This window comes from Rahnella aquatilis CIP 78.65 = ATCC 33071 (assembly GCF_000241955.1).
In the GTDB taxonomy this organism is placed as follows: Bacteria; Pseudomonadota; Gammaproteobacteria; order Enterobacterales; family Enterobacteriaceae; genus Rahnella; species Rahnella aquatilis.
The window spans coordinates 115344-173014 of the sequence record NC_016818.1; the positions used below are offsets into that span (position 1 = coordinate 115344).

Here is a 57671-nt window from a genome sequence, read left to right on the forward strand (position 1 = left end):
CAGGTGGCGATCAGCGCGGCCAGCGTCGCCAGTTCCAGCGTGGCCGGAAACACGCGGGCGATGTCGGTGGTGACCGGATTGCCGGTGGTCAGTGCGTTACCGAAATCCAGCATCGCGACGTTTTTCAGGTACATCAGAAACTGTTCCCACAGCGGTTTGTCCAGCCCCAGCAGGTGATACATTTTCTGATAGGCTTCCTGACTGGCGTTATCGCCGAGTACCGATACCACGGGATCAATCGGCAGCAGACGCCCGATAAAAAAGGTCAGCGCCGCCAGCCCCAGTAAGGTGCAGAACACGGAAACCAGCAATTTACCCAGCCGGGCGGCGCTTTCGCGCAGCCGCAGCCAGAGAGGTTCAGCGGGTGACATTCCCGCCGCGGTCGGGTCGAGTTGCGACATCGGGCGCTCCCTGGTGAGTGTGTAATGCTTATTTAGAGGCCAGCGCGTAATACACGCGGAAGCCGTTCCACGTCCAGTCTTTGACCTGTCTGGTCAGACCGGCGGTGTTGTACATCTGGAACATGATCGCCATCGGGCCTTGCTGCATCTGCTCTTCCTGCAGGCTGTGGTAGAGCGCGATACGTTTTTGCTCGTCCGGTTCGAGCAGTGCTTCGGTGACTTTTTTGTTCATCGCCGGATCGAAATACGAGGCGCGCCAGCTCGGGTACTGGGTTTTCTTGGCTTCCTTGCTGTTGTCCGGGTTGTAGACCAGACGTGAGGCGTTGCCGTGCGCATCCGGCACCGAGGTCTGCCACGCCATCATGGCGCTCTGGAATTCACGTCCGCGCACGCGGCTGAATAACTGGGCATTGGCCATGCTTTCGATGGAGAGTTTTACGCCAATTTTCGAGGCATTTTCCTGCGTACTTTGGGCGATCGGCGCGGAGTGCGGCAGGGTACCGATGATCAGTCTGGCGGAGAATCCGTCGGGATAACCGGCCTCGGTCAGCAACTGTCTGGCTTTCGCCAGATCCAGTTTGAACGGCTGTCCGGCGTCTTTATCCAGCGCACCAAAGGCGCCGAGCTGGGCGAAACTGGCGCGCGGCACACCGAGATACGGCATCACGGTGGAAGCCAGCCCCTGATAATCAATCAGATAACGCATCGCGAGGCGCACTTTCGGGTTTTTGAAAATCGGGTCTTCGCTGTTAAAGGTCCAGAAAAACAACTGCGGCTTGAGGACTTTCACCACGTTGACCTGACCGCCTTTATCCAGATCACGTAAATCGTCCGGTGCCAGATCACGGGCGATATCCACATCTCCCTGGGTCAGCAGCAGGCGCTGCGTGCCGGTTTCCGCGACGTGGCGGATCAGGATGCGTTGCAGTTTCGGTTTCTCACCCCAGTAATCTTTATTCGCCTGCAACACTACGCCTTCACCGGCGTTCCAGCGCATCAGCTGATAGGCTCCGACGCAGGCGGTGTGCGTGGTCAGGTATTTGTTGCCCATGTCATCACCGACGGCATTTTTCTCCACCAGCGCCTTATCCAGCGTGGTCGAGACGTTGTTAGCGGCGATGGCCTGCAACACCAGATTGGTCGGATACGGCTGGTCGAATGTCATCACCAGCGTGTCGTCATCCGGCGCGGTAATGCGTTCTTTGACGTTTTCTTTGGTAAAGCCGTATTCGGTCAGGGTGGCGGAGTTACCGAAACCAAGCAGCACCACGCGCTGCAACGACCAGGCGACGTCTTTCGCGGTGGCCTTATTGCCGGAGGGGAAGGTCATGCCGGTATTGAGATGGAAGGTAATTTGTTTGCGATCCGGCGAGATATCCCAGCTTTTCGCCAGACGGGGAATGACTTTGGATTCGTCTTGCGGATCGAAATCCACCAGCGTGTCGCAGGTGTTTTTGATGATTTCATTGGTGACCACTTCGCCGATCTGCGCCGGGTCAAAGGTGCTGATCGCATCAATATTCCATGCCATCACCAGCGAATCAGCAGGCGTTGCTGCCTGCGCCGCCGAGCATCCCAACGTGAGGCCAGTGAGTGTGGCGAGCATTTTTATTCTGGTGTTGAGCATAAATCGGGTTCCTTTGATTAAATTTTTTCTCATCCCCTTCGCAGAAGAAGACGTTTTCGGCCGGCTCCCGCCCCTTCGCAGGGGGAGGAGTAAAGACTCGATCGGCTCCCTCCCCTGCGAAGGGGAGGGTTGGGGTGGGGTATTAATGGCGTCGCCGGAGTTGCCAGCTAAACCCCCTCCCGTCCTCCCCCTTCGCTCGGGGAGGCGCGCACATTATTCAGGACGTGGCTGAACCGGCGGTTTGACTTCCGGCGGGATCGGGCACACGTAAGGGGTTTCGGCGGTCAGTTCCTGATGCGCCTGTTTGGCGGCTGCCATCAGTGCGCTGTCGGTCAGGGTGTCGATGGCGGTGGCGGCCATGATTTTGGCGACGTAAGCCAGACCTTTGTGCGCGGCAGGCATTTTTCCCTGTGCGGTGAGCTGCCACGAATGGCCCGGTGTCCCGATGGCGTAAGTCGGGACGTGCGCCTGCACGGTGGGCATTTTCCAGCTAATGTCGCCGACGTCGGTCGACCCCAGCATCAGTTCGCCGGAGGTTTCCAGTGGCACAATAAATTCACATAACGGTGAGGCATCCTGCGGTTTTTTAAGGCCGATACGGCGGTAAGCGCTCTGTAAGTCCTGCGGGCTGAGCGTGGCCTGAATTTCGGCGGCAAAGGCTTTGTCGGCGGCGTCAAATTCCAGCGGGCCGAGCAGTGCAAAGTTACGCTGCATGGCTTCTTCCAGCGGACGGTTGCCCAGCAGGTTGGCCACAGCGCTCATGATGCTGATATCGACGGTGGTTTCGGTCATCATCGCCGCGCCCTGAGCGACTTTCTTCACGCGCTCGTTGAGTTCAAACATGGCGTGTACGTCGCGCGAACGAATGGCGTAACGCACGGCGGCACGCGCCTGTACCACGTTGGGGGCAATGCCGCCGGAATCGAGCATGGCGTAGTGAATACGGGAATCCTGCGGTACGTGTTCGCGCAGGTAGTTGACGCCGACGTTCATCAGTTCAACGGCGTCCAGCGCGCTTCGTCCGAGATGTGGCGAGGCGGCAGCGTGTGAGGAGCGGCCATGGAAGACGAAATCCATGCGGGTGTTGGCCAGCGATTCGGCGCGGGCAACTTCCGAAAAGGCATTCGGATGCCAGGTGATGGCAATGTCTACGCCGTCAAATGCTCCGGCGCGGGCCATAAAGGATTTCGCCGCGCCGCCTTCTTCCGCCGGACAGCCGTAATAGCGCACGCGCCCTGGCGTGCCGGTTTGTGCCAGCCAGTCTTTCAGCGCTGTTGCTGCCAGCATAGCAGCAGAACCCAGCAGGTTATGGCCGCAACCATGGCCCTGACCGTTACCCGGCAATGGCTCAGGGCGGGCAATGCCTGCCACCTGGCTCAGCCCCGGCAGTGCATCGTATTCGCCGAGAATCGCAATGATCGGGCCGCCTTCACCGGCTTCGCCCATCACCGCCGTCGGAATGTCGGCGACGTTTTCAGTGACGCGAAAACCCTGTTCTTTCAGCATCGCCGTGTGTTCGGCGACGGAACGGTACTCGGTATAGCAAATTTCAGGCATACCCCAGACGCGATCGCTCAGGGCGGTAAACAGGGCTTTTTTGGCGTCGACCAGGCTCCAGACGGATTCTTTATTCTGCGCAGATGCGTTATTCAACGGAGACTCCTTGTGCCAGTGGCTACAGTTTCGTGAGGTGAATGTGTCGGAGGAACCTGTTCAGAATGTGTGCAGAAAAGACAAAGATCCAATGAGTCTTTCATCTGACCCATTCCGGAATTGCATAGATTTTTTGAGGTATGCGAAAACGGCATAGTCTTCGTGACTATATGAATAAAAAGGAGAAATTACAGGTTACGGGGAGGCCCCCGCAGAATAGCAGGCGTGAAAAGAACCCCTTTTATCGCCTGAACCGGTCAGGCGACGGCGCGGGTCTGGTGCAACTGACTGGCTTTATTCCACAGCCGTTCGGCCTGCGGTGTGCGAAATTTTTCCAGCCGGTAAAGACGGATGCTGGCCTGAATATCCCAGCTTCGTTCTCCGGCGCGGATAAGCGATCCGTTCGCCAGTTCTTCGCTGATCAGGCTGGCTGGCAGCCACGCCACGCCGCAGCCGGAAATCGTCATCGCCTTCAGGCCGCTACACATCGGATTTTCGTAAATCGGTTTCAGCGGCAGCGGGCGCGACGCAAACAGGGCGCTCAGCGCGTGGGCAAAAAAGGAGCGGTTGCCGTAACTGAGATAAGGAAGCTGAACACGCGTGCCGCCAGAAGTATTCAGCGCAAACAGGGGATTGCCGTCTTCGTCCGGTGCACAGACGGCCAGTGCACTCTCTTTTCCCAGTTCAATATAGGGAAAGCGTTCGAGCTGTTTCATCAGCGGAACGGAATCATGGGCGTAGGTCAGCAAAAAATCCGTTTCGCCATCCAGCAGCAGGGAAATATTGCCGCTGAATGACGGCTGCTGATCGCACAAACGAATGTAGCCGTACTGATGCGACGGGTCGATCTGGTTTATCCAGTCGGGAAAAAAGGTCAGGGAAAGCGTGTTCAGCGCGGCAAAATGCACGATGGTGTGCTTCTGCGCATGGCGCTCACGCAGGTCGCTGCGCAACTGCGTCATGGAAAACACCAGCTCTGCTGCGGTATGCAGAAAGTCCTGGCCCTGCGGAGTCAGGCGTATCGGGTAGGTTTTGCGGTCAAACAGCGGCACGCCAAGCCATTCTTCCAGTTGCTTAATTCGTCGGCTCAGCGCGGACTGGGTGATGTTTCTTTCACTGGCGGCTCGCGTAAAGCTATAGCACTGAGACACGCTGAGAAAATCTTCAAACCACTTCAGTTCCATCAGAAAACCTCTGGCGGGTGATAAGCCCGTTAGAACAAGCAATAACTGAGCCAGAGTTTAAAAACTGCTTAACATACTGGTTTCAATCCATGTCCACCCGCCACCCGGCTTATGCCTGAAAAACAGACAAGATCAGTATGCTAAATCACCTGCACCACCAGCGTGCAATTGCGCTATTTTGGGGTGTTTTGCCGGTGCCAGGGCAAACGCTTTCGCTGACGAGTCGACGCCGTTTACTGCACTTCCCAGCATTTTCCGCTGCTTTCCACCCCTATCTCAAAAATAACCGTTCATATATTCATCATTTAGCCAGAAATTTTTAGGGATTTAAAATGGGCGAAACCCCCAGGAATATTCTTTTACAAAGGGGATTGTCTGGTTATTCACTGCACAGACTGAACATTCATCCTGATTTGGTTAACAAAATGTTTTTTTATGTTTGTTTGTTGTAACTCACAGTCTGTGTAAATGCCTGATGGTTATATTGACGTCAAGGTAAGGAGTTGCCAAATTGATAGCCCCAAGGAAGACCAGTGATTATTTCCGGTAAGATTTTGTAAAGCCAGCTTTACAGAACGAAGGAAAAAAATGGCAGTTCACCATGCTCTGGTTGGACTTATTGCAGCGCACGAGCAAACACAGTCACCCGCAAATAAAAATAAAGGGTGACGTGAGCTGTATACACAACACACACATCCACATCACCATTAATCGATGGAGCAGAAGCGATGACAATCTCTTTAGGTAAGTCGGGGCTACTGAAATTCAGTATGGGCCTGATTGCGCTGACCGTTGCGGCCAGTGTCCAGGCAAAAACGTTAGTGTATTGCTCTGAAGGTTCACCTGAAGGCTTCAACCCTCAGCTGTTCACCTCCGGCACCACGTATGACGCAAGCTCCGTGCCTATCTACAACCGTCTGGTTGAATTCAAGATCGGGACCACTGAAATCCAGCCGGGTCTGGCTGAGAAGTGGGACGTATCGGCTGATGGCAAAACCTATACCTTCCATCTGCGCAAAGGCGTGAAATGGCAGGACAACAAGGAATTCAAACCGACCCGTGATTTCAATGCGGATGACGTTGTGTATTCCTTCGAACGTCAGCTGGACAAAAATAACCCATACCACGGTGTTTCTGGCGGCAGCTACGAATACTTCGAAGGCATGGGCATGGGCGATCTGATCAACAAGATCGTGAAAGTGGATGACAATACCGTGCAGTTCGTCCTGAACCGCCCTGAGTCTCCGTTCCTGGCTGACCTCGCGATGGACTTTGCTTCTATCCTGTCTGCGGAATACGCTGACAACATGCTGAAAGCGAAAACCCCTGAGAAAGTCGACCTGGATCCGATCGGTACCGGTCCGTTCCAGCTTGTGCAATACCAGAAAGATTCACGCATCCTCTACAAAGCCTTCCCTGGCTTCTGGGGCACCAAGCCGCAGATCGACCGTTTAGTCTTCTCCATCACGCCTGATGCTTCCGTGCGTTACGCGAAACTGCAGAAAAACGAATGTCAGGTGATGCCGTACCCGAACCCGGCAGACATTGCGGCAATGAAGAAAGATAAATCCATCAACCTGATGCAACAACCGGGTCTGAACGTGGGTTATCTCTCCTTCAACGTTGAGAAAAAACCGCTGGATGAAGTGAAAGTGCGTCAGGCACTGACCATGGCGGTGAACAAAAAAGCCATCATCGACGCGGTTTATCAGGGGGCTGGCCAGCCAGCTAAGAACCTGATCCCACCAACAATGTGGGGCTATAACAAAGACGTGGTGGATTACGAATACAATCCTGAGAAAGCCAAAGAGCTGCTGAAAGAAGCCGGTCACGCAGACGGTTTTGCTATCGATCTGTGGGCGATGCCGGTACAGCGTCCGTACAACCCGAACGCACGCCGTATGGCTGAAATGATCCAGGCTGACTGGGCGAAAATTGGCGTGAAAGCCAACATCGTGACTTACGAGTGGGGCGAATACCTCAAGCGTGCTAAGAACGGTGAGCACCAGTCTGTGATGATGGGCTGGACCGGCGACAATGGGGATCCGGATAACTTCTTCGCCACCCTGTTCAGCTGTGCAGCTGCGAAAGACGGTTCCAACTACTCCCGCTGGTGCTACAAGCCGTTTGAAGATCTGATCCAGCCAGCCCGTGCGGAATCTGATCACGCCAAACGTGCTGCGCTGTATCAGCAGGCTCAGGTTGTGATGCATGACCAGGCCCCTGCGCTGATCATCGCTCACTCCACCGTGTACGAACCCGTTCGCAAAGAAGTCAAAGGGTATGTCGTCGATCCGCTCGGCAAACACCACTTCGAAAACGTCTCAATGGAGTAATTGACTACTGAGCGCACAGGGAGCTCTGCGTTGTGCGGTGCTCGCAATTTTCGCCTACCTAATGGTATGTCTCAATTGCTCTGCTCCTCCGCCTTGCTCGCTGAGCGCTCACTACGTCTTTTAGTTCAGCGATATAAAGTTTTGTGAGCTATCAATAAGCCCGGCGAGCTACGGTTCTCCGGGCATTTTATACAGAGAGTACGGGATATGTTGCAGTTCATACTCCGACGTCTGGGGTTAGTTATCCCAACGTTTATCGGCATTACTTTGCTGACTTTTGCCTTCGTACACATGATACCAGGCGACCCGGTCACCATCATGGCAGGCGAGCGCGGTGTTTCCCCCGAACGTCACGCCCAGCTGATGGCAGATATGGGGCTCGACAAGCCTCTTTACCAGCAATATTTCCACTACGTGAACGGTGTGCTGCATGGCGACCTGGGCACGTCCTTAAAAAGCCGCACCCCTGTCTGGCAGGAATTCGTACCGCGCTTCAAAGCCACAGTGGAGCTGGGCATCTGCGCGATGATTTTCGCGATCATTGTGGGTATTCCGGTGGGTGTGCTGGCGGCGGTAAAGCGGGGATCGATATTCGACCACACGGCCGTCGGGATCTCGCTGACCGGCTATTCGATGCCGATATTCTGGTGGGGGATCATGCTGGTGATGCTGGTCTCGGTGCAGCTTAATCTGACGCCCGTGTCGGGGCGAATAAGCGACACCGTCTTCCTCGATGACAGCCTGCCGCTGACCGGCTTTATGCTGATCGATACGCTGTTCTGGGGCGAACCGGGTGATTTCGTGGATGCCGTGATGCACATGATTTTACCGGCCATCGTACTGGGTACCATTCCGCTGGCGGTGATTGTGCGTATGACCCGTTCTTCCATGCTGGAAGTTCTGGGCGAAGACTACATCCGTACCGCGCGCGCCAAAGGCGTCAGCCGCATGCGGGTGATTGTCGTCCACGCACTGCGCAATGCGCTGTTGCCGGTGGTCACCATCATTGGTTTGCAGGTCGGTACGCTGCTGGGCGGCGCGATCCTGACCGAAACTATCTTCTCCTGGCCGGGACTCGGCCGGTGGCTGATCGACGCACTCCAGCGCCGCGACTATCCGGTCGTGCAGGGCGGGGTGTTGCTGGTCGCTACTCTGATCATCGTGGTTAACCTGCTGGTAGATGTGCTCTACGGCGTGGTCAACCCGCGTATTCGCCACAAGAAATAAGGGGCGCACAATGTCTCAAACCACTGAGCCGGTCGCTAACGAGTTAGTGACGGCTGCGCCAGTGCCGATGCCGCCGATGCGCGAATTCTGGCATTACTTCAAGCGTAACAAAGGGGCCGTTGTTGGCCTGGTTTACATCATTATCATGCTGGTCATTGCGATTGGTGCGAACGTGATCGCCCCGCATCTGCCCGCTGAACAGTTCCGTGACGCGCTGCTGCGTCCGCCGGTCTGGATGGAAGGCGGCAGCTGGAAATTCCTGCTGGGCACCGACGACGTGGGCCGCGATATTCTGTCGCGTCTGATGTACGGCGCGCGTTTATCGCTGCTGGTCGGGTGTCTGGTGGTGGTGCTCTCCTTGATCCTCGGCGTGGTGTTCGGTCTGTTTGCCGGCTACTACGGCGGTGTGGTTGACGCCATCATCATGCGTGTGGTCGATATCATGCTGGCCCTGCCAAGCCTGCTGCTGGCGCTGGTGCTGGTGGCGATTTTCGGTCCGTCTATCGTCAACGCCTCGCTGGCACTGACGTTCGTCGCCTTACCGCACTATGTGCGTTTAACCCGCGCTGCGGTGCTGGTGGAAGTGAACCGCGACTACGTCACCGCTTCGCGCGTTGCCGGTGCCGGTTCTGCGCGCCAGATGTTCGTCAATATTTTACCTAACTGCTTAGCGCCGCTGATCGTTCAGGCATCGCTGGGCTTCTCCAACGCCATCCTCGATATGGCAGCGTTGGGCTTCCTCGGTATGGGCGCACAGCCGCCAACGCCGGAGTGGGGCACCATGCTGTCGGACGTCTTACAGTTTGCTCAAAGTGCCTGGTGGGTCGTGACCTTCCCCGGCGTGATCATTCTGCTGACGGTACTGGCATTTAACCTGATGGGTGATGGCCTGCGTGATGCCCTCGACCCTAAACTTAAGCAGTAAGGGGTTGGAGATGGAAACAACATTAACGAATGACGTTCAGGTCGGCAAAACGTTGCTGACCGTGGATAAGCTCTCCGTTCACTTTGGTGACGAAGGGACGCCGTTCCGCGCCGTAGACCGTATCAGTTACAGCGTGAAACAGGGCGAAGTGGTCGGGATTGTCGGTGAATCCGGCTCCGGTAAATCCGTCAGTTCACTGGCGCTGATGGGGCTGATCGACTTCCCCGGCAAAGTGATGGCTGAAAAACTCGAGTTCGGTGGCCGTAGTCTGCAGGGCATCAGCGAAAAAGAGCGCCGTCAGATTGTTGGTGCTGAAGTCGCGATGATTTTCCAGGATCCGATGACCAGCCTGAACCCGTGTTACACCGTCGGTTTCCAGATTATGGAAGCCATCAAGGTGCATCAGGGCGGCAATAAAAAGACCCGTCGTCAGCGCACGATCGATTTGCTGAATCTGGTGGGTATTCCGGATCCGGCTTCGCGTCTCGACGTCTATCCGCATCAGCTTTCCGGCGGAATGAGCCAGCGCGTGATGATCGCCATGGCGATTGCCTGCCGTCCGAAATTACTGATTGCCGATGAGCCGACCACCGCGCTCGACGTAACCATTCAGGCGCAGATCATCGAACTGCTGCTCGACCTGCAACAACGCGAAAACATGGCGCTGATGCTGATCACCCATGACCTGGCACTGGTGGCCGAAGCCGCACAGCACATTATCGTAATGTATGCCGGTCAGGTGGTGGAGTCGGCAAAAGCCACGGAAATCTTCCGTGCGCCGCGCCATCCTTACACGCAGGCGCTGCTGCGATCCTTGCCGGAATTCGCGGCGGATAAAGCCCGTCTGCAATCCTTGCCGGGTGTGGTGCCGGGTAAATATGACCGTCCTGCGGGCTGTCTGCTGAATCCGCGTTGCCCGTATGCAACCGACCTTTGCCGTAAAGAAGAACCTGCGCTGCGCGACCTCGCGAACGGGCGCCAGTCGAAGTGCCATTATCCGCTGGATGATGCCGGGAGACCAACTTATGAGTCCTGATAACACCCAACCGCAGCCGCTGTTGCATGCGATTGACCTGAAAAAACATTATCCGGTGAAGAAGGGCATCTTCGGCCAGGAACGTACCGTGAAGGCGCTAGACGGTGTTTCTTTCACCCTCGAACGCGGTAAAACGCTGGCAGTGGTCGGGGAATCTGGCTGTGGGAAATCCACGCTGGGCCGCCTGCTGACCATGATTGAAGTGCCGACCGGCGGTGAGCTGTATTACCGCGGGCAGGATTTGCTGAAACCGGATGCGACGGCGGAAAAGCTGCGCCGTCAGAAGATCCAAATCGTGTTCCAGAATCCTTACGGATCGCTCAACCCGCGTAAGAAAGTCGGGCAGATCCTCGAAGAACCCTTGCTGATCAACACCAAACTTAGCCGCGAAGAACGTCGCGAAAAAGCCCTGGCGATGATGGCGAAGGTGGGCCTGAAAACCGAGCATTACGACCGCTATCCGCACATGTTCTCCGGCGGTCAGCGTCAGCGTATTGCTATCGCCCGAGGTCTGATGCTGGATCCGGACGTGGTGATCGCCGATGAACCGGTGTCCGCACTGGACGTTTCCGTGCGTGCGCAGGTACTGAACCTGATGATGGATTTGCAGCAGGATCTGGGGCTGTCCTACGTCTTCATCTCGCATGATTTGTCCGTGGTGGAACATATCGCCGACGAAGTGATGGTGATGTATCTCGGTCGCTGCGTGGAGAAGGGTCCTAAAGACGCCATCTTCAGCAATCCGCGCCATCCTTACACGCAGGCATTGCTGTCCGCAACGCCGCGTCTGAACCCGGATGAACGTCGTGAACGCATCAAACTGACCGGTGAACTGCCAAGCCCGCTCAATCCGCCAGCCGGTTGCGCATTCAACGCCCGCTGCCGCCGTGCATTCGGCACCTGCAAACAGTTCCAGCCGCAGCTGAAACAGTACGGCGATCAGCTTGTCGCCTGCTTCGCCGTCGACCAGGATGAAACCGGCACCACGCAGACTGTTGCCGTAAATCAGTAGCATTGCAAAAGCCGTACTGAATGAGACAAGCCCGCGAAAAGCGGGCTTTTTTGTGGGCAATATTTAGTCAGAAGCAAATCTGATAAGACGCCTATAATCGCCATTGTCGGCTTCTCTCAGAGCGAGAATGTATTCAGCGCGATGTGCATCTGCTGAAACGAGTTCGCCTGCTGATATCCCCCAGGGAAAGAACCCCCTTCCAAGCGCGCGACGAAGCACGTCGCAAAATATCCGGGAATGCCTTCCATTCCCATTGGGAAAAGGGTGGATCCATACAATGTCTCTGTGAAGTCTCAGGCAGATTTCATCGGGTGGGTAAGTTTCGTTTTCAATCCAGAAAACTGCATTATCGAGAGTATCTCTGACACGCATTGAGATCATATGAGGCGGCGTATTCCCGATGTTTACTTCTCTGCGTCTGAGTTGCCCCGCCCATTCCCACGTTTTATTGAACATGTTGCGGTGTAATCGAAGACAGAAATCGACAGTTAAGATCTCTGTGTAACTCAGCTTCTGACGGCTGAGATGCGCTAATGCCTGCTGTATGTTCGTTTTTTCAAATTGATTCAGGTCTTCCCGGGTAAAGATGTAGTCGGGAATTAAACCGGCCAGATCGTCAGGGCTAAGTTCCGTTGCCCCTTCAGGAAGGCCATTATTGATGGTTTCGCTCATTTTTCATCCCAGAAATCCCGAGGCCATTTTTGTAATAGGTCGCTTTTAAGCTTGTCTTGTGTCGATTTTTGGAACGCTGATGATGTGGGTTGCTGTTCCAGCGACATATGAATTTCAGTGTACTGATTAAGGAATTTCGCTTTTTTCCCGGCCTGCTGCTCTCTTAGTTCTTGCAGCGTTCGCCCTTGCTTTGGCTGCAAAAAGTATACAAGCTCACAATCCAGGCCCTCAGCGATTTTTTCCAGTGTATTCAGCGTTAGCGACCCTTCAATTTCACCTTTTTCTATCAGCGAAATGCGCGACTGACTTAAACCACATCGTTCGGCAAGGGAGCGGGTGCTCATACCCAGCGCGCTTCTGAGAAGTTGTATCCATCCTTTTTTTGGGCGCCTGGCTTTGCGTCGAGGTTTCATTTCATTGAGAAGGTTGTCTACCTGTTTGATTTTTAATTCTTTATCCCACATAGAGAAACCTCTTAATTGCATATTTACAATAGATTTATTGATTTTCAATATTAAATATACAATCAAATTTGGATAAATCAATTGCATATATACAATCATTTTAGAGTTAATCGATTGTATATATGCAATCAATTACAACAAAAAAGGCCAGTCAGCTTCCCCTGACTGGCCTTAATATTTCAAAGGGGATTATTTACCCTTTATGACTCGCCCACCAGCTCAGCAGTTGCAGGGTGGAAGAGTAGTAATCGTCTTTCGGTGCCAGATTCGGGCTGATGGCACCGGCGTTGGCCATGGTGAAATCGCGCACGGCTAATAATCCCGGTGACATGTTGTAGCCCGCTTTGGTGCCGGTCATGACATCAATCCAGGCGGGCGTGGCGTCACGTGGCGATTTTTGCCACCACAGGATGAACGGTGCCAGTTGCGGGCTGCCCGGATGCGCCCAGCCGAGGTAGAGCGGGATACGCACGGCGTCGTAACTGAACCGCGTTGGCCAGCGGCTGGCCGGTTTCAGGGTGCCATCGGCCTGCATATCGACCCAGTCTGTCGGCAAGCGGAAATCGCCAAACGCCATTTTGCTGAGCATCGCCGTGCTGCTTTCATCCAGATCTTTCCATACCTTTAAATGACTGTGCGCATAAAACGCCTGCCAGGCCGGGAAGATGAAATAGGACGGATTGACGGTCACGTTGCTGGTCTGGTTAAAGCCCTTTACACCCGGCAGCATGACTTTGTAACCCGCGTAATCAATCACATTGTATGTGATCAGCGCCGCCTGCAATTTTTCAGAGGCTTTGGTGTAACGCGGATCGTTCCACTTGTCGCCCGCCAGCAGCAACGCCCACGCCATCAGCGTATCGCCATCAGAGGCGTTGTTGATATCTGCCACATGCGGCGTGCTGTTTGGGTCATAACGCCATGAATACAGGCCGATATCTTTGCGGTACAGCGTGTTGTTTGCCCACTGCCACAGCTTGTCGAACGTCGCCTGATCATCGTTAAACACCGCCAGCAGCATACTGAAACCCTGACCTTCGGTGTGACTGACGTTTTTATTGGCGGTATCAATGATTCGCCCGTCCGGCATCAGAAAGCGACTTTTATACGCAGACCAGCCCGGATCCTGCGCCATTACAGCGGAGCTGAAAAACGCGAAAATAAGGCTGAACCACAGCACCAGACCGTAGCGCCGAAATGCCAACATAGAGATTCCTTACAAACCATTTTGATAACGGAAAACGAACGCGCCTTCCGGTGTGCTTTCCTGCCAGCGCAGCGGAACATAGGGTTGTCCGCCTTGTGATAATAACCACTCGGCATACAGTCCTTCAAACAGGGAGATGAGCGCAATAGGCCACAACTCGTCATCCTGTCCCTGCGGTGAGACCGGCCAGGCAATGTGTACCAGCGCCAGTTGTTGCTGAGTCGCTTCCAGCTTCACCACACCCCAGTCGAAACGGCTGAGGAGTTGATTGATATTGTCTTCCAGCTCCCCCAGAGTCGCAGAGCCAGGAAGCGGATGCTGGCGTGCCAGATTGTTGCCCATCAGGGTCAGAAAACGTCGGCCATCTTCATCATCGGCGGACGCCAGAATACCTGAAAATAGCACCTGCACCAGGCTTTGCCAGCCGGGTGTGGTGTGGCGCTGGCGGTAATATTCCTGCGCGACCTGAGTATAGTTATGTTCTTGCATGGTTTTCTCTCACCGCGATTAATTTTGACCCATCAGATAGCGGAAGTAGACCTGCGCTTTGCTTTCGTTGTAATCACCGAAAGTATCGTAGCCAACCTGTCCGCCAATCTGCATGCTTTTGTTCAGGTGATAATTGCCGCCCACGCCTGCATTCCAGCCGATACCGTTTTCCGTTTTACCCGCATAATAGGACTCTGTTCCGAAGCCAGCATCGACTAACTCTTCAAGCTGTTTCTGCAGATCCGGGTTATTCGGGAAATAGGCGCTCTTATCCTGAGAGTAAGACTGATAACCCACCGCGCCGGACAGTTTCAGATCCCAGTCGTCATACTTCTGGGTGTATTCCACCGGGAAGGAGACGCTGACATAGTTTTGCGGGCTGAAGTAACCGCCCTGACCGAAGCTGTAATAGCTGAGGTTTTTGTCGAAATCCATGTAGCCGACGTTGATGCCGGTTTTCAGTTCGCGATCGTCATAACGGAACGGACGCACATACAGACCGGCATTGGCGTTCACCGATTTGTTGCTCTTCACGTTGTTACCCAGATAGCTGTAATAACCTGCTTCGGCGTAAAAACCGGCGTCGCCGTCATCGTACGACAGATTTACGCTGCCGCCGTTTTTAGTCACCTGGCCCCACTCTTTGCCGCTGTATGTATCTTTGGTGCCCACGTAGGACAGAATACTGTCAGTGACGGCACGACGCTCAGCGGTCACGCGCAAGGTGGTGAAGTCAGTCAGTTTCGGTGCCCATTGCACGCCACCGACCAGCGAGTTCAGATCCTGCCCGAGCGGCGTACTGCCGACATCGGCTTTATAGCTGTCACCGGTCAGTGCGGCGTTAATTTCGACGCCGGTCGCGCTTTGATTACCGGCTTCTGTTGCTGGATAGGTTGTTGGGTCTACACCGTTTAAACGAGTTAAGCTGCTATTTAGAGCACTACAAGCGGCGATATCTGCCGCATTACTATTGCTACTTACTGAAGAACATTGGTCTGTGTATTGCGCAGCCAATTGCGTTCGATATTGATCAAATGTGGCGACCGACTGCCCATTTACAGTAGTAGTGATTGGGTTATTAGGGTCGGACAAGTATGTTTGGACATCTTTTGATGTGATCGATGCGCCTGTAGCAGCGTTATATGCGGCAGCCGCCGAAGAGTATCCTCGGGAAAGAGCACCCTGACCAAACCGGGTATTGCCGGTGCCGGACGGGCTGCCTGCGCTGAGGGAAACCGGCGTGACGCCGATACTCAGACGTGACGTATCAAATGGCACGAAAGCGAAGGTCATCGGCGCTTTGGCTTCGGTCAGCTGGCTGAGACCACTTTCGCCGTCACGGCCACGAATTGACATGTCGCCCTGCGCCCAGGTCGCAGTTTTGCCCTGCAAATCGTCGAGCATATCGTCGATCTGTTTTTCCGTGGCATTACGCTGTGTTACGGCGGTCGGTTCAGTTGTTGCCACCGGAATATTCCCCGGCGTGGAAACCTGATCTGAGACCTGCCACGGCAAGACCGTACCGTAAGAGGATTGTGTCGCCGGACGCGAAGCGGAGGTGCGTGTTGAGCGGTTGATGAACGGGTTGTCGCTGATCTGCAATCCGGCCACCTGTGCCTGACTGTCTGTGCCTTCCAGACCAATCATCTTGCCCTTTGCGGAACGCAGTAACGCCAGCGCCTGCTGGTGATCGCCCTGTGCTTCGGCGACGCGCGCTTCGAGTAACAGACGGTCCGGCGTGCGCGGTCCGCGCAGGCCTTCCATCAGCGTTTTCGCGCGCTGGTTATCGCCTTCGCCCAGCGCAATGTTAATCGCACCGACGCGTGCATCCTGCGTGGGTGTGTCGTTGCTCATCAGGTAATTATAGACCTGACCGGCTTGTTTATTGAGTTTGCCGGACTGATACAGGCGGGCCATTGCCAGCATCAGATCGCGGTTTTGCGGATCAGCCTGCAACGCGACGACCAGTTTGTCGTAGGCCGCAGCGTACTGACCCTGTTCGCGCAACTGGTCAGCCTGCGTGATCACAAAACCGTTACGCAGGCTCGCCAGGGCTGTCGGTGAGGTGCCGGACTGGATTTGCGGGCTTTGCAGGAAAGCCTGCGCTTCGTTGCTTAGTCCGGCCTGATTCAGCACGCTGACCTGATCGGCGTAATCCCCGGCATTGCCGTTAACGCCCTGACGCATATTCTGGCGAACCAGTTGCACCGCCAGCGGAAGCTGACCGGAGGCCGCGAGGTTTTTCGCCAGCGCACCGACATCCGCAGGCGCGGTTGGCGGATTCTGTGCCAGCGCCCGCAAGGTGTTGGACGCGGCGGCGGTATTACCCTGTTGCAGATAGCTTTCCGCATCGGCCATTTGCGCATTGAAACTGACGCGCTGCGCCAGTTCACGCATCCCCTGATTCTGACTGCTGCGCGGAATACGCGAGAGCAGGGCGTTAGCGGTGGACCAGTTTTTGGTTTCTGATGCGAATAAGGCTGCCGCGTACAGATCCGCAGAAGACGCACCCGGACGCGCAGACGGCGCCATGATTGACTGCGCCTGCGCGGTCTGCCCCTGCGATTGCAGAATGCGCGCCATATCCAGTTTCACCCAGACATTAGACGGCTGACGTTCCCGCGCCTGCTGAAGAATATTCAGTGCGCGCTGCGGATCGTTGTTCGCCACGGCCTGTGCGGCCTGACGGCGCATTGGCTCGATAACATCCGCCACGGTCGGCGGGTTCATTTTGGCCTGAATTCCTGCTGGCAGCGTTTTCAGCACCTGGTTAGCTTCGGCGGTTTTGTTCTGCTGACGCAGCACGTAATACAACCCGGCGCGGGCATCGGCGTTATCGCCCATTGCGCTGTATTGCTGCTCGGCCCCGGCCAGATCGCCTTTACGGCGCAGAATATCGGCACGCAGCAGGCTGGCCGACTGACCTTTTTCGCCGCCGACCTGTGTCAGCGGGGTGACGGCCGCCAGTGCGGCGTCGTAACTGCCGGAACCGGCGGCGTCTTTGGCTTTCGCCAGTTGGGCGTAAAACGCGGAATCCTGTGCCTGATTACTTAACTGGACGCTGTTCGGGCCGCCCTGCGCGGCGGCTTTACTCAGATATTCTGACGCCTGTTCAAAGTTGCCGCTGCGTTGGGCGATATACCCCAGGCCGGCCAGGGCATCGGCGTCGTTCGGGTTATCGGCCAGCACACTTTCAAACTTTGCTTTCGCGCTGGTAACGTCGCCGCTGTTCAGTGCCGTGAAGCCCTGACCTTTTGCCGCGCCGCCAATGTTTTTCTGAAAGTACGCCATCACGCCGGTATCGTTCGGATGACGTGCCTGATAGCCCTGATACAAATCACGGTCAGCTTCCTGCGGCGTCATCCACAACAAGGCCTGACGCAGTGAGCGGTCGGCTTCGGAGCTGGAACCGGCCAGGGTGCTCAGCAGTTTAATGCCGTCGCGGCGGGTGGATTCCTGATAGGTCAGCACTTTACCCAGACCGAGTCGCGCCTGCGTGTCGTCCGGACGTGAGGCGACGCGCTGTTGTAACCCGGCAATTGCCTGCGGCTGGAGCGACTTGTCGCCCGCCATCGTCAGATAATATTCGGTCGCCAGGCTGTCTGGCGGCTGGTTGCCGTTAAAGATGGTGCGGTACGCCGAAAGCGCACCGCTGACGTTGCCCTGCGCGGCCATCTGGCGGGCAGAGGCCAGCTGAGCCGGAGGAATCGCCTGCATGGCTTTGGCACTGTTGAGCGACGCGAGACGCGGATCGTCCGGCGAGACGGCGGTCAGTTTCTCACGCCACTGATTAGCGGCCGTTTTATCGCCACCTTGCAGGGAATACAGCGACATCAGATACAGCGCCTGCGCGTTGTCTGGCTCAACCAGCAGCACTTTCTGTAAGGCGTCTTTCGCCAGGTCGTCATGGGCGCGTTCATGCCAGTAAGCGGCCTGATCGAACAGCGCTTTCATGGCCGGATTGTCGGTATCCGCTGCAAAGGTGGCAGCACTAAAACTTGCTACTCCGGCGATCCCTACCAGATAAATAGCCCTGATCACCGCCAGGGACAGTTTATGTTTTTTCATTTTCCAGCTCCGGTAATCGCCAGAGAGTCGCCGCCCGAAATCGGGAGGAACTTCATTGTTTTTGTTATAAAGCCGATGCTTTTCATTTCTGACCCAGACGTTTGGCCGCGTGACGACGCAGGACCACGAACAGGCTCAGACCCATCACCAGCGAAAGCAGGATCGCAATCAACGACAGGATCACGATGTGGTTGCTGGCGTACCAGAGCACCATCATGTACCACGGCATTTGTCCGGTCGGGAATTGCTGGCCCACGGAGAAGCTGCGGATGCCATTTTCATCGGTAATAATCGCCAGATCGCCGCGCACATTGGCGTTGATTTTGGGTGATTTCAGATCGTGATGGATTTTCAGCAACTGCTGATCGTCCGTGCCGGTTGCCAGCACCACCACGTGGTCGGCAGACCAGCGTGAACGGTAGCTGACGAAGCCACGCCATGCGCCGGTTGAGGACAAATAACGGTCTGCATCGACCGGCTGGCGGTACCAGTCACCGGTCAGCCAGGCGACAACGCGCTGCATGCCGGTCGGTGTTTTTACGCCCATCGAGCCCCCGTTGATACTGAAAGGCGAACCCGCGAGTAACTGCCGGGTGAACGGGGTGTCGCCCAGCGTGGTGACGGCCAGAATATCGCGGTCAAACAGCGGGTTATTTTGCTCATCCCCTTTCAGACCAAAGGCGACCTGCACATGATTCACCGGCACGCCTGTGGCTTTACCGGCGCGGGAGGCCAGATTCAGCAGCGTGTGGATTTCATCCGCGCCGGGTGCCTGCGGCAGCAGCATCAGGGTGTCGGAGAAGTCCGCCAGTTTGGAGTACGGATAAGACGCACCGACGAAATACGACAGGTTCGGCAACTGGGTGAAGTGGTAGCTTCCGCTCAGATCGATAAAGGATTTTGGATCGATACGGCTTTTGATGTTGTCGCTGGTGAGAATGCTGCACGGCGCATCCTTTTTCGGCTTGATATCGAAATAAAATTGCAGCTGGTTGTCGCCGTAAATCAGGTAGGGCGCGAGTTGCAGCGTATAGCGTTCCTGACGGCTGTCACCGCCGAGGCGACGCCAGATGTTTTCCACCAGACCCACTTTGTTGACGGTCAGGCTGCGCAGGAAGTTGCTGTTGATGGAGACGTTGAGCCTTGAACTGTCTTCATCAATCCAGTTTTCGGTCGGGAAACGGTAATCAATGCGCACCGGAATATTGTGTCCGTCCCACATGAACAGATCTGGCGCAGCGCGGAAGGCCACCTGAATGCCGTCGTGATAAATGCCGTTGGAAATCAGCGAACCCTGATCTTTACCCGCCAGTTCGCCCAGCGTCACCCGCCGTGAGGTATCAATCCAGCGCGGCGCGTCATAGGGTTTGCTGGACGGTATAGTTTGCTGCGCCACATCCAGATGATCGGTGTTGTTTGGCATACCGCCGCTGATCAGACGATACGCGGCCTGACGCAGTTCGTTATCGTCGTTACCGAGCACCAGCAGCAGTTTGTACACCGGATTGATCGGGTTATCGATAATCTGAACCGACGCACCATGGCTCGCCGGGAGGGTCAGCGAACCGATTTTATCGCCTGGCTTGCCGAACAGAATGCCGTTCTGATCCGGCAAATCGTTGAGAATGACCGGGAAATCGATGCTGCGATAATCGGACAACATGCCGAGATAAGAAGAGACCATTGCCGCCGCGCTGACATCGCCAGGCTTCATGGCAGCAGAGAAGCCCATGGTGATTTTGGACTCCTGCATCTGCAGACCATCAAAGAACGGACGCGGGAAGTTACCCAGATTACGGCCAATATTCAGTTGCTGGCCTTCCAGCCCGATGCTGGTCGTCGGCAAAATAGTGACCCAATATTTATCCGACTGCTCTTTCTCGCAGGTCATGGTGTTGCTGTCATGTACGCGGAAGCTCAGGTTGTTGCTGGACACCACCATCGCCGCCGGAATATCGAGATCGTAAACATCGCCGCCGTTGCTGCTCTGGTTCAGCGGCAGGTTACCCAGCGGCTGGCCATTGAGCATCAGTTCGAGCGTGGTATCGCGGGCAATCAGTGCCGGAGAAATTTTCAGTGCCAGCGACAGGTGCGCGTTGGTCACCACTTCATCGGCAGGCAGGGTGAACATGATACCGGACTGCAACTGGCCGCCGCTGAGCGTCAGCCCGTTCGGCTGGCCCATTTCGGCAACGGTGATATTGCTGGTCACCGGCTGAACCAGAGGCATCACCGGCGCAGAAGCTGCGGGCGCTTCGGGCATCGCCGCGCTGTTGTCCGCGGGCGTGCTATCGGTTTGTGGCGCACCCACCGCAGGGGCGGGTGTGGTATCACCGGCTGGCGCTGTTTCACCCGGCATCGGTGTGACCGGCGGTAGCCATGACGGCGCGGCGGGCAGGCTGGTTGCCGGATCAACGGCCTGTGCCGGCGCGTCTTCCGCCTGCGACACCGGCAGGCTGCTGAACGTCAGCAACAAACCGGTGGTGATTTTTCTGAACAGGGATGCGCTCCGCGCGGCAGATAAACGGCGTTTAATCATCAGGTTATCAGGTCGGTTCATACTGCTTCACTCTTGCCGGTGGCGTCAGCGGGTTTGTTTTTAGCACGGCGTTCCTTCCACGTGTTATAGAACAACTCGAACACGCAACGGATAATGCTTAGCAGTGATCTGAACGGGTTATCCGGCGGGTATTCTTCGCCAATCCAGGCGTCAGCACGGCATAAAACCACGCGAACCAGTTCGCGGCGTTTCGATAACGGCAGGTTTTCAAATTGCAGACGCAACCGCTCTTTGTCTCCGCTGATTTGCGTCACCGGGAAGCTTTCAGCGCCGGAAGACAGCTGAATTTCCACTTCTTCAATTTCTTCATCCAGATAACGCACGTCCGGCGTCACCAGTTGCACGCCGCCCATCGACATATCGACAGTGGTGGTGCGCAGTGAAATGCCGTTGGCGTAATGAATAATCGCCGGGATCGCCACGTCGATACGGATGGTTTTTCGCACCTGACGGGTTTCTTTTGCCACGGCAATTGCCGCCAGCAAAATCAGCACGCTGAAGCTGCCCCATGCGATGTTCAGTGCGACAACGCTGGGATCAATGGCAAAGTAATCATGAAATACAGCGCGCACGATGCCGTAACCGATACCGATAATCATCAGGATCGCGACAATCAGGTGCGGTTTCACGATGTGGAAGTCGAAGAAACCGACATCCAGCAAACCGCCTTTATCCGTCACGTTAAATTTGCCGCGTTTTGGCGCGAACATCGTCACCAGCGTGGGCAGGATCAGGTGGAAGGCCATGACGGTTTCGTAGATTTCACCCCAGAAGGTGTAACGGAAACGCCCGTTCATGCGGGAGTTGATGTACAGCGACATCACCAGATGCGGCAGCGCGTAAGCAAAGATCAGGCTGGCGGACGAAGAAATGATGTTCAGGTTGAACAGCAGAAACGCCAGCGGTGCGGTCAGGAACACCACGCGCGGCAGACCAAACTGGAAGTGCAGCATGGCGTTCAGGTAGCACAGGCGTTGCTGCCATTTAAGACCACGACCAAGCAGCGGATTATCCACACGGAAAATTTGCGTCATGCCGCGCGCCCAGCGGGTACGCTGAATGACGTGCAGCCCCAGACGTTCGGTCGCCAGACCGGCTGCCAGAGGAATATCCAGAAACGCGGTATTCCAGCCACGGCGCTGCATTTTCAGCGCGGAATGCGCATCTTCGGTGACCGTTTCAACCGCAAAACCTCCGACTTCTTCCAGCGCCACACGGCGGATAACCGCACAGGAACCGCAGAAGAACGTTGCATTCCAGTTGTCATTACCTTGCTGAACCGGGCCGTAGAACAGGGCACCTTCGTTTGGCATGGTGCGGCCAGCGGACAGGTTGCGTTCAAACGGGTCAGGCGAATAGAAGTAGTGCGGCGTCTGGATCAGCGCCAGACGCGGGTCTTTCAGGAAGCTGCCGACCGTCGCCTGCAGGAACGCGCGTGTCGCCACGTGGTCACAATCGAATACGCAAATCAGCTCGCCTTTGGTGAGTTTCATTGCATGGTTCAGGTTGCCGGCTTTGGCGTGGGAGTTGTCGTTACGGGTGATATAACCCACGCCCGCATCAGCGGAGAACACCGCAAATTCGTCGCGTTTGCCGTCATCCAGCACGTAAATTTTGATTTTGTCTTTCGGATAATCGATGCACTGCGCTGCCAGCACGGTATCACGGACTACATCGAGGCTTTCGTTATAAGACGGAATATACACATCGACGGTTGGCCACAGCGTGGTGTCATCCGGCAAAGGTTCGATGGTGCGTTTTAATGGCCAGGTGGTTTGCAGATAACCCAGCAATAAAATCAGCCAGACATACAGCTCGGCGAGGAATAAGCCGACCCCTAAAATAGCTTCTATTGTTGAATTAAAATGCAGCGTTTCCGTCGCACGCCAGTAAATATAACGCGTCGACATCATGACGGACATAATGACCATCACCACACTAATCCGGCGGCTTTTACTGATGCCCAACAAAAATAAAAGCCCGATGCTGATCAGGCCAAAAATGTACTGCTTCTGGCTGTCCATCGGGGTAATGATGATCACTGCTGCCACCGGCAACAGCAGAAGCACAAGGAGAGAAAACAGGAATTTATTCATCGCTTTTGGGGTCGCTGTTAACAGTGATAGTTAATAACTGCCAGATTTAGGCGCGGCGTGTAATTCACCATCACCGACTTTAATCCCTAAAATGGCGGCGACTTTTTTGCTGATCAGCTCAATATCAAATGCCGAAGCTGATACCGGACTGAAATCAATAATAGAGCGCTGCGAGGCATTGGCCTCTGGCACACATTCATCCCTGTGGATTGTGCCTAATAATCTTTCATTTAAACGCTGTTCGAAAAATTGGGTGACGTCACGGCTTAATGTCCGGCGGGTGTCGCTTTGGTTAACCACATAATATTCCCCCAGCTTGTTATTCAAAGGCGTACCAATGAGTTTGTTTTTTTCCATTAAGGGTAATAAAGATAGTGACGCGGTATCGGCCAGCATCACGACAACATGTAAATCAGCAATCGCCTGAACCGCTTTTAATGCCGGACTCGGGCCCGGAGGGAAATCCGCGATAATAATTAATCCCGGATAATTCAGGACGGTATTTAAGCCGCGCTGTAAAAAATGCGGATCGCTGGCAAGCTGATGTTCGAATTCCAGCCGCTGATCTTCCGTCACTTCACCGTACGGCAAAACAAACGTATTGGAACCCGCTTTCAGGATGAACTGGCTCCAGTCGGATTCATTACCTGAACCGGCCACAAAACCGCGGGTATCGGCAATAGGCACACCGAAATGAAGGCGAAGGGCGTTCTGCACATCAAAATCGATGACCAGCACTTTACTGCCACTGCGGGCAAGCGAATAGGCCAGGTTGGAGGCCACCGTGGTTTTTCCTACCCCACCTTTCGGTGAACAAACACAAACTAACGGCATGAGGCAATCATCTCTAACAAGGGTTGAAGCGGTGTGTCGCGATGTAAATATGCGCTGGCGGGCTGCGGAGCCCGTTGTTTAAACATTTGTTTAAAGCGCTGGTTAGCATCAGCAGACGCCGGGGACGCGGACACCGGGCTGCGCACGGGCGTTGGATTTTGTCCCGGCGGCGGGTAATAAACCGGCGCGGCGGCGTACTGAACGGGCTGAGGCGTATGAAGCGGCGCAGATGCAGGTTTCGACGGCACTTCGGGCATCGCTTTACGCAACGAATCGAGTAAACCCGAACCGCTGTCAGGAACGACCGACTGAGCGTGCAATGTCGGGGCCGCGTGAACAGACGGATGTTGCGCGGGCGGCACGCTCAGCGGCACTGGCTGAGCCGGTGCTGGCGGCAGCGTTTCGCGCAGGGCATCAAGCAGACCAAAACCGGCTGGCGGGGGAGGAACCTGCGAAGACATCGGCGTGGCTTGCCGCGGTGGAACAGGCCCGGCGGCGGAAAAATGCGGTTCCTGATGCCCGGCGACAGGCTGAGCGTCAGAAAGCAAAAACTCATCCGCAGAAATGGATTGCGGCGTAGGCTGCGTGGTACGACCGTTATCAAGCGGACCGGCAGGTTCTTCGCTGGCAGAGACTTGTTTAATCAATGTCCATTGATTCATTGAACCTGTAATAGATTCACCCGTGGATTTTTCATTAAGCTCTTTATAATCAAGATTTTCCAGCTTCGCCTTGTCCATAAAACGTTTAATGTCATCATATTTATTCATAAATCCCACCCGATAGGATTATATATTTCGGTGTTTTCCGGATGCCGGAACGACAGTGATTGTCCGCGAGTTCAGAGTGCAAAAAGATGAATATTTTTAAAGTTTTATATGGGAATAGGACTCGTCTTAATATATCAGTTCTTTTACAGCATAGAGCAGTTTTTACAAAAAATAGGATTTACACGTATAAAAAACAACACAGACATAACTGGCTGTCACTCAAGGTTTTTGGCGTTATTTTGCCATGCGTTTACGTTAATTTAGTATAATATTTTGTTTTTTGCGTGGTGAAGAGCACACAAACTTCATCAGATGGGCTGAACTCAGGATGTTCTTGTGTTTCGAATTATTCGATTAACCTGAGTAATGTATGATTTCTGTAAGTTAAATAACATAAACAATATTCAGTGTCGTTGTGTAGCGGCAAACATGTTGTTTTTCATAGTCAAAACTTCGTCTTTAACCTCGAAATAACACGTTATAAGGTATACTGCGCACAAGTACCGTTTCTGCCCGGGTGGGCGCGGAAAATCATGTCGGTGGTTGATGGAGAATTAAGTTGCGGGTCAGGCGTTCATTAACGATCAAGCAGATGGCGGCCGTGTCGAGTATTGCGGCCATCACCATTTGTATTTTTATCGTCATCCAGCTGTTTCACTTTGTACAGCAGCGGAGGGATGACTACGCCCAGCAACTTGAGAATATTGCCCATTCTGTCCGGGTTCCGCTCTCGCAAGCCGTGCTGGATGTTGATCTGGAAGAGACGCAGGACATTCTGAATACACTGCAACCGGTGGGCATTCTGAGCCGTGCTGATGTCGTGATGCCGAATCAGATCGCCGCGCTGCACACGCATTTTCCGCCCGGCCGCCCGGTGCCGCAATGGGTGACCCGTGGTTTTAATTTGCCCGTGACGATTTCCGTGCCTCTCTATTCGGCGGCTGCCAGCCCTAAAGCCCCGAAGCCCCTGGCTTATCTGGTCCTTCAGGCTGATTCCTACCGCATGTATCAGTTCATTATCAGCGCACTCTCGACCATGCTGACGACGTATCTGTTGCTGGCGCTGATCCTGACCATTTCCGTAAGCTGGGTTATCAATCGTTTGATCGTAAAACCGCTTCGCGCGATTGCCAGTGATCTGGAGTCCCTGTCGGAAAGCGACGTACCCGGCCATCAGCTGACTCTGCCGCAACGCCACGAAGACGATGAAATTGGCATGCTGGTGCGCAGCTACAACCGCAACCAGCAACAGCGGGAGAAGCCTCAGGACAAGGCCACGGAAGCATTACTGCCTTCTCAGACCCTGCTCAATAATGAAGAACAGTTTATGCAGTGCCTGCAACACCGCCTGCATTCCGCTGAACCAGAAAAAAGTTTCCATCTGCTGTTAATCGGTATTGAAAGCCTGCGTGATGACGGCCGTGTGGGTTGCCCGCTGGTTTCTTCTATCATGAACGTATTGCCTGAGAACTGCCTGATGGCGCGCCTGAGTTACAACGAATTTGCTGTGCTGGCGGCGGATATTCCACGGCCCTTTATGGCGATGCGTCTGGCGCGGCAAATTATGGAGCGCATTAATGCGCCGCAGGAAAGTCATGCGGGCAATATGTCTCTGCATCCGACTGGCAGCATCGGCATTGTGCAATACACGGGTGAATTCCCCGTGAGTGCGCAGCAACTGCTGGTGAATGGCCGTGCGGCCAGAGTCTCAGCCTATCAGCAGGGAAAAAACCAAATCCTGTTCTTCGAGCCGGAACTGACCGCAAAAATTCAGAAACGCCTGCTGCAGGAAAACGAAATCCTGCATGCGATGGAACAGAATGATTTCACGCTGTTTATTCAGCCGCAGGTGAATATGGAAACGGGCGCGGTGGTCGGGGCGGAAGCCCTGCTGCGCCGTAAAATGGCCGACGGAAGTTACGGGCTGGAAAGCGATTTTATTGTGCTGGCCGAAGAAATCGGTGTCATGAGTCAGCTGGGTTACAAAATCCTTGAGCTGGGCTGTCAGATCCTGGCGGACTGGCAGCAACGCGGTATTGCCCTGCCGCTGTCAGTTAATCTCTCCGGCGCGCAGGTACAGCAGCGTAACTTCCTGCCGGAACTGCGCAGCCTGCTGAGCCGTTACAAAATTAATCCGGGACAACTGGTGCTGGAAATCACGGAAACGGCCCGCATCGACGATCTCGACCGTGCGCTGCTGTTGCTCAGTGAACTTCGCGCCCTGGGCGTATCCATCGAGCTTGATGATTTTGGTCTGGGTTACTCCGGGCTTGAGTACCTCAACAGGCTGCGCACATTGCCTATTGATGTCATCAAAATTGACCGCAGCTTCGTCAGCGTGCTGCCGCAGGATGAAGTGATGGTCAATATTGTGGCCTCGATTGCCCGCGCCATGAATATTCAGCTGGTGGCCGAAGGCGTAGAAACGCAGGCACAACGTCAGTGGCTGCTTAAGGAAAATATTCAGCTCGGCCAGGGGTATTTATTTTCCGCGCCGCTTTCCAAAACTGACTTCGAACGTAAATTCTGCCAGCCTTCCTGACGTGTACCACGGACAGGAAAACCGCTTCCTGTCCGGCATTTTTCCCCTCCCAACGCTTTTTTTACTTACATTACTTCCTGCTGAATGCTTTCCGCTCCGGTTTTTCATGACCCGTGATTGCAGAGGGAAACGAAATATTTCCATCATGTTGTGCATGTGTTATTTCCCTGCTGCCGCTCATTACCTTTGACCTTACAAAAATAGACGTCGGCGCAATCACTTCAGGATGGGTAGTTATGAAAAAATCACTCTTCAAGAGCCTGTATTTTCAGGTGCTTTTGGCAATTACCGTCGGTGTTCTTCTGGGGCATTTCTACCCTGAGATTGGCGCTCAAATGAAACCACTTGGTGATGGTTTTGTTAAATTAATCAAGATGATCATTGCGCCGGTGATCTTCTGTACTGTCGTCACCGGTATTGCGGGCATGGAAAGCATGAAAGCGGTCGGCCGTACCGGTGCGATTGCGCTGCTGTACTTTGAAATTGTCAGTACGCTTGCGCTGATCATCGGGCTGGTGATCGTCAATATCGTTCAGCCGGGTGCCGGGATGAACGTGGATCCTGCGGCGCTGGATGCTAAAGCGGTGGCGGTTTACGCCGAGCAGGCGCAAAGCCAGGGCATCATTCCGTTCCTTCTGGACGTGATCCCCTCCAGCGTGATTGGCGCGTTCGCCAGCGGAAATATTCTTCAGGTGCTGCTGTTTGCTGTGTTGTTTGGCTTTGCATTACACCGCCTGGGCCACAAGGGCCAGCTGATTTTCAACGTGATCGAGAGCTTCTCACAGGTCATCTTCGGCATCATCAATATGATCATGCGCCTCGCACCGATTGGCGCATTCGGGGCCATGGCCTTCACCATCGGCAAATACGGCGTCGGCTCGCTGGTGCAACTGGGGCAACTGATCCTGTGCTTCTACCTGACCTGTATTCTGTTCGTGGTGGTGGTGCTCGGGCTTATCGCGCGTTTCACCGGTTTCAGCATCTTCAAGTTTGTGAATTACATTAAAGAAGAGCTGCTGATCGTGCTGGGTACGTCATCTTCTGAATCCGCATTGCCGCGCATGCTGGATAAAATGGAGCGCCTGGGCTGTAAGAAATCAGTGGTCGGGCTGGTCATTCCGACCGGCTATTCCTTCAATCTGGACGGCACTTCGATTTATCTGACGATGGCAGCGGTATTCATCGCGCAGGCGACCAATACGCATATGGATATCTGGCATCAGATCACCCTGATTGTGGTGCTGCTGTTGTCTTCAAAAGGTGCGGCGGGGGTGACGGGCAGTGGATTTATCGTGCTGGCGGCAACGCTTTCTGCGGTGGGCCATTTACCGGTTGCGGGACTGGCGCTGATTCTGGGTATTGACCGTTTCATGTCCGAAGCGCGTGCGCTGACCAACCTGGTCGGTAACGGTGTGGCTACCATCGTGGTCGCAAAATGGTGTGATCAGCTGGACGAAGGGCAGTTAAAAGCGACCTTAAACGGCCAGAAAGGTCTGACAGAAGCCGAAAAGTCCGCCTGAAATTTCTGAAAAAAGGTGGCTGAATGGATGAAAATATTGAGGAAGGATTCTAAAAACGCATTTATTTAGCCCCAAACCCGCCTAATATCCACCGGTTACTTGATGTAACCGGTGGATTATCTTCATAATATGTCCCTCAAATGCCTTATCCGGCGTTAGTTCCCATAATATTTTTGCAGACTGCGTGACATTGCGAAAAATGCGCGGTCTAACGAAGGGCTGTATTTTCTGTCCTTAAACTTACGCATTCAATTCCTGTGGGCCAGTCGACCGACACCGGCAGGACAGCATATTGAAAATTGGATTGTCATTACGTAGGGGTTCACATGCAGGGCACCAAAATCCGTTTACTCATTGGTGGATTGCTGCTGGCAGCAGCCGCAAGTCATGTGCAAGCTGAAGCATTACAACCAGATCCGGCCTGGCAGCAGGGGAAACTGGACAATGGATTTACCTGGCAGTTGCTGACCACGCCGCAACGCCCGAGCGATCGCATTGAATTACGCCTGGTGGTTCGCACCGGCTCGCTGGCTGAATCAGCCCAGCAAACGGGCTATGCCCATTTCCTTCCCCGTCTTGCACTGATGCACAGCGAAGGTTTCAGCACGGCTCAGCTCCAGTCACTGTGGCAGCAAAGTATCAATCCGCAGCGGCCATTGCCGCCAGCCGTCAGTTCTTATGATTTCACGATGTACAACCTGAGCCTGCCAAATAACCGTCCTGAGCTTCTCAAAGATGCCCTGAACTGGCTGGCAAATACGGCGGGTAAAGTGTCTGTCACACCCGCACTGGTGAGTGCCGCCCGTCAGGAATCACAGGATCCGGTCGGTTCTCTGCCGCAAAATACGCAGGATGCCTGGTGGCGTGCGCGTATGGCAGGTTCGACGCTGGTCGGCCACAATCCCCACCAGTTGCCAACCAAACCCGTCAATATCGACGCATTAATCAAATTTTATCATCAGTGGTATACGCCTGATGCGATGACGTTATTCGTCGTCGGTAATGTCGACAGCCGCGGCCTGAGCGAACAAATCAACCGGACCTTCTCATCACTGAAAGGCAGCCGCCAGACCCCGCAGACGTTGCCAACGCTGTCTGCAGTCACCACAAAATCCATGACCGTTATGGACGAAAACCTGACTCAGGACCGTGTCTCATTAATGTGGGATAACGCCTGGCAGCCCATTCAGGATTCTCAGGCACTTGCCGCATACTGGCGCAGTGATTTAGCCCGCGAAGCGCTGTTCTGGCATTTGCAGCAACAACTGAAAAGTGCGTTTGAAACCAAAAAAGACACGCCGGCACCCGGCCCGGGGCTGGGTTTCGACTGTAACGTGCAATATCAGCGCGCACAGTGCGCCATCCGCATTGAAGCACCGCAGGCGAAGCTGACGGAGCTGTTTAAACGTCTGTCAGAAGAACTCCTGTCCGTGCGTGATAAAGGCATTTCTCAGGCTGAATTTGACGCGCTGATTGCGCAGAAAAACGATCAACTGAGCAAACTGTTCGCGACTTACGCCCGTACCGATACTGATGTGCTGATGAGTCAGCGTTTGCGTTCCCAGCAAAATGGTGTGGTGGATATCGCCCCGGAACAATATCAGCAACTGCGTCAGCAGTTCCTTTCCACGCTGACCCTGCCGGTGCTGAATCAGGAACTGAAGCAACAGCTTTCCCGTGACCCTGCGTTATTAGTGGCGCAGCCAAAAGGGGAACCTGAGATGAATGCAGGTGAACTGCGGGCGGTGTATGACAAGATCATGGCGCCGGCAGAAACCGCGCCTGCGGTTGATGCCCCTGCGGGGGATGTGCCGGCGGCATCGGCGGCAACGAGTGCGCAATAAGCAGATTGTTGAGTAAGAATTCGGTCGGCTCCCTCCCCTGCGAAGGGGAGGGTTGGGGTGGGGTATTAAAGATAAATCATAGGGTTAAAGCGTGGTTTGGCCGCTGCTTTCGTCTTTAAAACCCCCTCCCGCCTCCCCCTTCGCAGGGGGAGGAGCAGAGCCAGCGCGTTTTTATGCCCGGTCTGGCATAAACTCCATCGGAATGATCGCCCCGCGGTGCTGGATAACAGTACTTGCTGTCTCATGCCCACGTACCGCCGCTTCCACTGCGCTGCCGCCGGTGAGCCTCACCGCCAGATATCCGGCGCTGAAGGAATCTCCTGCTGCTGTCGTATCAATGACTTTCTCTTTCGGCAATTTCACCGCAGGGACATCATGCATCTCGCCTTCAGCGCTGGAGACGATGCAACTGTCGGCTCCGCGTTTGACGACCACTTCGCTGACGCCCAGCGCATGGGTGCGCGCAATCACGTCGTCGTACGGCTTCTGGCCCCACAGCATGTCTTCGTCGTCGAGGGTCAGGAAGGCAATATCGGTGCAGGAAAGCATGGCGTTATAGGCGGCCTGCGTTTGTTCTTTGCTGGCCCACAGACGCGGACGGTAATTGTTATCGAAAATCACTTTGCCACCGCGTGAACGGCAGGCTTTCAGCAAGGTCATCAGACGGTCGCGGCTTTCATCGCTGAGGATCGCCAGACTGATGCCGCTCAGATACAGATAATCGAATTCTGCCAGTTTCTGACAAATCTCTTCGGATTGCGGGCTGTCGAGCCAGTAGCGTGCGGCAGCATCATTGCGCCAGTAATAGAAGGTGCGTTCGCCGGTGCTGTCCGTTTCAATCACATACAAACCGGGTAACTTGTTTTCAAGGCGCTGAGTCAGATCAGTGTGGACGCCTTCCTGCTGCCAGGCCTGCAACATTTCATTGCTGAAACTGTCATTGCCGAGCGCCGTAACGTAATGCACGTTCAGCGCATCAGGGGAAACCTGGCGGGAAATATAAACAGACGTGTTCAGCGTGTCGCCACCAAAACCACGGTGTAGCGCATCGCCTTTCTGAGATAATTCGATCATGCATTCGCCGATAACGGCAATGTTTTTGCTGGTCATTGTACCTGGCCTGTGTCTGAAGCATTAAAACGAAAGGAAAGAAAAGACCGTCATTATTACGCTCTAGTCTCTTCATAAGAATGCGGTCAGTCAAATAAATTAAAACAAGGTTTTATTTTTTGTATGCGACAGGTAAAAAAACAAAGAAAAAACGAAGGGAAAAGTGGAAGCAACAGCACTTCTCCCTGAGACAGTTACTTATTTTCCTGGCGCAGTTCGGTCACCGGACGACCACCCACGCCCCAGTTATCGGTATCGACTTCGTCAATGACCACCACGGTCGTCGCCGGATTTTTGCCCAGCGTGTCCACCAGTAATTGTGTTACGCCCGCAATCAGCGCTTTCTTCTGTTTGGCCGTCGCCCCTTCACGGGTGATTTTGATATTAACGTAAGGCATTTTTTTCTCCGAATTGTGAATATGTTGTTAACTAAATGTTTCACGACTCCCACTGTAGAACCTGTGTAAAAGAACTTCCAGCCCGGCTTTGAGTTATTTAAGCCTACAGACTGCAGGGGAATGCGCAGTGATTAAAGTTTCCCCGCGTCGCGCCGATAGATAACTCTACTAAAGAAAGCCAGGAAATCAGGCTACTTTGCCTCCATGAAACACAGTGTTCTGCGTACACACTCTGTTGCCATGAATCACATTGTAGTTACGCAACACATGTTGCCGCATGTCCCCCTGATGATCTGACTCTTATTCATGACGGCAGAAATATATGATAACTAAGATGATGTTAGGGCTGATTACGCCTTCTTTTACCGCCATAGAGCGCGTAAAAGCACAGTCTTACTGGCGTCAGTGTCAGAGAGTGTACCGTTTTCAGCCTATTTATCGCACAACAGGAAAGCTGTTGGGAATTGAATTGCTGACAGGGGTTTTTCACCCTGCGAACCCGCACAAATTCATTTCGCCCGAAGAATATTTTGTCGCGATCGCTGTGGGCAAACGCCTGCAAATCGTGCAGGAGCAACTTGACCTGCTGCAGCGCTGGCAGCATCTGTTCACCGAACATGAATTACTGGCGTCGATTAACGTCGATGGTCAGGTGCTGGAAATGCTGCAATCTGATTTGGCGTTGCGCGCGCAAATCAGCGCGATGCCGTATGTCCGTTTTGAACTGGTTGAAAGCGCCGAAAATGCGCTGAGTATCCCGTTGTCGCAAATCGAGCAATCGGACCGGTTATGGCTCGATGACTTTGGTCAGGGCATCGCCAACTTCTCTTCCTTCACCACCTGGCATTACGAATACATCAAAATCGCCCGTGACTTGTTTATTCTGCTTGGCCAGAGTGAAGAGGGTTCCCGGCTGTTTTACACGCTGGTGACGCTGATGAACCGCTACAGTAAAGGTGTGATTATTGAAGGGGTTGAAACCGCTTCGGAATGGTCGATGGTCTGCAATTCGGATGCGCTGGCCGCACAAGGCTATTATCTGGCGCGTCCCACCGTTTTTGACAATCTGGATAATCTGCCCATACATTTCAAAGGATAATGGATCACACCTGACCTGCTGAGGCGAACTCTCAACGTTGCCGGTGAGGCGTTGTGGTGTGATACATCTCCATTTCATTGATTTATAAAGTATTACTCTCTGTTTTCCTGCCCGACATTCCCCTCCTTTGCGGATGCTGTTTCCGGCAAGCTGTTGAGAATTCAACTATAGTTAAACTCCGGAATTCGTTAACTGCCTGAAAGGAACAGATTTATGACGCGCACAGGTAAAGTGATTTCCTGGGTGGTGGGTGCGATTATCATTTTATTGATTGCTATCGTAATTTTCATTGCGACATTCAACTGGAACCGCCTCAAACCGACCATTAATCAAAAAGTCAGCACCGAACTGAACCGTGCATTCGCGATCCGCGGTGATTTAGGCGTGGACTGGTCGCGTCAGAAAGACGAAGCGGGGTGGCGCGCGTGGGTGCCCTGGCCGCACATTCATGCTGAAGATATCGTGCTCGGCAACCCTTCCGATGTGCAAACCGGTGAAAAAGATGCGCAGATGGTGAAACTCGCCCGCGTTGACGCCAGCATTGCGCCACTCGCCTTATTGCATAAAGAAGTGCTGATCCCGCGTATCTGGCTGAAGCAGCCTGATACTTCGTTGCTGCGTCTGGATAATGGCAAAAATAACTGGACGTTCAATCTCGCCAACAGCGATACCCAGGATCCGGCACAACCGCCGTCAGCCTGGTCATTTACGATCAATGATATCGTGTTTGATCGCGGGCAAATCGACTATAAAGACGCGAAACTGAAAGCCGATTTCCGCGCCGTGATTGATCCGCTGGGTAAACCGCTGCCGTTCACGGAAGTGGTTGGTGATAAGAAAGATGCACCAAAAACCAAAACCCCGCCTTACGTATTTGGCTGGAAAGTTGAGGGTAAATACAACGGCGAATCGCTTTCCGGCAGCGGCAAAATCGGTGGCATGCTGGCGATGAAAGACCCGGATGCGCTGTTCCCGTTGCAGGCAGATGTGCGTTCCGGGAATACGCGGGTGGCTGTGGAGGGGACATTGCAGGATCCGATGAATCTTGGCGGCCTGGATTTACGCCTGAAATTCTCCGGCCAGACGCTGTCTGATTTGTATGGTCTGACCGGCGTGCTGCTGCCGCAAACACCGCCGTATTCCACCGACGGCCATTTATCGGCGACGTTGCATGATAAAGACGGCGCAGTTTACCGTTATCAGAACTTTAACGGCGAAATCGGTGACAGTGATATTCACGGCTCACTGAATTATCAGGCCAGCAAACCGCGGCCTGAACTGACCGGTGAGGTCGTTTCAAAACAGCTGCGCTTTGCTGATCTGGCTCCGCTGATTGGTGCCGATTCCAACACAGATAAAGCTAAGCGTGGTGAAACCACCCGTCAGCCTGCCGACAAAGTGTTGCCGGTAGAGAAATTCGATACCAAAAGCTGGCGTGTGATGGACGCCGATGTGAAATTCAGCGCCAAACGCATCGAGCACGGTGAGTCCTTGCCGCTGAGTGATTTAAGCACTCATCTGAAACTGAATGACGGTGTGATCCTGCTTGACCCGCTACGTTTCGGTGTGGCTGGCGGTAATCTGAATTCCACTATCCGCCTCGAAGGTGACAAATCACCGATGCAGGCGCGCGCCGATATCCATGCCCGTAAGCTGAAGCTCAAACAACTGCTGCCACGCGTACAGTCGATGGAGCGCAGTCTGGGCGACCTGAACGGTGACGCCACGCTGACCGGTACGGGTAACTCCGTTGCCGCGCTGCTCGGCACCAGTGACGGCGACATGAAAATCCTCATCAATGACGGCGTAATTAGCCGCGGTCTGATGGAACTGGCGGGGCTGAATGTCGGTAACTATGTGGTAAGCAAACTGTTCGGTGATGACGAGGTGGCCATCAACTGTGCGGCCGCCAACGTCAATGTGAGGAACGGTGTGGTCACGCCACGGCTGTTTGTGTTCGATACCGAGAATGCGGTGATCAACATTACCGGCAACACCAATATGGCGACCGAACGACTGGATCTGTCGGTCAACCCGGAAAGTAAGGGGGTGCGTGTCCTGACCTTACGTTCACCGCTGTATGTTCGTGGCACCTATAAAAATCCGGATGCGGGGGTGAAACCGGGGCCGCTGATTGCCCGCGGTGCTGCGGCTGTCGCGCTCGGTGCCGTCGTTGCACCCGCCGCCGCGTTGCTGGCGCTGATCTCTCCAAGCGACAATGAAGAAAACCATTGCGGTCCGATTTTGCAGCAGATGAAACAGAAGTAATCGTATTGGATTAACGCCTCCCTCTGCGAAGGGGAAGGCGCTAACCCTGCGCGCCTTCTGGCACCAGAATTACTGAGGCAACGGATCCAGCACCGCGCACTTGTGGTCCTGGATCTCCTCGGTGGAGGCGTTATTGAGTTTGAGTAAGTCACGCTCGCTGGCGAGCAGCAGGAAATCGCCGCCCGGCAGACTGACCATCGCCATACCGAAGTGGCCCATTTTCTTCTGCGCGTCCGGTACGCCTTCTGCCAGAAGACGGAATGCGCCTTTCTCATTCAGCTCGGCCTGCGTCACTTTACGTGCCAGATAGGTATGGCCGAGCAACTTATCCGGCAATTCCTGCCAGTTGTATCCCATCTGCCCGCCATCTTTGCTCAGCGTGGTTTTCACCTGCGGCAAAAGACATGAAATATGAATGTGCAGCTGGTTCTGCGAGCGTCCGTATTGCGAGTTAATCGCCAGCGAAACATTGCTGTCATCAATGGGTTTACCGTATTTATCGGCCATAAAATGCCGCGCATTCCATGCCTGACTGAAAAAGTTGGGTGTTGACGGTTCGAGCAGCGCCGGGCTTTCCATACCGGTGATCCGCGCAGTGGGCATCAGCAAGTATTGCAGCGGGCCGTTCAGATCTTTCAACACCACAAACCCTTGTTGTTCATCCACCTGCGCGCAGGGATCGGGTTTTCCGTTGCTGCGCTGATTGGGCACGCATTTCGTACTGACGATGTTCCACAGGGCGTTCGGATTGGAGGAGTGAGGCCAGAAATACCAGAAGGCCGCAGCAATAACGATAAGCAGGAGCAGGAGAGGCAGGATAAATCGACGCAAGCGCATAAGAAACCTTCGCAGAAGGCACCGTGCCGGGCGCAAACCGGGCACGGTATCCGGGTCAGTTACAATGACTGATGGGCGGTTTCTTTGGACAGCAGCAGCGCGATCAGTGTCAGCGTTGCCATTGAAGCCAGATAAACGCCCACATAGAACAACCCGTAATGGGTTGCCAGCCAGGTGGCGATGTACGGCGCAACAGATGCGCCCAGTATCGAAGACACATTATAGGAGAAGGATGCGCCGGTATAGCGAACTTCTGTCGGGAACAGTTCCGGCAGCAGTGCGCCCATCGGACCGAAAGTCAGCCCCATCACCATGAAACCACACAGCAGGAATACCATCACCAGCGCCTGTGAACCGGCGCCCAGAATGGTCGGGAAGCACAGGGCGAAGACGATCATCAGCAACGTAATGCAAATCATGGTTTTGCGACGGCCAAACTTATCCGCCAGCTGACCGGCAACCGGCACCATCACACCGAAACCGACCACACCAATCATCAGCATCAGCAGGAATTCATTACGTGGAATGCCCAGACCCACCGGTTTGGCAGCCGTGCCGTAACCCAGTGAATACACGGTCATGATGTAGAACAGCGTGTAAGTGGCGACCATGATGAAGGTCCCGAGAATCGTCGCTTTTTTGTATTTTGTGAACAGCGTGCCGATCGGTACTTTGACCTGTTTCCCGGCTTTGGCGATTTTGGCGAACACCGGTGTTTCGTGCAGGGAAACACGCACATACAGACCGACGATAACCAGCACCGCAGACAGCAGGAATGGTACACGCCAGCCCCAGGAAATGAACTGTTCGTCAGTCAGCAGCCACGACAGCAGCAGGAACATGCCGTTCGCGAAGAAGAAGCCAATCGGCGCGCCAAGCTGCGGGAACGAACCGTACAGCGCACGTTTCTTCGCCGGTGCATTTTCAGTGGCGAGCAGCGCCGCGCCGCCCCATTCACCGCCCAGCCCCAGACCCTGACCAAAACGCGCCAGCGCCAGCAGCATCGGTGCAAATACGCCAATCGTTGCATAAGTCGGCAGCAGGCCGATCACCACGGTGGAAACGCCCATCGTCAGCAAAGAGGCCACCAGCGTGACTTTACGTCCGACGCGATCGCCGAAGTGACCGAAGAGCGCGGAGCCGATCGGCCGGGCGACAAAGGCGATGGCAAAGGTGGCGAGAGACTGTAGCGTGGCCGCCGTCGGGTCACCCTGCGGGAAGAAAATGTGTGGGAAAACAATCACCGCAGCGGTGGCATAGATATAAAAATCGAAGAATTCAATGGCCGTTCCGATAAGCGATGCCACGATGACTTTGCTGCGGGAGTTCTGACTCACCAATTGCGCGTCAGCTTCTAATTCTGGAGTGATAGTGGCTTGCATAAGTGTTTCTTATTTGTAATGAGTGGGAGGGATCTAATGTAAATAAATGTATATCGAAAAGGCATCTTATGCAGAGCGCGGCGGTATTTCAACGCAGCGGAAGCCGGGAAAAAAAACGTTTAACGCCGGATCGGGGGATTATTTTATCAGGGCAGGAATTCGCCAGTCATAAGTTTGGTGAATGGATGAAAGGCAGAGTAACTGACTGCAAAACCGCAAAATAAAAGTGCGGCTCTCAGTCAGTTATTCTGGTTTTCAGGGCAGTGCAAGTGCTTGATTGGTGTTATTCACTGCTTTTTGCGTTCATTGTCAGAATTAAATTCCGCTATATGCATTTCATCTGGCACGATGAGGTTGTCCGGCGTGTATTCACTGTCGTTTCCGGTAGCCATTTTTTGCGCCTCAGCGGTCTTTTGCCTGCGATCCGGCATCCGCGGGTCATCTTTGTATTTCGCCGTTGCTATCCACGCAGCCACAAACAACGTCAGGCGGGCGAAGAAATAGAAGAAAGCCATCAGGCCGATCACTGAACCAAATGCTGCGCCGGAAGGCGAGGTCGCCAGCTTCGGCAGCGTCATGGTCATCACAAATTTAATCACCTCAAAACCTATCGCTGCCAGCAATGTGCCGCGCAGCAGCGCTTTTTTACGTGGCTTGTGACGCGGCAGCATCCAGAAAATCCACAAAAACAGCAGATAGTTTGCGGCAATGGAAATCACCAGTGTAATGCTGGTCATCACCGGTCGCAGCCAGTCAATGCCGCCCAGCCCCAGCGCATCAACAATCGTTTTTTGCGCCGCTCCGGCGATTGACGTCAGCGACAGCGTGATAATCAGCGCCAGTACCAGCCCGGTCAGGGAAATAAAATCGCGAAGATAGCGGCGGTAAATCTTCTCCTGATCCTGCGGATTACGCTCCCAGACATCGCGCGACTGGGCGCGGATCGCCTCGCGCAGATTCCCCATCCAGCTTACACCGGAGTAAAGCGCAATCAGCAAACCGGATAACCCCACGGCGGTGCGCTGCTGGATGGCGGTATTCACCGTGCTTTTCAGCGTATTCGCCAGATTCGGGTCGCTGATGCTGTTGACGATTTTGTTGATCAGTTCTGCCAGCAAATCAGGATTTGAGGCCAGCACAAAACCGACTGCGGCGAAGGACACCATCAGAATCGGGATCAGTGACAGAAAAGAGAAATAGGTGATGGCCGCGCCAAACTGGCTGCCAAGGCGATCGTTAAAGCGTTCCGTGGCACGCAGCAAATGTGCCACCCAGCCCCAGGACTGTACATATTCCACCAGTCGTGAAAATCTGCCGATGTTTTTATCCACCGTCTGATTACCGGTTTTGATGTTGATCAGCGGCGTCGGTTTTTCCTGTGTGGCCGGTGCTTGTTTTGAAATGATGGGCATTGATCCATGTTGTCCTTAAAAGTGCATCCGGTTTTAAGTATAGACGCCTGAGGGGCTCAGGCGACGGGGCGGCGGTTTAATCGCTCAGGCAATGAACGTTTGGGTCAGTTCGGTCAGCCAGTCCATAAATACTTTGACGCGGCGTGAGAGGTTCAGGCGGTGCGGATAAACCAGCGTTACCGGCATGGGCGGCGCACGAAATTGCGGCAAAATACTCACCAGCTGACCCCCTGCCAGCGCGTCGCGCACGCCAATCAGCGGCACCTGAATAATGCCTAAGCCGTTGATACAGGCGCTGACGTAGGTTTCGGTGCTGTTTACCGTAACGGCACCGCCGCTTTTAACCGTTTTCAGTTGTTTGCCGTCGAGATATTCAAAGGCCGACGTATGGCTGCCGAGGATTTGTTCATAATGCACCATGGCGTGTTGCGCCAGCTGGTCAGGGTGATCCGGCGTACCATAGCGGCGCAGATAACCCGGACTGGCGCAGTTAATCATGCTGAGTTGCCCGAGCGGACGCGCAATCAGCCCGGAATCTTTCAGGGTGCCTGAGCGGATCACACAGTCAAACCCTTCCCGCACCACATCCACGCGGTGATCGGTGCAGCTCAGTTCAATTTCCAGCGCCGGATAACGGTTAAGAAACTCCGCCAGACGCGGTAGCACCAGATGCGTCGCCATACCGGTGGTCATATCAACCCGCAACCGTCCGCTGACACTGGCCGGATTCGACTGAAACATCGATTCCAGTTCATCCATGCTGGCCAGCAACTCTTTGCAGCGCTGATAAAACACCTGACCGTCCTGTGTCAGTTGCACCCGGCGCGTTGAACGGTGTAGCAAACGTGCCGACATCCGCGTTTCCAGTTGCTGCACCAGCCGCGACACGCTGCCTTTGGGCAACCCCAGACTTTCAGCCGCACGGGTAAAATTATTCAGTTCAGCGACGCGCACGAAAACCTGCATTGATTGAATTTTATCCACATTTTGCCCGATTGTTGTTGAGAATGAGACAGTGAAAATCATTATGGCCCATTTATCACTCTCAGGTAATCCAATAGGCTGTATTTCATTCGATGCAACAGTAGCAACATGCCAATGAGGTCTGATATGAACCGCAAAATCGCAATAGTGACCGGCGGAAGCCGGGGTTTAGGCAGGAATGCCATTGAAAAACTGGCAAAAAAAGGCGTTGACGTCATTCTGACTTATCACAATCAGGCCGGTGCGGCGCAGGAAGTGGTGGCCTCAGTCGAAGCGCAGGGTGGAAAGGCCGTTGCGTTGCAGCTCAATACCGGTGAGTCCGGCAGTTTTGCTGCCTTTGTTGTGCAGGTTAAAGCGCAACTGCAACGGGTCTGGCAGCGCGATACTTTTGATTTTCTGGTCAACAATGCCGGGGTTGGTTTACATCAGTCTTTTGCTGGTACCACCGAAGAACAGTTTGATCTGATGATGAATGTCCATCTGAAAGGGCCATTCTTCCTGACCCAAAAACTGTTACCGCTGATGGCTGACGGTGGCCGCATTCTGAATATTTCCAGCGGACTGGCGCGTTTTGCGCTGCCGGGATCATCGGCTTACGCCATGATGAAAGGGGCCATCGAAGTGCTGACCCGCTATCAGGCAAAAGAACTGGGCGCACGGGGTATTACCGCCAACGTGCTGGCACCTGGCGCCATTGAAACGGATTTCAGCGGGGGGATGGTGCGCGACAATCCGGACGTGAATAAACTTGTCGCCAGCAATACGGCACTGGGCCGCGCCGGTTTGCCGGACGATATTGGTGATATGGTGGCGCTGATGCTCAGCGATGAAGCGGGCTGGATGACCGCCCAGCGCGTTGAGGCTTCAGGCGGTATGTTTATTTAAACGTTAATCGTGCTGGAAACGCTTTGCTTTTATATGCTGCTGTTTTTCCAGCTCAAAAATCGCCCGTTGCAGGTCGCGTTCCTGCGCGGGCGATAAATGCGGAAACTTAAAGCTCAGCCGTTGCGACGTCACGGTTTCGCCTTTATTGCTCACCGATTTACGCACCATCGCGCCGAGATACTGCAAATCCAATGTAAAGGTTCCCAGCTCCGCTAACTGAATCAGCGAATCTTTCAGCATTGACCCTTTGGTCATTTCCGGCGGCGTTGCCCCTTCAATTTCCAGCCCCAGCCCGCCGAGTGAAATATCACGCACGCGATAAGCAAACTCAGAAGTATCAGGCAGTATTCCGCTGCAGCGGTAATCCGGCATCCGCGGCACATTCACGCGAAAATACTCACGGCGCTGAATGAAATACAACACGGGCGGCAGATCGCAGGTAAATGTCGGCAAACCTTCATAGCTGATCTGACGGACTTTACTGCAGGAAAACTCGACCTTGGCACCGGCCGGTTCGGCAACAAACGTCAGGGTGTCCGCCTCAGCGGCCAGCGTGTTCTCGTAATCGGAACTGCCCAGATCGAACAAGAACTGATGATTGTCAGCATCAACGTCCAGAATTTTACTGATAAATTGTCCGCGGGAATGGCTGATCATGATCAGGGTCTGGTTCTTCTTTAAGTCACGCAGAACGGACAAGATTGCCAGCGTGTTCCGCTTCGCAAACGACTCTTTCGATACTTCGCTCACCTGCCACACCTCATAGGAAATAAATGCAAAATTATGGCGCAGCCGTTGCCGTAAAGGGCGCCTGTTACGGATTATCGGCTACTCAGAACAAAACTTTACCAGGTAATAACGGGTGTCTTTTCTCCTCGCCTTGTATCACTCAAAGTATTTTTATCACTCAAAAGCATAACAGGCGAAAATTATTTTCCCCCGCAACCGAATAGAAAGTCATGCTCAGGTGTTTACCTTTATATCGAACATTTACGGGCACGGTTTTTATGCAAACTTCTTCTGTTGTTCTTCGCAACCGTTACGACGGGCTGACGATTTTGTTGCACTGGCTGACCGCACTGGCGGTGATTTTCCTGTTTGCCAGCGCGCATATCTGGGAAGTGCTGGAGCGCGGCACGCCGCTGCGTAAAGGGCTGCAATCGGTGCATATCTCGGTGGGGATCCTGCTGGCGGCGATTATCACCGGGCGTCTTTTATGGCGTTTGTTTACCGTCAGCACCGGTCGCAGTAAACAGCAACCGGTCGCCATGCCGACGCTGATGAAAGCCGCCGCGCACCTGACCCATCTGGCGCTCTATTTATTGCTGGTCGCGCAAATCATTCTGGGCTTTTTATTCCGCTGGTCGCAGGCCGAACCGTTCTACTTCTTCGGTTTATTCCCCATTCCTGACGTATTTAATTTCGACAGCGTGATGACCCAAACCTTCGGCTCGCTGCACAACAACGTTGCCTGGGCGCTGATCATTATTGCGGGTGTGCATGCGCTGGCGGCACTTTTCCATCATTACGTTCTTCGCGACGGCATTCTGCGCCGCATGTTACCGGGTAGCAAAAGCCGCCCATAAGTCATCGGTTAATTCCCTACAGGACATCATTATGAAGACAAAAAAGGTTTTACAGGCGCTGCCGGTCGTGTGTCTGGCGGCTAATCTGTTGTTTTTCAGCGCGGCGGCCAGCGCCATGGGCGATGATTCCGACGCTAAAAAAACGCCGGACTGCCCGAAGGGGCAAATCTATGACAGCAAAACCAAAAGCTGCATGGTGGATAAAGGCAGCATGATTTCCGATCAGGATAAAACGCAGTATGCCTATCATCTGGCGAAAACCGGCCGTTATCAGGAAGCGCTGACGGTGCTGGATACGCTGAAAGATCAGAACACCAAAGAAGCCTGGAACTATCGCGGCTATGCCACACGTAAACTCGGGCGCACCGACGAAGGCATCGGCTATTATCAGAAGTCGATTGCGATTGACGCGAACTACGCCAAAGTCCGGGAATACCTCGGCGAGGCGTATATGATTAAAGGGCGTCCTGATCTCGCCAAAGCCCAACTGGCGACTATCAAAGGCTTGTGCGGCACCGGCTGCGAAGAATACCGCGACCTGAGCGCCGCCATCGACGGTCATCCGGAATCCTGAAAACGGAGAATCGATAAATCTTACCGGCAGACTTACGTCCTGAACTGAGCCAGTGCCTGTCCCGTCTGTGGCGCTACGCGATGGTGCTGTCGCGCAAGCACGATGTGGCAGACGATCTGGTGCAATCCACCTGCGTGCGGGCGCTGGAACGCTGTGCGCAGATTAAGGACAGCACCGGCGTGGACCGCTGGCTTTTTTCTATTCTGCACTCGATATGGGTTAACGAACTCAGGGCGCAGCGCGTCCGTCAGGGGCAGGGATTTGCCGATGTCGGCGAAACGGACACCCCCGCCGATACGCCGTCTTTTGAAGAACGCCACTGGCACACGCAGGTGATGCAGCGGGTGAACCGCCTGCCGGAAGCCCAGCGCAACGCGGTGTTTCTGGTGTACGTCGAAGGTTTTACCTATCAGGAAGCGGCGATGACACTTTCCGTGCCCGTCGGTACCATCATGAGTCGTCTGGCGACCGCCCGGCTGACGCTGGCAAAAGACGCGGGTACCGCCACACAACCGCAGCAGGGAGAGAAAAAATGACCCGTGAAATCCCGTCTGCGCCTTACGCTGATGATGTTCTGGTGGCCTACCTCGATAACCAGCTCAGTGAGTCTCAGCGCGCGAAGTTTGACGCACAACTGGCGCAGGATGACGTGCTGGCGCAACGGCTGGTACAGATGTCACGCAGCAATTTACCGTTCCACGATGCGTTTGGCGCGATGTTGCAGGAAGCGCCGGTCGGGAAATTACAGGCCGCGCTCGACGCTATCCCTGACGCACGGGCTGCCGGTTCATCCGGATCCAGCCGCCGCGCATTGCTCGCCGCGTCGTTAAGTTTTCTGGCCGTCGGGCTGCTGGCCGGACGCTATTCCACGCTTTTTACATCAGACGATAACTGGCGTGCGCGTGTGGCGGATTACATGTCGTTGTATACCGCCCAGACGCTGGCGGATGTTTATGATTCTGCCAGCCAGCAAAAAATTCAGCTCGCGCGGGTGCAAAACACCTTAGGCATCGCACTGAACCCTGCGGCGCTGGCGGTGCAGGGCGCAGATCTGAAAGACGCCCGCATGCTGCATTATGACGATTATGACATCGCGCAAATTACCTATCTGGACGCGCAGTACGGCCCGATGGCCCTGTGCATTACGCGCAGCGAACACCGCGACAATACGGCATTGCAGCGTGAAATCCGCCGGGGAATGAACGTGGTTTACTGGCGCAATGCCGGTTACAACTTCATGCTGATCGGCCACAGTCCGGCACCGGCTCTGACCGCCCATGCCGCAGCTTTACAGGCGAATCTGGCCTGAGTAATTTCGTCACGTCACTAACTTATGTAATTATTTAAAGTATTAAACTATTTTTAATGCACGTAACGACAATGTTAAATTGTTTACGAAATCTCGATAATATGAGTATTCGGCAACATTTGTGTGGCTGATTTGTCGTTCTTCGCCGCGGTTTTCGTTACTCCCCATTATTGTCCTTTCATACTCTGTGGAAATAACCGTTTATTTCCCACCGCAACGGGTTGTTGATTTCGTTTATCCGGAAGAAATCTGGATAGCTTTCACCTGCAAAATTAAAACTAAACATTCAGAGAAACAGACGTCATGAGAAAGATACTCGCCATGATCCTCTGCCTTAACGTGGTTGCTTTCAGCCAGTCAGCGTTGGCAGAAGATGAAAAGCCCGTTGATGTGTTACTGATCGGCGGCGGCATTATGAGCGCGACGCTGGGGACATATCTTCAGGAATTAGAACCAGACTGGTCCATCAACATGGTGGAGCGTCTGGACGGCGTGGCGCTGGAAAGCTCGAACGGCTGGAACAACGCCGGTACCGGCCATTCTGCGCTGGCAGAAATGAACTACACCCCGGAAAAAGCCGACGGCAGTATCGATATCTCCAAAGCGGTTGAAATTAACGAATCCTTCCAGATTTCCCGTCAGTTCTGGACCTATCAGGTTGAGAACGGCGTGCTGCACAATCCGCGTTCCTTCATCAACAGCACGCCGCACATGAGCTTTGTGTGGGGTGATGACAACATCAATTTCCTGCGTAAACGTTTTGCCGCGCTGCAACAAAGCACACTGTTCCGCGGCATGGAATATTCAGAAGACCCGGCGCAAATCAAACAGTGGATCCCGCTGGTGATGGAAGGGCGTGACCCGGCGCAGAAAGTGGCGGCGACCCGTATTCCGATCGGGACTGACGTGAACTTCGGCGAGATCACCCGTCAGCTGGTGGCCTCATTGCAGAAAAAACCTAACTTCTCCCTGAGCCTCGGTCATGAAGTCCGCGACATTAAACGTAACCCGGATAACACCTGGAACGTGACCGTGGCTGATCTGAAAAACGGTGACAAAGAAAGCGTCATCAAAGCGAAATTCGTCTTTATTGGCGCAGGTGGCGCGTCCCTGACGCTGCTGCAAAAATCCGGTATTCCTGAAGCGGACAACTATGGCGGCTTCCCGGTGGGCGGTGAGTTCCTGGTGACCGAGAACCCGGACGTGGTGAAGCGCCATCTGGCAAAAGTGTACGGTAAAGCATCTGTCGGTTCTCCGCCGATGTCCGTTCCGCATCTTGATACCCGTATTCTCGACGGCAAACAGGTTCTGCTGTTCGGGCCGTTCGCCACCTTCTCCAGCAAGTTCCTGAAAAACGGTTCTCTGTGGGATCTGTTCGGCAGCGTGAATTTCTCTAACATCATGCCGATGACTCACGTGGGCATCGACAACTTCGATCTGGTGAAATATCTGGTCAGTCAGGTGATGCTCTCTGATGATGACCGTTTCGATGCATTACGTGAATACTTCCCGGATGCGAAGAAAGAAGACTGGCGTCTGTGGGAAGCCGGTCAGCGCGTGCAGATCATCAAAAAAGATGAGAAAGAAGGCGGCGTTCTGCGTCTTGGCACTGAAGTGGTCAGCTCGAAAGACGGCAGCATTACCGCACTGCTGGGCGCCTCTCCGGGCGCATCCACGGCGGCACCGATCATGCTACACCTGATGGAAAAAGTGTTTAAAGACAAAGTCGCGACACCAGAGTGGCAGGCCAAACTGAAGCAAATCATCCCTTCTTACGGCACCGAACTGAACGGCAACGTGGCGGCAACCGAGAAAGAACTGGGCGACACCAGCCGCGTTCTGATGCTCGATAATCCGCAGCCAAAAGCCGCTGAACCGGCCCCTTCTGCGGACAACTCTTCTGCACCTAAACCTGGACAGGAGCAGAAACAGGTTGCAGACGTCGCCCTGTAATCTGAGCCTGTAAAGAGTGATCGTAAAGGCGCGGGTAACTGCGCCTTTTTTCTTCATATCCTTTCATATATCTCTTTGCGAATACTTAAATTTCATTAAACTGTGCCCACAATTTCACCATGTGAATACAGTTTCCTCACACCCCGAAAAGCAGGATGCTTTTCACATGCCAACCAGGGACCGGAATGGACACACTTTCCCGTTATTCTCTTGCTATCTGGAACAGCCCGTACGCTTTGGACGTGCTGAATTTTCGCGGCGAAGAACAGCTCAGCGAGACCTTTTCCTACACCGTTGACGTCACCTGCCCCGCACCGGATATCGGTGCCGCACAGATGCTGCGCCAGTTCGCCAGCTTCACGATGGGCACGCCTTTCCAGCCTGAACGCGCCGTGTACGGCGTTATTCGTGACTTTCAGCGCCTCTCCACCTCCGCCGATGAAACCCTGTACCGCCTCGAGCTGGTGCCGCGCCTGCGGCTGCTGGAAAACAGCACCAACAGCTTTATTTTTCAGAACCAGTCGGTGCCTGAAGTGGTGGAATTTATTCTGCGCAAACACGGGCTGGAGGGGCAGGATTTTGAGTTTCGCCTCAGCCACACCTACCCCGACCGCGAGCTTATCACCCAGTGGGGCGAGACCGACCTGCAGTTTATCAAACGTATTCTGGCCGAGGTCGGTATCTGGTTCCGCTTTGAGGCGGACACCCGCCTGACGTGTGAGAAAGTGCTGTTCGGCGACGGGCCGGAGCAGTACCGGTTTGGCGTCACCCTGCCGTACTGCGAGCCGTCGGGGATGAGCGACGCCCACGCCGAAAGCGTCTGGGGACTGAAAATCCACTGGAACGCCGTGACCGGCAAAATCTTCAAACGCGATTACAACTACCGCGAGGCGACCACGCCGCTCGATACCAGCGCGCAGGTGCGCAGCGCCGCGCCGGTGACCGGCGAAAGCTACCTGTACGCCCGACCCTACCGCGAGGCCGGTGAAGACATGGACGCCGCCGCCGAAACCGGCGCGTTCTACGCCCGCATCCGCCATGAACGTCAGCTGAATCACCAGTGCCGCATTTTTGCCCGCACCACCGGCAGCGGACTGGCGCCGGGTCAGGTGCTGGAACCGCAGGCCTACCCGTTCAGCGACCTGCCGGACGGCATCCTGATTACCCGCATCGTCGCCAAAGGCTCGCGCACCGACCACTTCCGCCTCAATATCTGGGGCATGGCCTACCGCGAAACGATTGGCTTTCGCCCCGAACCGCCGGCGCGGCCGGTGCTCAGCGGCACGATACCGGCGCGGGTGGAAAGCCCGGCCAAAGGCGACACCTATGCGTGGCTGGATAATCAGGGGCGTTACCGCGTACGGATTGACGGCGACCGCGCCTCGGCCGATGCCGGTTATGCGTACCTGTGGGTGCGCCTCGCCAAACCCTACGGCGGTGACGGCTACGGCTGGCATATGCCGCTGACCGACGGCACCGACGTGGCCATCGCCTTTGACGGCGGCGACCCCGACCGGCCGTATATCGCCGCCGCGCTGCACGACTCTGAACATCCCGACCACGTGACCGAACGGAACCACACCCGCAACGTCCTGCGCACCCCGTCAAATAACAAACTGCGGATGGAGGACCGGCGCGGTGAGGAGCACATCAAACTCGCCACCGAATACGGCAAGACCCAGCTGAATAGCGGGCATATCGTCGATGCGCAAAACGCGCCGCGCGGCGAAGGTTTCGAGCTGCGCACCGATGAACACGGCGCCCTGCGCGGCGGTAAGGGCGTCTTTCTCAGCGCGGACGCCCAGCCGCAGGCGCAGGGTCAGGTGCCGGATAACCTCGCGGCGATGACCGAAATCGAATACCTGCAGGGTCAGGTGAAAGCCCTCAGCCAGGCCGCCGCGGAGGCCAAAGCGCTGGAGGCCGACATCGCGGCGCAAATCGCCATGTTCAGCGAACGGCTGAAGCCGATAAATCAGGTGGTGCTGGCCAGCGCCCCGGAAGGCATGGCGCTGACCAGCGGCGAACATATGCAGCTGGCGGCGACCCAAAATATGATACTGAACGCCGGAAAAAACGCGGATATCGGGGTGATTAAGAACCTGACCGTCAACACCGGGCAGGAAATGGGCATCTTTGCCCTGAAGGGCGAAATGAGCCTGAAGGCTGGCGAGGGTAAGGTCGACGTTCAGGCGCAGAACAACCAGCTGTCACTGGCGGCGGGCAAAAAAGTGAGCATCACGGCGGTGGACGGCGACATCCTGTTCAGCGCGAAAAAGCGCATCACGCTGATTGGCGGTGGCAGCTACCTGATCCTGCAGGACGGCAAAATTGAGTACGGCACGGCGGGTGAGTATTTCAGGAAAACGCCGCACACGGTGCTGACGGTGGCGAACCCTGTACGGCTGAATATGCCCTATTTGCCGGGACAGTATCCTGAGCTTAAAAACAAGATTTGTATCGAATGCTTACTTAACGCCATCAAAGCCAACGATGCCATCGTACAGGGAGCGTAAATGATTGAGTCAACAGCATTAGCAGAGTCCGCAGTTGAAACAGAGAACGGTTATTTTTATTTATTGTTAGAAGGTGGCGCACAGGAAACCCAAGCATTTGAGGCCTTTTACACGGTCAATGCTTCGGAAATGTATTCTTTATACCTCCATCCGCAACTCGCCGAGTTTAAAAATTACGGGCCGTGGCTACTGGCGGTGAAAAATAACAATGAACTCACACAAAAGATAAAGGACACACCCGGCGTTGTGGGTGTGATTGCGACTAAATCCTGCCTTTCAGGAGCACTTGCGGCGCAACTTTCTTATGCCTGCACAGTGATTGGCCCGGATGACACTACTGCACTGATTCGCTTTTATACCCGACAGGTGATCAGTCTGCTCGCGCAATGTGGTGAACAGGAATGGCACACCTTTCTGTTCAGGAATATCACCCGGTGGTGGGCACCTTTAGAAGGGAGCTGGCAGCCTGTTCCTCTGCTGGCATCTACTGCAGAAAATCCACGGGATCATGCCGTCAGGCTAAATGAAGAAATCTGGCAACAGATTATGGATGAACCTGAAGTCGGTGCGATTTTAACCCAGTGGCAGAAAATGCCTGCCAGTCAGCATTTTCCTCCCTGTTCGCAGGGCGACATGGTGATTAAAGCACTGGAAAAAGCACGGCTGGCCGGAATGCCCGCAGGCGTCGACAGCAAACTGTATGCACTTTATTACCTTAACGGCGGGAAGAAAATACTGGAATCGGAAGGAATGCAGGTGTCACTTGGTAAGGTTTCACAGGGGGAAGTATCCCTTAAAGAAATACTAAGCAATGCACTTGCAAGTAAATGGCAGTCATAACACTATTAATAACAAGGAAAGTCATTATATGAAAGAAGAACATCAGGATGGTGAAATTAGTTTAACGCCCTGCGTATGTTGTACTGTATTCAGGCAAGGGAAATATTCCAGATTGGGCGGTGGCTTAATTATAATTGCTCTGAATCTGATGCTCGAAATTATCTTTAAAGCAATAAGTTTAATAACCCTGCCATTGTATGGAATCAATTCATTGATTTTTGAGGAAAAGATCAGGGTGGTTAAGTTTTTAATATTTTGCGTTATGGATTTTTTAATTATTGGCTTTGCAATATATGCGTTGGTTTTTCTGATAAGAAAATGTGAAAGATTCAAGAGGGTATTTAAGATTTTTATTGTTATATTAATATCATCTTCATTTTTCGAAGTTATTTTAATTAATATGGAGGAGATATTTTTATATGGTTATATACCATGGACGTTCTTTTTTGATTCGGCTAGTTATCCTATAGTATTAGCCTGTCTTGCGTATCCTTATTTGAAATGTTCAAAAAGAGTCAGGATGACCCTCGTGCATTAATAGGAGTTTGAAATGAATAGTGAACAAGAAATTAAAATCTGTACCTGTTGTTCTGAACAGGACCGTCAAAAACTGACAGGAATTGGTGGCTGGTTGATCGTAGTCGTTTTACATTTATCTTCAATGCTCGTTTTTAATGCCTCGCTGTTTATCGAATTCATCTATGACTTAAATATACCCATAACCGATGGGAGTGATGTCAAACTGATTCCTTTGGTTTTAAATTCCTTTGTTGATGTTATTGTATTTTTAATGGCGGCTTTCTCTCTTAACGCGCTTTTTAGAAAGAAATATCAGTTTAGAAAATATTATCGCTTGTTTATACTTTCCTGTTTATTGCATCCGTTATTATTCGCCTCTTTATGTTTTTGGTATCAAAACATCACGATGTATTCAATTCCGTGGAAAATTATCGGCTTAATGTTTTTATATCCTCTCGGAATGATTTTTATATGCCTTCCGTACCTTGATGAATCTAAGAGAGTCAGGTTAACGCTGGTAAATTGAATATGATATTATTCGACTAGGTACAGTAAAATAAGGGAATAAAATGGATTTTTTTAGAAGACTGGAAAAAATAGACGGAGCCGTTAATCGCGGCTATGCGCGCTGGGGTAAATGGCTGGGCGCAGGATTATTACTGTTCATACTGGGATGGGGTGGCTGGTTAGTCTGGGCATCAATCTGGGGGCCGCCGACCGGGCCGGTGACATTAATTATTCACAGCGAAATTGACCGGCCTATTTTGGGATTTAGTGTGAATGGTGTAGCGGGTGCTAATTCTTCAGCACATGATAAAGAAAACCCTTACGCATCAGGTTCTGGTAAATCCACGTGTTGTGGAAGTATCAGCGGTCAAGAAGCAGATGTTATGTGGACTCTTGATATTACACATGAACAGTATCTTAAGGGGATGCGTCTCGAAAAACGACGTGTTGTTATGCCTATCCCTGAGCGAAAATGGGGGGAGAATTATCTGCATGTTTATTTTCTGCCTGGAGACAAAGTGCGCTTATGGTGGGGGGGTGGCTTTATTAGCCCGAAGGCTGAAGAAATCCCAGATACAGTAAATCGTAAATAAAAGTCATAGCGAGAAATAAAATGGATTTTTTTAACAGACTGGAAAAAATAGGCGGAACCGTTAATCGCGGCTATGTACGCTGGGGTAAATGGCTGGGCGCGGGATTATTATTGTTCATACTGGGATGGGGAGGCTGGTTAATCTGGGCATCCCTCTGGGGGCCGCCGACCGGACCGGTGACATTAATTATTCACAGCGAAATTGACCGGCCTATCCGGGGATTTAGTGTGAATGGTGTGGCTGGGCCCAATGCATTTGCTCATGGCGGGGGTAAAACAACCTGTTGTGGCAGTATCAGCGGGAAGACGGCGGAAGTTATCTGGACTGTTGATTACACCCTTGCGCAATATCAGGCAGGAACTCGTACTGAAATCCATAAAGTAATTATGCCACTTCCCGAACGAAAATGGGGGGAAGATGATTTGCACGTTCATTTCCTCCCCGGAGATAAAGTTTTATTAGGGTGGAGTGACAATGTCTGGTCACCTTATGAAAAACATCCTGACAAGGTTGATAAATTATCTGCGGCAGGCATCTGATTACGTCAGTCAAAAATAAAATAACGTGAGAAATAAAATGGATTTTTTTAAAAGACTGGAAAAAATAGACGGAGCCGTCAATCGCGGCTATGCGCGCTGGGGTAAATGGCTGGGCGCAGGATTATTACTGTTCATACTGGGATGGGGAGGCTGGTTGGTCTGGGCATCCCTCTGGGGGCCGCCGACCGGGCCGGTGACATTAATTATTCACAGCGAAATTGACCGGCCTATTTTGGGATTTAGTGTGAATGGTGTGGCGGGATCCAATGCGTTTGCATATGGCGGTGGGGGCGCGACCTGTTGTGGCAGTATCAGCGGAAAGACGGCGGAAGTTGTCTGGACATTGAGTACAACCCGCGCCCAATACAATGCAGGGCTGCGTACGGAAAACCGTCGCATCGTCATGCCCCTTCCCGAACGCAAATGGGGGGAAGATGATTTGCACGTTCATTTCCTGCCCGGAGATAAAGTTTTATTAGGGTGGAGTGACAATGCCTGGTCACCTTATGAAAAACATCCCGGCAAGGATAATAAATTACCAGCGGCAGGCATCTGATTCCGTCAGTCAAAATAAATAACGAGAGAAATAAAATGAATTTTTTTAACAGACTGGAAAAAATAGACGGGGCCGTTAATCGCGGCTATGCGCGCTGGGGTAAATGGCTGGTCGCAGGATTATTAGTGTTCATACTCGGATGGGGAGGCTGGTTAGTCTGGGCATCCATCTGGGGACCACCGACCGGGCCGGTGACATTAATTATTCACAGCGAAATTGATCGCCCTATACGGGGATTTAGTGTGAATGGCGTGGCGGGATCGAATGCATTTGCATATGGCGGTGGGGGCGCGACCTGTTGTGGCAGTATCAGCGGAAAGACGGCGGAAGTTGTCTGGACAGTTGATTACACCCTTGCGCAATATCAGGCAGGAACTCGTACTGAAATCCATAAAGTAATTATGCCACTTCCCGAACGAAAATGGGGGGAAGATGATTTGCACGTTCATTTCCTGCCCGGAGATAAAGTTTTATTAGGATGGAGTGATAATGCCTGGTCGCCTTATGAAAAACATCCTGAAATTTCTCCTAAATCAGTTGTACGGGGAGATCACTAATGGATATCGAAAGCCTTGTCGCTGCTGCGAATCGTGCGCAGCAGGAAAATGATGCCGGTATAGGAAATTGCTCCCGAGCTTTACACGTAGGTTACTTCTTTGATGGTATTCATCGAAATATCGAACAGGATGCCACAGAAGATCGGTTAAGTAATATCGCACGCCTCTATAGAGCATTTCCTGATGAACTCCAAAACTCAACTAAATGTAGCTATGCAAAATTTTATGTTTCAGGTCTCGGAACCCCATTTAATGAAGATCTAACAACTAAGCTCCACGCCATTATGGATGGTGCGCAAGGCAGCGCGCTGGATGATTTAAAAGATCAGCCCTGGGATATTGCCAAAGAAGCAGGCATAGAATTTTTTAAAACAGGCAAGTGGTGGGAAGTATTAAAAGATGTCGGTAAAAAGCTGATTAAACCCACCGAATTTTTGAAGCTGACCGGGGATATCACGAAAAGTGTGGTGAAAAAAGTGAGCATCGAAGCAACTCCCTGGTTGCGTGACAATCCTGTTATTGCCGACATGCTGGTGACGGGCGTAGATACGCGAATCACTGCGGCAAAACTGCGTTTCGAACGCTTTTTTGAAAGAGCGGTGACCAGCAGTCAGGTGCCCATCAAGCTGATCTCGGTCTCGTTATTCGGTTACGACCTCGGGGCAACTCTGGCGCGTAAGTTTCTGGATACGCTGCTCGACGATATTTGCCAGAAGCAGGGCGATAAATACGTTTATCAGGGTATTCCCGTTGAGATTATTTTTGCCGGTTTATTCGATTGTGCCCGGCATACGCCTGCCAGTAATAACAACGGTGTGGACTGGTTTGTGGGGGCATTCGGCGGCCCCATCAGGGGGATCAGCATTTTGCTGGGGGATAAATATGTCGATCAGGATACCCCGTTACCGGCTGCGGTGAAAAGCGCCCTGCATCTGGTGGCGGCACACGAAACGCGGGTCTGGCGCAGCCTTTACCGCTTAGGCGGCGATAAGCAAAAATACCGCGAGGAGTTACTGCCCGGCTGTTCTGAAGATGTGGGGGGCGGGCTAAAACCTGATGAGCAAAAACCGAGCGCCGAGTTGTGCCGGGTCGCCTTACACAGAATGTACCGTGAGGCTATGCTGGCAGGCGTTCCCTTCCCCGATTTTCAGACATTACATCAAAGTAACCCAGTTATTGCCGAATACTTCATTATGGAAAACAGCGTGAAGGAAAATTCGGTCGCACAGTGGACAGCGTTATATCAGCAGGCAGTGCCTTTTAAAAACCTCAGCGTTGCCGCGCAGAACCTGCACCTCGACAGCTATATCGACTGGCTGGGCAGACAGTTTTATCTTTATCGCAGTCAGTGCATAAAATATGCCGAACAACGCGGGCAGGTGATGGCTTCCGCAGGTGCATCGGCAGGCCTGTTAGGTATCTCGCCAAAAGCGCAGGAGACCGCCAGTGATATTCGCAATGAGATGGATATCTTGCGTAAACACTGGGGCTGGCTGGATGATGTTCACCGCGCCGCACTGAGTATGCAAAATGTGATGGAAATGCCCAATAGCCACGATACCCGGCGTCAGCTCGTGCCCGATGTTTACATTCCTGCATTACGCAGGGCGAAAAAGTTTTTGGCTTACGGGCACGCTGCTTATGAGGGATTACCGCCACCCTGGCCTGAAGACAGCGCTCCCTCAGAGATATATGCCTGGTTTGTACATGATGTGCAGAAGGTGGACAAAGGTGCAGGTATTTCAGAAGATTTTCTGGTGATCCGCTCAATGGAAATGCCCGACAGTTAACCTCCTGATGCCGGCGGTCATCGGACCGCCGGTTGATGGCTTTCCCTCACTTTTTGATATTCCGCGACGCCAAACCCGATTTAGCACGAATAGCGCGTTCTTTGACCGCCAGAAAACCGCCCTGAATTGCCTTGCCAATCCCTTCAAATCCAGATGTGACGCGGCCTGAAGCGTTGTCCGATATCCCGTTTGCCTGTTTTGTTGAAACGTTAAATCCTTTTTTAAATTTTGTATTGATAATGTTATATTCTTAGCCATCATTTGAAAAAATGAAGTTTCAGTAACGATCCCGCGTGTTTTTTTGCTAATTTCTTGTTCGATTGTCACAACAACGATTCATAACAGAACTGAACATTTAGAGAAACAGACGTCATGAGAAAGATACTTGGTATGCTTCTCAACCGTGACTCACTGGGTGCCAGCGAGCCTGCGGCCGCAGAAGACGAAAAATCCGTTGATGTTTTGCTGGTCGGCGGCGGCATCATGAGTGCTACCCTGGGGACCTATCTCCAGGAACTCGAGCCGGACTGGTCGGTCCATATGATCGAACGCATGGATAGTGTGGCGCAGGAAAGCTCCAACGGCTGGAATAACGCCGGTACCGGCCATTCCGCACTGGCAGAAATGAACTATACCCCGCTGATGCCCGACGGTTCTGTCGATATCACCAAGGCCGTGGCGATCAACGAAGCCTTCCAGGTTTCCCGTCAGTTTATGGCGTATCAGGTGCAGAAAGGTGTGCTGAATAATCCGCGCTCGTTCATCAACAGCGTGCCGCACATGAGCTTTGTCTGGGGCGATGAGAATATCGATTTCCTGCGCAAACGTTTTGCTGCGTTGCAGGAAAGCACGCTGTTCCGCGGGATGGAATATTCGGAAGACCCGGAACAAATCAGACAATGGATCCCGGCAGTCATGGATGGCCGGGATCCGAAGCAGAAAGTTGCCGCAACCCGCACCACAGCAGGTACGGACGTGAACTTCGGCGAAGTGACCCGTCAGCTGGTTGAGGCGTTGCAGAAAAAATCCAATTTCACGCTGGCAAATGGTCAGGAAGTGCGCGATATCCAGCGCAATCCGGATAAAAGCTGGCGTGTCACCATTACCGACCTGAAACACAGCCACAAGCATCGCGTGGTGAACGCGAAATTCGTGTTCATCGGTGCAGGCGGTGCGTCCCTGACGCTGCTGCAAAAATCCGGCATTCCGGAAGCGCGTGAATACGGCGGTTTCCCGGTCGGCGGTGAATTCCTGGTGACAGAAAATCAGGATGTGGTGAAACGCCATCTGGCGAAGGTGTACGGCAAAGCAGCCGTGGGCGCGCCACCGATGTCCGTTCCGCATCTCGACACCCGTATTATCGATGGTAAACAGGTTCTGCTGTTCGGGCCGTTCGCCACCTTCTCCAGTAAGTTCCTGAAAAACGGTTCCCTTTGGGACCTGTTTGGCAGTGTGAACAGTTCCAACCTGTTGCCGATGACGCATGTCGGTATGGGTAACTTTGATCTGGTGAAATATCTGGTCGGGCAGGTGATGCTCAGCGATGAAGACCGTCATGCCGCGCTGAAGGAATTTTTCCCCGAAGCCGAGCAGAAAGACTGGAAACGCTGGGTGGCCGGACAACGTGTGCAGGTCATCAAAAAAGATGGCAAACACGGCGGCGTATTGCGTCTGGGCACTGAAGTAGTGAGCGCAAAAGATGGCAGTATTGCGGCGTTGCTGGGTGCATCACCGGGCGCGTCAACCGCCGCACCGATCATGATGAAACTGCTGGAAACCGTCTTTAAGGAGCGCGCAGCCAGTGCAGAATGGCAGGCCAAATTCCGGGAAATCATCCCGTCTTACGGCACCAAACTGAATGGCAATATCGAAGCGACCGAGAAAGAGTTGCTGGAAACCAGCCGCATTCTGCAACTGGAAACGCCGTCGATGATCACAACACCGGTAGCCGATGTGGTTCAGTTGCGCCCGCTGGATGTTCAGGCAAAACAAGAGCCGAAACATCCTGCGGATATTGCTTTGTAATTTCCCGATTTCAGGCACAAAAAAACCGCTTTAGAGAGCGGTTTTTTTATTGGTGATTTAGTTAGCGCTAAACCAACCTTTTAAAACAAGCGGGAACGAGCAACCCCAACGAAAAGAACTGTACATGATTCACCCGAAACGAACAAGCTGAGTGATAACAAAATTGACTTACTTTTTATATGGTCTTAGTGCTAGTCTGCGCGCGGAGCTAGTTTCGCCTGTTTAGCGACAGGTCACCGGGCTCAGGAAATAGCACTTAAGTACCGCGGGGACGAGCAACCTCAACACTGCTTGTCCTTCTCCTGTCGGTCCCGGTGCTTATGGGTGAAACGCGGCTATAAAAGGCCGTAACAATGAAAAAGTGTATATACGCACTGATCGTTGTGCTGGGTTCTTTGATGACGTCTGAGAATGATGGGTGGAACGTTAACGTTTCTCATATCAATATTAACGTCAACATGGGGTCTGGTTTGTAGCAGTAGAGAAACCGCCCTTCGGGGCGGTTTTTTTATCTCAGGCTTTACGCCCTAATCCCCAGCACACCAGCCCCGCCACCAGCAGTGAAGGTATAGTCGCGCCGATATCCGGCAGCAGGTTTGCCATCAGATGATAAACCGCAATGCCAGTAAACCAGGCCGCAACAGAACGGATATTCAGATTCTCGTGGCTCTGCCTGCGCAGAACAAAATGATGCGTCAGCACCACACCGAACAGCGGCGCAAACACGGAGCCAATCAGCAGCAGGAAGTTTTCGTATTGCGTCAGCGGAACGGCCCAGGCGATCAGCGTACACAGCAGGCCGATACCCAGCGTCAGTTTGCCGACGCTGACCGGCAGGGAAGTCCCCGCCGACACCGCCGCCGAGTGAATATCCGCAAAGGCATTTTCATGCTCCTCCACCAGAATCAGCAGCAGTGGAATACCCAGCGCAACGCCTGAGAGCGCCAGCAGTAGCGCATTGGCATCTG

General features: G+C 53.6%; 47 protein-coding genes (2 of these 47 cut by a window edge). 26 read left to right on the forward strand and 21 right to left on the reverse strand.

From position 1 onward, the window contains the following. From RAHAQ2_RS00545 to RAHAQ2_RS00560, 4 genes are all read right to left on the reverse strand, one after another. Nucleotides 1–401 carry the start of an ABC transporter permease gene (locus RAHAQ2_RS00545; RefSeq protein WP_014333383.1) on the reverse strand. It extends 685 nt beyond the left edge of the window, so only the first 401 of its 1086 coding nucleotides appear in the window; it begins with the start codon at nucleotides 399–401; its stop codon lies off the left edge, out of view. Between the two features lie 28 nt (nucleotides 402–429). Continuing rightward, nucleotides 430–2028 carry an ABC transporter substrate-binding protein gene (locus RAHAQ2_RS00550; protein WP_014333384.1) on the reverse strand — a complete coding sequence of 533 codons (1599 nt, stop codon included), beginning with the start codon at nucleotides 2026–2028 and terminating at the stop codon, nucleotides 430–432. Nucleotides 2029–2241: 213 nt separating this feature from the next. Beyond that, nucleotides 2242–3681, reverse strand: a complete 1440-nt coding sequence (locus RAHAQ2_RS00555; RefSeq protein ID WP_014333385.1) for a M20 family metallopeptidase — start codon at nucleotides 3679–3681, stop codon at nucleotides 2242–2244. A gap of 257 nt (nucleotides 3682–3938) precedes the next feature. Next, complete coding sequence (locus tag RAHAQ2_RS00560) at nucleotides 3939–4865, reverse strand: LysR family transcriptional regulator (RefSeq protein ID WP_014333386.1); 927 nt, start codon at nucleotides 4863–4865, stop codon at nucleotides 3939–3941. A 728-nt stretch (nucleotides 4866–5593) separates the two neighbouring features. On the opposite strand from RAHAQ2_RS00560, the gene dppA reads away from it, so the two are divergent. The 5 genes from dppA (at nucleotide 5594) to dppF (ending at nucleotide 11401) form a co-directional block, all read left to right on the forward strand. Continuing rightward, nucleotides 5594–7201 (forward strand): dipeptide ABC transporter periplasmic-binding protein DppA, encoded by a 1608-nt coding sequence (gene dppA / locus RAHAQ2_RS00565; protein ID WP_014333387.1) that lies wholly within the window; start codon nucleotides 5594–5596, stop codon nucleotides 7199–7201. A gap of 207 nt (nucleotides 7202–7408) precedes the next feature. Further along, nucleotides 7409–8428 (forward strand): dipeptide ABC transporter permease DppB, encoded by a 1020-nt coding sequence (gene dppB, locus RAHAQ2_RS00570; RefSeq protein WP_014333388.1) that lies wholly within the window; start codon nucleotides 7409–7411, stop codon nucleotides 8426–8428. Between the two features lie 10 nt (nucleotides 8429–8438). After that, on the forward strand, nucleotides 8439–9353 hold the full coding sequence (gene dppC / locus RAHAQ2_RS00575) for a dipeptide ABC transporter permease DppC (RefSeq protein WP_014333389.1): 915 nt from the start codon (nucleotides 8439–8441) through the stop codon (nucleotides 9351–9353). Nucleotides 9354–9363: 10 nt separating this feature from the next. Next, nucleotides 9364–10389, forward strand: coding sequence for a dipeptide ABC transporter ATP-binding protein (gene dppD / locus RAHAQ2_RS00580; RefSeq protein ID WP_014333390.1), 1026 nt, complete (start codon nucleotides 9364–9366; stop codon nucleotides 10387–10389). Further along, nucleotides 10379–11401: a dipeptide ABC transporter ATP-binding subunit DppF gene (gene dppF / locus RAHAQ2_RS00585; RefSeq protein ID WP_013573448.1), complete on the forward strand. Its 1023-nt coding sequence runs from the start codon at nucleotides 10379–10381 to the stop codon at nucleotides 11399–11401. Before dppD ends, dppF begins: the two co-directional genes overlap by 11 nt. Before the next feature lie 63 nt (nucleotides 11402–11464). Here dppF and RAHAQ2_RS00590 read toward each other — a convergent pair whose 3' ends face one another. The 9 genes from RAHAQ2_RS00590 to RAHAQ2_RS00630 form a co-directional block, all read right to left on the reverse strand. Further along, the gene (locus RAHAQ2_RS00590; protein WP_014333391.1) at nucleotides 11465–12073 is read right to left on the reverse strand and encodes a mobile mystery protein B; all 609 of its coding nucleotides are present in this window, start codon (nucleotides 12071–12073) and stop codon (nucleotides 11465–11467) included. Further along, the gene (locus tag RAHAQ2_RS00595) at nucleotides 12070–12624 is read right to left on the reverse strand and encodes a mobile mystery protein A (RefSeq protein WP_238532050.1); all 555 of its coding nucleotides are present in this window, start codon (nucleotides 12622–12624) and stop codon (nucleotides 12070–12072) included. Before RAHAQ2_RS00595 ends, RAHAQ2_RS00590 begins: the two co-directional genes overlap by 4 nt. 106 nt (nucleotides 12625–12730) lie before the next feature. Next, the gene (locus tag RAHAQ2_RS00600) at nucleotides 12731–13744 is read right to left on the reverse strand and encodes a family 8 glycosyl hydrolase (RefSeq protein WP_014333393.1); all 1014 of its coding nucleotides are present in this window, start codon (nucleotides 13742–13744) and stop codon (nucleotides 12731–12733) included. A gap of 9 nt (nucleotides 13745–13753) precedes the next feature. Continuing rightward, nucleotides 13754–14233 (reverse strand): cellulose biosynthesis protein BcsD, encoded by a 480-nt coding sequence (gene bcsD, locus RAHAQ2_RS00605; protein ID WP_014333394.1) that lies wholly within the window; start codon nucleotides 14231–14233, stop codon nucleotides 13754–13756. Nucleotides 14234–14251: 18 nt separating this feature from the next. Continuing rightward, nucleotides 14252–18301 carry a cellulose biosynthesis protein BcsC gene (locus RAHAQ2_RS00610; protein ID WP_014333395.1) on the reverse strand — a complete coding sequence of 1350 codons (4050 nt, stop codon included), beginning with the start codon at nucleotides 18299–18301 and terminating at the stop codon, nucleotides 14252–14254. 82 nt (nucleotides 18302–18383) lie between these two features. After that, nucleotides 18384–20861 (reverse strand): cellulose biosynthesis cyclic di-GMP-binding regulatory protein BcsB, encoded by a 2478-nt coding sequence (bcsB, locus tag RAHAQ2_RS00615; protein ID WP_014333396.1) that lies wholly within the window; start codon nucleotides 20859–20861, stop codon nucleotides 18384–18386. Beyond that, nucleotides 20858–22957, reverse strand: coding sequence for a UDP-forming cellulose synthase catalytic subunit (bcsA, locus tag RAHAQ2_RS00620; protein ID WP_014333397.1), 2100 nt, complete (start codon nucleotides 22955–22957; stop codon nucleotides 20858–20860). Before bcsA ends, bcsB begins: the two co-directional genes overlap by 4 nt. 30 nt (nucleotides 22958–22987) lie before the next feature. Continuing rightward, nucleotides 22988–23791 (reverse strand): cellulose biosynthesis protein BcsQ, encoded by an 804-nt coding sequence (gene bcsQ, locus RAHAQ2_RS00625; RefSeq protein WP_013573457.1) that lies wholly within the window; start codon nucleotides 23789–23791, stop codon nucleotides 22988–22990. Continuing rightward, the gene (locus tag RAHAQ2_RS00630) at nucleotides 23782–24561 is read right to left on the reverse strand and encodes a cellulose biosynthesis protein BcsO (protein ID WP_014333398.1); all 780 of its coding nucleotides are present in this window, start codon (nucleotides 24559–24561) and stop codon (nucleotides 23782–23784) included. Before RAHAQ2_RS00630 ends, bcsQ begins: the two co-directional genes overlap by 10 nt. 559 nt (nucleotides 24562–25120) lie before the next feature. Between RAHAQ2_RS00630 and hmsP the strand changes: the two genes are divergently transcribed. The 3 genes from hmsP (at nucleotide 25121) to RAHAQ2_RS00645 (ending at nucleotide 30467) form a co-directional block, all read left to right on the forward strand. Further along, nucleotides 25121–27103, forward strand: coding sequence for a biofilm formation regulator HmsP (hmsP, locus tag RAHAQ2_RS00635; protein ID WP_014333399.1), 1983 nt, complete (start codon nucleotides 25121–25123; stop codon nucleotides 27101–27103). Between the two features lie 236 nt (nucleotides 27104–27339). After that, a complete protein-coding gene (locus RAHAQ2_RS00640) occupies nucleotides 27340–28623 on the forward strand; it encodes a dicarboxylate/amino acid:cation symporter (protein WP_014333400.1) in 1284 nt (427 codons plus the stop codon). 326 nt (nucleotides 28624–28949) lie between these two features. Beyond that, the gene (locus RAHAQ2_RS00645) at nucleotides 28950–30467 is read left to right on the forward strand and encodes a M16 family metallopeptidase (protein WP_014333401.1); all 1518 of its coding nucleotides are present in this window, start codon (nucleotides 28950–28952) and stop codon (nucleotides 30465–30467) included. Between the two features lie 171 nt (nucleotides 30468–30638). Here RAHAQ2_RS00645 and kdgK read toward each other — a convergent pair whose 3' ends face one another. Beyond that, complete coding sequence (gene kdgK, locus RAHAQ2_RS00650) at nucleotides 30639–31577, reverse strand: 2-dehydro-3-deoxygluconokinase (protein WP_014333402.1); 939 nt, start codon at nucleotides 31575–31577, stop codon at nucleotides 30639–30641. 194 nt (nucleotides 31578–31771) lie between these two features. Further along, nucleotides 31772–31975: a 2-hydroxymuconate tautomerase family protein gene (locus RAHAQ2_RS00655; protein ID WP_014333403.1), complete on the reverse strand. Its 204-nt coding sequence runs from the start codon at nucleotides 31973–31975 to the stop codon at nucleotides 31772–31774. Nucleotides 31976–32297: 322 nt separating this feature from the next. Here RAHAQ2_RS00655 and pdeH point away from each other — a divergent pair, with 322 nt between their 5' ends. Both pdeH and RAHAQ2_RS00665 read left to right on the forward strand, forming a co-directional pair. Next, a complete protein-coding gene (gene pdeH / locus RAHAQ2_RS00660; RefSeq protein ID WP_037040744.1) occupies nucleotides 32298–33074 on the forward strand; it encodes a cyclic-guanylate-specific phosphodiesterase in 777 nt (258 codons plus the stop codon). A gap of 213 nt (nucleotides 33075–33287) precedes the next feature. Then, nucleotides 33288–35342: an AsmA family protein gene (locus RAHAQ2_RS00665; RefSeq protein ID WP_014333405.1), complete on the forward strand. Its 2055-nt coding sequence runs from the start codon at nucleotides 33288–33290 to the stop codon at nucleotides 35340–35342. Nucleotides 35343–35411: 69 nt separating this feature from the next. On the opposite strand, the gene RAHAQ2_RS00670 is transcribed toward RAHAQ2_RS00665, so the two are convergent. The 4 genes from RAHAQ2_RS00670 to RAHAQ2_RS00685 form a co-directional block, all read right to left on the reverse strand. After that, the gene (locus RAHAQ2_RS00670; RefSeq protein WP_014333406.1) at nucleotides 35412–36179 is read right to left on the reverse strand and encodes a CDP-diacylglycerol diphosphatase; all 768 of its coding nucleotides are present in this window, start codon (nucleotides 36177–36179) and stop codon (nucleotides 35412–35414) included. A gap of 59 nt (nucleotides 36180–36238) precedes the next feature. Further along, nucleotides 36239–37561: an MFS transporter gene (locus RAHAQ2_RS00675; RefSeq protein ID WP_013573467.1), complete on the reverse strand. Its 1323-nt coding sequence runs from the start codon at nucleotides 37559–37561 to the stop codon at nucleotides 36239–36241. 287 nt (nucleotides 37562–37848) lie between these two features. Continuing rightward, entirely contained in the window at nucleotides 37849–38973 is a 1125-nt protein-coding gene (gene yhjD / locus RAHAQ2_RS00680) for an inner membrane protein YhjD (RefSeq protein WP_014333408.1), read from the reverse strand. Nucleotides 38974–39057: 84 nt separating this feature from the next. Continuing rightward, entirely contained in the window at nucleotides 39058–39957 is a 900-nt protein-coding gene (locus RAHAQ2_RS00685; protein ID WP_037040750.1) for a LysR family transcriptional regulator, read from the reverse strand. 126 nt (nucleotides 39958–40083) lie between these two features. Between RAHAQ2_RS00685 and RAHAQ2_RS00690 the strand changes: the two genes are divergently transcribed. After that, nucleotides 40084–40842, forward strand: coding sequence for an SDR family NAD(P)-dependent oxidoreductase (locus RAHAQ2_RS00690; RefSeq protein ID WP_014333410.1), 759 nt, complete (start codon nucleotides 40084–40086; stop codon nucleotides 40840–40842). A gap of 3 nt (nucleotides 40843–40845) precedes the next feature. Here RAHAQ2_RS00690 and RAHAQ2_RS00695 read toward each other — a convergent pair whose 3' ends face one another. Next, a complete protein-coding gene (locus RAHAQ2_RS00695; RefSeq protein ID WP_014333411.1) occupies nucleotides 40846–41592 on the reverse strand; it encodes a flagellar brake protein in 747 nt (248 codons plus the stop codon). Between the two features lie 257 nt (nucleotides 41593–41849). Between RAHAQ2_RS00695 and RAHAQ2_RS00700 the strand changes: the two genes are divergently transcribed. The 15 genes from RAHAQ2_RS00700 (at nucleotide 41850) to mqo (ending at nucleotide 56703) form a co-directional block, all read left to right on the forward strand. Then, nucleotides 41850–42428, forward strand: a complete 579-nt coding sequence (locus RAHAQ2_RS00700) for a cytochrome b (protein WP_014333412.1) — start codon at nucleotides 41850–41852, stop codon at nucleotides 42426–42428. 31 nt (nucleotides 42429–42459) lie between these two features. Beyond that, nucleotides 42460–43002, forward strand: coding sequence for a tetratricopeptide repeat protein (locus RAHAQ2_RS00705; protein WP_014333413.1), 543 nt, complete (start codon nucleotides 42460–42462; stop codon nucleotides 43000–43002). A gap of 80 nt (nucleotides 43003–43082) precedes the next feature. Continuing rightward, entirely contained in the window at nucleotides 43083–43538 is a 456-nt protein-coding gene (locus RAHAQ2_RS00710) for a sigma-70 family RNA polymerase sigma factor (RefSeq protein ID WP_014333414.1), read from the forward strand. Then, a complete protein-coding gene (locus tag RAHAQ2_RS00715) occupies nucleotides 43535–44311 on the forward strand; it encodes an anti-sigma factor family protein (RefSeq protein ID WP_014333415.1) in 777 nt (258 codons plus the stop codon). The genes RAHAQ2_RS00710 and RAHAQ2_RS00715 overlap by 4 nt, the downstream gene beginning before the upstream one ends. Before the next feature lie 303 nt (nucleotides 44312–44614). Continuing rightward, nucleotides 44615–46264: a malate:quinone oxidoreductase gene (locus RAHAQ2_RS00720; RefSeq protein WP_014333417.1), complete on the forward strand. Its 1650-nt coding sequence runs from the start codon at nucleotides 44615–44617 to the stop codon at nucleotides 46262–46264. A 185-nt stretch (nucleotides 46265–46449) separates the two neighbouring features. Then, complete coding sequence (locus tag RAHAQ2_RS00725) at nucleotides 46450–48777, forward strand: type VI secretion system Vgr family protein (RefSeq protein WP_014333418.1); 2328 nt, start codon at nucleotides 46450–46452, stop codon at nucleotides 48775–48777. Then, on the forward strand, nucleotides 48778–49617 hold the full coding sequence (locus tag RAHAQ2_RS00730; RefSeq protein ID WP_014333419.1) for a DUF4123 domain-containing protein: 840 nt from the start codon (nucleotides 48778–48780) through the stop codon (nucleotides 49615–49617). 28 nt (nucleotides 49618–49645) lie between these two features. Continuing rightward, nucleotides 49646–50155 carry a DUF2569 family protein gene (locus RAHAQ2_RS00735; RefSeq protein WP_014333420.1) on the forward strand — a complete coding sequence of 170 codons (510 nt, stop codon included), beginning with the start codon at nucleotides 49646–49648 and terminating at the stop codon, nucleotides 50153–50155. 12 nt (nucleotides 50156–50167) lie between these two features. Then, nucleotides 50168–50662, forward strand: a complete 495-nt coding sequence (locus RAHAQ2_RS00740) for a DUF2569 family protein (protein WP_014333421.1) — start codon at nucleotides 50168–50170, stop codon at nucleotides 50660–50662. Between the two features lie 43 nt (nucleotides 50663–50705). Next, a complete protein-coding gene (locus RAHAQ2_RS00745) occupies nucleotides 50706–51236 on the forward strand; it encodes a DUF3304 domain-containing protein (RefSeq protein WP_014333422.1) in 531 nt (176 codons plus the stop codon). 20 nt (nucleotides 51237–51256) lie between these two features. Beyond that, the gene (locus RAHAQ2_RS00750) at nucleotides 51257–51775 is read left to right on the forward strand and encodes a DUF3304 domain-containing protein (protein ID WP_014333423.1); all 519 of its coding nucleotides are present in this window, start codon (nucleotides 51257–51259) and stop codon (nucleotides 51773–51775) included. 37 nt (nucleotides 51776–51812) lie between these two features. After that, nucleotides 51813–52331, forward strand: a complete 519-nt coding sequence (locus tag RAHAQ2_RS00755; protein WP_014333424.1) for a DUF3304 domain-containing protein — start codon at nucleotides 51813–51815, stop codon at nucleotides 52329–52331. Between the two features lie 35 nt (nucleotides 52332–52366). Next, nucleotides 52367–52888, forward strand: coding sequence for a DUF3304 domain-containing protein (locus RAHAQ2_RS00760; RefSeq protein ID WP_014333425.1), 522 nt, complete (start codon nucleotides 52367–52369; stop codon nucleotides 52886–52888). Beyond that, nucleotides 52888–54678: a DUF2235 domain-containing protein gene (locus RAHAQ2_RS00765; protein ID WP_014333426.1), complete on the forward strand. Its 1791-nt coding sequence runs from the start codon at nucleotides 52888–52890 to the stop codon at nucleotides 54676–54678. Before RAHAQ2_RS00760 ends, RAHAQ2_RS00765 begins: the two co-directional genes overlap by 1 nt. Nucleotides 54679–55050: 372 nt before the next feature. Then, nucleotides 55051–56703 (forward strand): malate dehydrogenase (quinone), encoded by a 1653-nt coding sequence (gene mqo / locus RAHAQ2_RS00770; RefSeq protein ID WP_014333427.1) that lies wholly within the window; start codon nucleotides 55051–55053, stop codon nucleotides 56701–56703. A gap of 513 nt (nucleotides 56704–57216) precedes the next feature. On the opposite strand, the gene cytX is transcribed toward mqo, so the two are convergent. Beyond that, nucleotides 57217–57671 carry the 3' portion of a putative hydroxymethylpyrimidine transporter CytX gene (gene cytX / locus RAHAQ2_RS00775; protein WP_014333428.1) on the reverse strand. It continues 799 nt past the right edge of the window, so the window shows 455 of its 1254 coding nt (coding positions 800–1254); its start codon lies beyond the right edge, outside the window; its stop codon occupies nucleotides 57217–57219.

Excerpts from the sequence above, each read along its gene's own strand:
- RAHAQ2_RS00550 (WP_014333384.1), bottom strand. The coding sequence starts at position 2,028 with ATGCTCAACACCAGAATAAAAATGCTCGCCACACTCACTGGCCTCACG.
- RAHAQ2_RS00560 (WP_014333386.1), bottom strand. The coding sequence starts at position 4,865 with ATGGAACTGAAGTGGTTTGAAGATTTTCTCAGCGTGTCTCAGTGCTAT.
- dppA (WP_014333387.1), top strand. The coding sequence starts at position 5,594 with ATGACAATCTCTTTAGGTAAGTCGGGGCTACTGAAATTCAGTATGGGC.
- dppB (WP_014333388.1), top strand. The coding sequence starts at position 7,409 with ATGTTGCAGTTCATACTCCGACGTCTGGGGTTAGTTATCCCAACGTTT.
- dppC (WP_014333389.1), top strand. The coding sequence starts at position 8,439 with ATGTCTCAAACCACTGAGCCGGTCGCTAACGAGTTAGTGACGGCTGCG.
- dppD (WP_014333390.1), top strand. The coding sequence starts at position 9,364 with ATGGAAACAACATTAACGAATGACGTTCAGGTCGGCAAAACGTTGCTG.
- dppF (WP_013573448.1), top strand. The coding sequence starts at position 10,379 with ATGAGTCCTGATAACACCCAACCGCAGCCGCTGTTGCATGCGATTGAC.
- RAHAQ2_RS00590 (WP_014333391.1), bottom strand. The coding sequence starts at position 12,073 with ATGAGCGAAACCATCAATAATGGCCTTCCTGAAGGGGCAACGGAACTT.
- RAHAQ2_RS00595 (WP_238532050.1), bottom strand. The coding sequence starts at position 12,624 with ATGCAATTGATTTATCCAAATTTGATTGTATATTTAATATTGAAAATC.
- RAHAQ2_RS00600 (WP_014333393.1), bottom strand. The coding sequence starts at position 13,744 with ATGTTGGCATTTCGGCGCTACGGTCTGGTGCTGTGGTTCAGCCTTATT.
- bcsD (WP_014333394.1), bottom strand. The coding sequence starts at position 14,233 with ATGCAAGAACATAACTATACTCAGGTCGCGCAGGAATATTACCGCCAG.
- RAHAQ2_RS00610 (WP_014333395.1), bottom strand. The coding sequence starts at position 18,301 with ATGAAAAAACATAAACTGTCCCTGGCGGTGATCAGGGCTATTTATCTG.
- bcsB (WP_014333396.1), bottom strand. The coding sequence starts at position 20,861 with ATGAACCGACCTGATAACCTGATGATTAAACGCCGTTTATCTGCCGCG.
- bcsA (WP_014333397.1), bottom strand. The coding sequence starts at position 22,957 with ATGAATAAATTCCTGTTTTCTCTCCTTGTGCTTCTGCTGTTGCCGGTG.
- bcsQ (WP_013573457.1), bottom strand. The coding sequence starts at position 23,791 with ATGCCGTTAGTTTGTGTTTGTTCACCGAAAGGTGGGGTAGGAAAAACC.
- RAHAQ2_RS00630 (WP_014333398.1), bottom strand. The coding sequence starts at position 24,561 with ATGAATAAATATGATGACATTAAACGTTTTATGGACAAGGCGAAGCTG.
- RAHAQ2_RS00640 (WP_014333400.1), top strand. The coding sequence starts at position 27,340 with ATGAAAAAATCACTCTTCAAGAGCCTGTATTTTCAGGTGCTTTTGGCA.
- RAHAQ2_RS00645 (WP_014333401.1), top strand. The coding sequence starts at position 28,950 with ATGCAGGGCACCAAAATCCGTTTACTCATTGGTGGATTGCTGCTGGCA.
- kdgK (WP_014333402.1), bottom strand. The coding sequence starts at position 31,577 with ATGACCAGCAAAAACATTGCCGTTATCGGCGAATGCATGATCGAATTA.
- RAHAQ2_RS00655 (WP_014333403.1), bottom strand. The coding sequence starts at position 31,975 with ATGCCTTACGTTAATATCAAAATCACCCGTGAAGGGGCGACGGCCAAA.
- pdeH (WP_037040744.1), top strand. The coding sequence starts at position 32,298 with ATGATAACTAAGATGATGTTAGGGCTGATTACGCCTTCTTTTACCGCC.
- RAHAQ2_RS00665 (WP_014333405.1), top strand. The coding sequence starts at position 33,288 with ATGACGCGCACAGGTAAAGTGATTTCCTGGGTGGTGGGTGCGATTATC.
- RAHAQ2_RS00670 (WP_014333406.1), bottom strand. The coding sequence starts at position 36,179 with ATGCGCTTGCGTCGATTTATCCTGCCTCTCCTGCTCCTGCTTATCGTT.
- RAHAQ2_RS00675 (WP_013573467.1), bottom strand. The coding sequence starts at position 37,561 with ATGCAAGCCACTATCACTCCAGAATTAGAAGCTGACGCGCAATTGGTG.
- yhjD (WP_014333408.1), bottom strand. The coding sequence starts at position 38,973 with ATGCCCATCATTTCAAAACAAGCACCGGCCACACAGGAAAAACCGACG.
- RAHAQ2_RS00690 (WP_014333410.1), top strand. The coding sequence starts at position 40,084 with ATGAACCGCAAAATCGCAATAGTGACCGGCGGAAGCCGGGGTTTAGGC.
- RAHAQ2_RS00700 (WP_014333412.1), top strand. The coding sequence starts at position 41,850 with ATGCAAACTTCTTCTGTTGTTCTTCGCAACCGTTACGACGGGCTGACG.
- RAHAQ2_RS00705 (WP_014333413.1), top strand. The coding sequence starts at position 42,460 with ATGAAGACAAAAAAGGTTTTACAGGCGCTGCCGGTCGTGTGTCTGGCG.
- RAHAQ2_RS00710 (WP_014333414.1), top strand. The coding sequence starts at position 43,083 with ATGGTGCTGTCGCGCAAGCACGATGTGGCAGACGATCTGGTGCAATCC.
- RAHAQ2_RS00715 (WP_014333415.1), top strand. The coding sequence starts at position 43,535 with ATGACCCGTGAAATCCCGTCTGCGCCTTACGCTGATGATGTTCTGGTG.
- RAHAQ2_RS00720 (WP_014333417.1), top strand. The coding sequence starts at position 44,615 with ATGAGAAAGATACTCGCCATGATCCTCTGCCTTAACGTGGTTGCTTTC.
- RAHAQ2_RS00725 (WP_014333418.1), top strand. The coding sequence starts at position 46,450 with ATGGACACACTTTCCCGTTATTCTCTTGCTATCTGGAACAGCCCGTAC.
- RAHAQ2_RS00730 (WP_014333419.1), top strand. The coding sequence starts at position 48,778 with ATGATTGAGTCAACAGCATTAGCAGAGTCCGCAGTTGAAACAGAGAAC.
- RAHAQ2_RS00735 (WP_014333420.1), top strand. The coding sequence starts at position 49,646 with ATGAAAGAAGAACATCAGGATGGTGAAATTAGTTTAACGCCCTGCGTA.
- RAHAQ2_RS00740 (WP_014333421.1), top strand. The coding sequence starts at position 50,168 with ATGAATAGTGAACAAGAAATTAAAATCTGTACCTGTTGTTCTGAACAG.
- RAHAQ2_RS00745 (WP_014333422.1), top strand. The coding sequence starts at position 50,706 with ATGGATTTTTTTAGAAGACTGGAAAAAATAGACGGAGCCGTTAATCGC.
- RAHAQ2_RS00750 (WP_014333423.1), top strand. The coding sequence starts at position 51,257 with ATGGATTTTTTTAACAGACTGGAAAAAATAGGCGGAACCGTTAATCGC.
- RAHAQ2_RS00755 (WP_014333424.1), top strand. The coding sequence starts at position 51,813 with ATGGATTTTTTTAAAAGACTGGAAAAAATAGACGGAGCCGTCAATCGC.
- RAHAQ2_RS00760 (WP_014333425.1), top strand. The coding sequence starts at position 52,367 with ATGAATTTTTTTAACAGACTGGAAAAAATAGACGGGGCCGTTAATCGC.
- RAHAQ2_RS00765 (WP_014333426.1), top strand. The coding sequence starts at position 52,888 with ATGGATATCGAAAGCCTTGTCGCTGCTGCGAATCGTGCGCAGCAGGAA.
- mqo (WP_014333427.1), top strand. The coding sequence starts at position 55,051 with ATGAGAAAGATACTTGGTATGCTTCTCAACCGTGACTCACTGGGTGCC.